The following is a 44,699-nucleotide window of genomic DNA, read 5'->3' as shown; positions in this document are numbered from 1 at the left end:
CTCGCGCCATCAGAGATGTGTATAAGAGACAGGTCGCGCACCTCGTCGATTTGCGCTTCCACCTCGTCGGTGGCCTGACTGGCCTCCTTGGCGAGCGCCTTGATCTCGTTGGCGACGACGGCGAAGCCCTCGCCGGCCTCGCCCGCGCGGGCCGCTTCGATGGATGCGTTGAGCGCGAGCAGGTCCGTCTGCTCCGCGATGTCGTTGATGAGTTGGACGATTTCGTTGATTTCGCCCACCTGCTCGCCGAGGGCTTCGACCCGCTCGACCGCCTCGTCGGCCTCGGTCTCGATGGTCGATATCTCCTCGGTCGCCTCCGCGGCGTGGTCGCGCCCCTCGTCGGCGAGCGACACGGCCTGGTTCGCCGACTGGACGACGCCGTCGGCGGAGGCGGCGACCTCCTCGATGGTCGCCGAGAGGTCGTTCATCTCGTTTGCGACCGTCTGGAGCCGTTCGGTCTGCTGTTCCGCGCCGTGGGCGATTTCCTCGACCGACCGCGCGGTCTCCTGGCTCGCGGACTCGATTTCCTTCGCGCTCGACACCGTCTCGTTGCTCACCGCCGCGAACTCGTCGGCGACGGACTGCACCTCGACGAAGCCGTCCTGGAGCTTCTGAATCCCGGCGTCGAGGTCGGTCATGATGGCACCGAACTCGCCGGGCAGGTCGGTCCGGAGGTTCTGGTCGAGGTTGCCGTCGCCGAGTTCCTTCCCGGCGGTTCGAAGCGCCGAGACCTGCCGTTGGAGGTTCGACTGCATGTCGTCGAACGCCTCGACGAGCTCCCCGAGTTCGTCGTCGTTGGCGTCGATGTCTTCGTCGTCGTCGAACCGGCCGCGGGCGAGCGACTGCGCGCGGTCCCGAAGCGCCTCTATCGGCTCCGAGAAGTACCGCGCGGCGACGTAGCCGACGCCGACGACGACCACGATGATACCGACGATTAACAGGAGCATGACGTTCCGGGAGGTGTCTGCCCGACTGTTCATCGCCTGTCCGAGCTGTTTGACCGGCCCCGTCACGTCCGACTCGGGGACGGTCGCGACGAGTTTGTACTGCCCGTTGCCGAAGTGGAGCGGCGCGTACCCGACGAAGTACCGGTCCGAGTCGCCGCCTTCGCCGGCCGTCTCGTAGGTGGTGAGGCCGCGCTGGACGAGGCCGGCCGAGAGGTTCTCGGCGACTTCGCCCTCGACGGTTCCGAGCGATTCCTTCGAATCGGTCAGGAGCGTGCCCCCTTCGCCCACGATGGTCATGTGACCGCTCTCGCCGACCTGGATGTCGTCGATGAGCACGTCGAGGAGGTCGAAGTTGAACTGGAGCGTGATGGTCCCCGTGAATTCGCCCCCGTGGTAGACCGGCGCAGTGACGTAGACCGTGGTCCCGTCGTCGGTCGGTACCACCTCACTGACCTGGATTTCACCCTCCTGAAGCCCGGTCGCGCTCTCGAACCACTCCTCTTCGGCGTAGGAGACGTCGGACACCGACCGGGTGGTGATGCCGTCTTCCGTGCGAACCGTTTGGACGATCCCCTGTCCGTTTTCGTCGGTGAACAGAACCTCGTCGTAGGCGGGGCGTTCCTCGCCGTCGATAGTCACGGAGCGCGTTCTGAGGTAGCTCTCGAACGAGTCGTTAATCTGGCCGCGGGCGTCGGCGACGGCGGCCGTCTGAAGCTCGTAGTAGTAGACGCTCGGCGCGAGCACCCAGTCGAAGTCCTCGTGGTAGGCGTACGCGACGAACTTCTCCTCGACGGGGTTGCCCTCCTGCGTGGTGTCTTCCCACTCGTACTCGACGATGCCCCAGTCCTCGCCGTTGCGAACGGCGGCGTTAGACTCGATTTCGGCCGGCACCTGGTTGAACGCCGATATCTCGGTGTCGTCGACGGCGTTGACCCCGTCTTCGAGGCCGTGGTGGACGACGAAGTCGAGGTCGCCGTTCAGGACGAACGCGTAGCCGGTCGACCCGACGTAGCCCGGTCGGAACGCGTCGGAGAGCGTCCCACTCTGTTGAACGCCGTTTCCGGCCGTCCCGGCGATTCGCGCCTCGACTTGGTCTTTCACCTGTTGCTGCTCTGCCGAGGTGAGTTCCTCCCAGTCCCGGCCGCCGTACTGGTTCGCGAGCACCGTCTCTTTCGTCGTCTCGACGGTCGCACGCATCTGGAGCGCCATGTACCCTAACTGCGCCTGGCTCTGTTCCTGGACGAGTTCCATCTGGCCCGCCCGGGCGGCCTCGTAGTTCTGTACCGGTGCCGAGTCCGCCAGCGCGAGCGCGTCGATTCGGCGGACGTCGAGCAGGTTCTGTATCTCCTCTTGCCGGGCGGCGACGGTTTGGTTCAGCTCGCCGGTAATCTGCGCTTCGAGCGTCGCCTCGCTCTGTTCTTGTGCGTAATCGCCAATACTTGACATCCCTTGGACGCCTGCGACGCCCACGACTGCCACGGGTAGCAGCGAGATGGCGAGACACAGCGCGATAAGTTTCGTTCGTATCTTCATGATTTAGTTGATATCGGCGGACCCCGGCACCCCCCAATACACGCCGAGCAGCCGGGTGTGTGACCGAATAGCTCTGAGTTTAGCTCTGCAAAAACAACCGTATAAAACTCACCCGCTAATTATTATCGTCGATATTCGACCCCCGAACCACTTCGGGGAACCGTGGAATGACGGGGAATATCCTCTTCGATATTGTAGTAATAACTCAACACATCTCTGGAGATTGTCACGAACTAGCAACACTTGCGGCCGCGGCGGCGGTCGCGCCGCCTCGTCAGCCCCTACCGCGGCGTCTCCGTCCCCCACTTATCGAGGGCGACGGCGAGTTCGGGCGTCTCCTCGGCGGCCTCCGAGATGGACCGCCCCTCGACGTAGGCGTCGATGGCCGACCGGAGCGCGACCGCGCCCGCGCGGGTCCCGTCGGGGTGGCCGTGGATGCCGCCGCCGAGTTGGACGCAGACGTTCGTTCCCGTGGCGTCGAGTAGGTCGGGGAGCAGGCCGGGGTGGAGCCCGCCGGAGGCGACCGGCAGCACGTCGTTCATCCCGTAGAGGTCGCCCGCGAGCCACTCGTTGATGCCGACGGTGTCCTCGTTGGCGAGCTTGCCGAGGCCGGCGGTGCCGGTGTGGAGCTGGTCGACGCCGCAGAGGCGGCTCACCTGCGCGAGCACCCGCATCGAGACGCCGTGGGCCGGGAGCCGGTCGAAGGCGGCGTGCATGGCGCGGTGGGCGTGGATTGCGATGCCGTGTTTCTCGGTGCGCTCGCGGACGGTCTGGAGGCCCGCCCAGCCCGCGGTGATGATGTCCACCATGACGTACTCGCCGCCCTGCGCGGCCACCTCGTCGACCCGGTCGAGCATCGTCTGGGTGTCGGCGGTGACGTTGATGAGGTAGGACTTCTTCTCGCCCGTCTCGTCCTCGGCGTCGTCGCGGAGCGACAGCGACTCCGTGAGGCGGTCGGAGAAGGGGTTGAACGCCTGGTCGGTCAGGTTCTCGTCGTCCTTCAGGAGGTCGACGCCGCCGACCCACGCGTCGTAGCCGACCTGCGCGTGCGCCGCCGTCGAGAGGCCGACTTTCGGCTTGGGGACCGTCGCCGTGATGGGGCGGTCGGTGACGCCGAATACCTCCTCGCGGACCGAGGACCCGTACAGCGGACCGGGGTACGACGAGACGACCGACTCGGGCCACTCGCAGTCGAGGAGCCGAATCGTATCGACCGCCTTCATACCCATGATGTTGCCGGCGATGCACGACAGCACCTGCGGCATGTTTCCGGGTTCGAACAGTCCGGCGGGGTAGGCGACCCGAATCAGGTCGCCGTCGATGTCGAACGTCGTCGCGCCCATGTCGGTGAAGTCCGCGCCGGTCTGGAGGGCCGCCCACGTGCCGTTGGAGGACTCCGAGGCCACGCGACTCGCCGCCGCCTCCGTCGACATCCCCGTCGCGGGGTCGATGCGGAAGGTGCAGACGAGGTCCTCGTCGGTCGGTTCGTACTCGAGGTCGAGGAAGTCTTCGTACGTGATACCCATAGCTTCGCCTACGCTCCCGCGGAGCTTAAAACGGCATCCCGAAGCGACTTTGCCCCCTCGACGCGAAGGAGAACGGTTCGGCGCGCAGCGGCGTCATTACGGGGACGTCACGGGGTCACCATGGGTGCGCCACGCGGGCGGCCCTCCGCGTCAGGGCGACAGCAGCGCCCGGACCTCGCGGAACTCCGGCACGTCGGCGTCGAGGGCGGCACAGAGCGCGTCGGCCGCGCCCAGCAACCACTCGGCGCGCTCCACGCGGGACTCCACGTCGCCCGGCCCGATTCGGTAGCGCTCGACGAGTTCCTCGATGTCCGAGCCCTCGGTCCACTCGTGGAGGATGCGGGCGGTCTTGACCGCCGTCAGCCACTCCTCGAAGGGGTCGGCGTCGTGCATCGCGGTGGTGAACTCCGCGGCGTGGCTCCGGGCGTACTGGTACATCAGCGCCCGCTCGCGGTTGCCGAGGTAGGTGTCGTGCATGTCCGGCGTGTCGCAGACGACTTCGAGGGCGGTCCGGGCGGTGACGTGCTCGTCGGCCATCGTCTCGATGGCGCGGATGCCCGAGACGATGCGGGCCCCGGTCGTCGGCGAGACGTACTGTCTGGAGGTCTGTGCGCCCAGCGTCGTCGCCGACAGCGTCCCCTCGGTCGCGTCGAGGAGCTCCATCGCTTCGAGCTCCGAGACCACGTCGGCGACGAGCCCCACGAGGTCCACGCTCGGGTTCTGGTGGGCGTAGTAGGTCGCCGAGAACACGTCGGCGACGCCGTCGAGGCTGTCGGCGAACCCGGAGGCGACGACCGAGAGGACGTGCGTCCGGAGCGCCTCGGGGTCGTCGAACTGCGAGTCCACGGCCTCCGCGTCGGCCGTCACGTAGCGGTCGAACAGCTCGGCTTTCGTGTCCGCGTCGCCGACGAGGACCGCCTCCCCGAACGGGTCGAGGTGCGGGCGGCCGGCGCGGCCGCACATCTGGTGGACGTCGAGGACGGGAATCCACGCCATCGAGTCGCCGGTGTAGCGCTTCTGGTCGCGGATGACGACCCGGCGGGCGGGGACGTTCACCCCGGCGGCGAGCGTCGGCGTCGCGCAGATGACCGCGAGCCGGCGGTCTCGAAAGGCGTTCTCGACGGCGACCCGGTGGGCGCTCCGCAGGCCGGCGTGGTGGAAGCCGACGCCGGTCCGGGCGCACTCCGAGAGCTGGCGGCCGGTCGCGGTGCCGCCGAGTTCGTCGAGTTCGTCGCCGAGGGCGGGCGCGGGCGAGAGGTCCTCGTCGGCGAGGCGGTCGGCGAGCGCCTCGGCCTCGCGGCGCGACCGGACGAACGCGAGACACTGCCCGCCGGTCTCGACCGCGTCTTCGACGAGCGCGACGGTCGCCTCCGTGGCCTCGTCGTCGTTCGGGCCGGTCGGGGGGACGACCACGTCGAGGTCGGTGCCGTCGTCGAACTCGACGGTCTCGTCGGCGTAGACGCCGGTCCGGAGCGAGACGGGTCGCCACGTGCTCTCGACCAACGCCGCGTCGAGCCAGTCGGCGATGACCTCGGGGTTGTCGACGGTCGCCGAGAGGGCGACGAGCTGGAGGTCCGGAACGCGGCGCTGGAGCGTGGCCAGCGTGACTTCGAGCGTCGGTCCGCGCCCCGGCGCGCCGAGGAGGTGGACCTCGTCGACGACGACGCAGGCGAGGCGCTCGACCCACGGCGCGCCGTTTCGAATCGCCGAGTCGACCTTCTCGCTCGTGGCGACGACGATGTCGTGGTCGCCGAGCGCCGCCTCGTCCGCGTCGAAGTCGCCCGTGGAGATGCCGACGCTCACGCCGGGAAGTCGGTCGAACGTCTCGTACTTCTCGCGGGCGAGCGCGCGAAGCGGAACGATGTAGAGCGCCGGCCCGTCGGCGGTGAGCATGGCGAGTTCCGCGATGAAGGTCTTGCCGCTGGCGGTCGGAATGGCGGCGACGACGCGGCCGCCCTCCGCGACGCCCGCCTCGACCGCGGCGGCCTGCGGCGGGTAGAGTTCCTCGATACCGTCCGACTCGTAGTGGGAGACGAGGGCCGCCGACAGCGGGAGGTCACGCACGCGCATCTGTCACAGTTCTGGTGGCGGACTCACATAAGTATCTTCGCCGAGCGGGGGTTCGCCGACCGACGGCCCCCGAACCGGGCCGAGACGTTCGGCCTCGTGCGACCGTCAGCCACGGCAGGTATTTCCGTCGGCTTCTCGATATATGGATTGATAAACATGAGCAGGCGCGCCCTCTCGGTCGCCCTTCTCGTCGTCGTCGTGTTCGCCGGACTCCCGGCACCGACGCTCGGCGCGGAGGCGACCGCTTACATCGACGACGTCTCCGTCTCGCCCGCACAGCCGACGCCGGGCGAGCGGTTCATCCTCTCGACTACCGTACAGAACGCGCAGAACAGCCCGTCGAACCTCCAAGTGACGGACGTGTACGTCCGCACCGCGAGCGGCTCGAACGACCTCGCGCGGGCCGAAGACCTCGGGACGATTCCACCCGGGAGCGACCTGCAAATCCCGCTTTCAGTCCGGCTCGCCGACGCGGGGACCTACGACCTCCGCGTGACCGTCGTCGGCCGGAGCGACGGCCAGGTCCAGCGACTCCAGTACCCCGTCGTCGTCCGCGTCCGCGAGGGCGGCCCGCAGGTGACCGTCGAGGTCGGCGACGCGGTCATCGGCACGGAGACGCCCGTCCAGGTCACCGTCTCGAACGGCGAGGAGGAGGTGGCGCGCAACCTTCGGCTGTCGGTGGCCGCCGAGGACGCGACCGTGCGGAACGACACGCGCGTCGTCCCGCGCCTCGACTCCGGACAGGCCCAGACGTTCCAGTTCGACGTGACGCCCGGCGCGACCGACTCCGAGGTGACGGCGACGCTGCGCTACACCACCGCCGACGGCAACGCCCGGACGACGACGACCACCGCGCCGCTCGCCGCCGACGAACTCCGAGAGAACGTCCGCCTCGACGCGACCCTCGGCGACGGCGCTCGCCCCGCGGTCGTCGTCGACGTGACGAACCTCGGCAACGCGCCCCTCGAAGACCTCGTCCTCTCGCTTCGCGATGGCGACGCGACCGTCGTCGGGAACCCCGTCGGAACCGTCGCGGCCGAGTCCACCCGGACCGTCCGGCTGAACGTCTCGTCGGTCGACCGCGCGACGCTCGACGTGGTCGCCGACTACGAGACCGGCGGGCGAGACGGCTCCGCGGCGACGACCATCGACTACGTCGCCGCCCCCGGTCGGATTTCGCTCACCGGCGTCGACGTGGAGCGCGAAGACGGGAAGATACACATCTCGGGCAGCGCGAGCAACGTCGGCCTCAGCGACGCCCAGAGCGTCGTCGTCCGGGTCGTCCCGACCGACAGCGTCACTCCCGAGCGCCCCTACAAGGAGTACTTCGTCGGCTCGGTGCCCGCGAGCGACTTCGCCTCGTTCGACCTCTACGCCACCGTCGACGACGGCGTGACCTCCGTCCCGGTCGAGGTGACCTACCTCGCCGACGGCCGCGAGCGGACCGTCGAAACGACGGTGGACGTGAGCGACCTCTCGCAGCCCGTCGACTCGAACGACGGCGGCGGCGGTCTCGGCACCACGCTCCTCCTCGTCGGCGGCCTCGTCGCCCTCCTCGTCGTGGTCGGCGTCGGAATCTACGCCTACAGACGACGCTGATTCGAGATGAACCACATCATCGAACTCCAACGCGTCTGGAAGCGCTACGACACCGGCGGCGAGGTCGTCGAGGCGCTCAGGGACGTGGACTTCCACGCCGACCCCGGCGAGTTCGTCGCCGTCATGGGGCCCTCGGGTAGCGGGAAGTCCACGATGCTGAACGTCCTCGGCCTCCTCGACACGCCGACTGAAGGGACCGTCTACCTCGACGGACAGGACGTGACCGACCTCTCCGACCGGGAGATGACGGTCCACAGAAAGCGCTTTATCGGCTTCATCTTCCAGAGCTTCCACCTGATTCCGACGCTGTCGGCGCTGGAAAACGTGGAGATGCCGACGCTGTTCGGCGACGACCCGACCGCCCGCGACCGGGCGACGCGCCTGCTCGAACGCGTCGGCCTCGGCGAGCGACTCGACCACCGACCCGACCAGCTCTCGGGCGGGCAGAAACAGCGCGTCGCCATCGCGCGGGCGCTCATCAACGAGCCGCGCATCCTGCTCGCCGACGAGCCGACGGGGAACCTCGACCGGAAGACCGGCCGGAGCGTCCTCGACCTGTTCGACGAGATTCGCCGCGAGGACGACGTGGCGGTCATCGCCGTCACCCACGACCCCCAACTCGGCGACTACGCGGACCGAACGGTCGAACTCATCGACGGGAGGATACAGTGAGCGTCCTCGACGACCTCTTCCGGCGCGTTCCCGCGCTGTTGATGGCGCGTCGGAACCTCTCGCGCAACCGCATCCGCTCGGGGCTCGCCGTCCTCGGCATCATCATCGGCGTCCTCGCCATCGCGTCGCTCGGCATGTTCGGCACGACGCTCCGCACCGGCGCGAGCCAGCAACTCGGCGACATCGGCAACGAGATCAGCGTCTCGCCCAACTTCCAGGAGGGAATCGAGGAACTCACCGAACGCGACGTCGACGAGATTCGTCGCGCGGTCACCGACGGCGCGGTCGTCCCCGTCCGCTCCGAGTCGAAACTCGTCTCGCGAGGTGATCGACAGACCGTCACAACGGTCTACGGGATGGAAGACCCCGGCGCGCTCTACGAGGCCGAGGAGGGGCGTATCCCCGACCGGCTCAGACAGGGCGCGCTCGTCGGCTCCGGCACCGCCGGCCTGCTCGACATCGAGCCCGGAAACACCATCTCCGTCGACGGTCGAACCTACCGCGTCTCGGCCGTGTTGGCCGAACAGGGCGGCATCTCGCTCGTCAGCCCGAACAACGCCGTCATCGTCCCCGTCGAGGACGTCAACGGCACGGGCTACTCGCAGGTCGTCGTCAGCGCCGACTCCGGACAGGCCGCGAACGAGTCGGCGGTCGCCATCCGCGAGGCCCTCAACGAGCGCGAAGAGCGCGTCTCGGTGTTCGAACTCCAGTCCATCACGGCGGGCATCAACGAGTTCTTCGGCATCCTCAACGCCTTCCTCATCGGCATCGGCTCCATCTCGCTGGTCGTCGCCGGCGTGAGCATCCTGAACGTCATGCTCATGAGCACCATCGAGCGCCGCCAGGAAATCGGCGTCCTCCGCGCCGTCGGCGTCCAGCGCGGCGACGTGATTCGCATGATTCTCGCCGAGGCCGGCCTGCTCGGCGTCGCCGGGGGCGTCATCGGCGCGATACTCGCGGTCGGCGCGGGCGTCGCGCTCAACGCGTTCGTCCTGAACGACCCGCTCGCGACCTTCCAGGTGGCGAACCTCCTCTACATCGTCCTCGCGGTCGGATTCGGCGTCGGCACCAGCGTCCTCTCGGGGCTGTACCCGGCGTGGAAGGCGGCCAACGAGCGGCCGGTGGAGGCGCTCAGGAAGTAGTTGGGACCCTCAGGGATGCTGTGTCTGTGAGAAATTAGGGTCGTCGTCGGCCACGTGGTGGCCGGTTACTGCGAAATCGTTACGGAGGTGGTTAGGCCTCGGGGCCGGTCCACGTCTGAATCGTCGCGGAGTTCTCACCGGACTCCGAGGTCCAGACGATACGGACCGTTGCACCGCTCAGGTCGAGTGCCTCTTCGTCGCTATCTCCACCGGAAGTATCGTCATTAGTACCATCTGCAGCGACACTAGTGCTGTCACCATCAAGGTCGTACAGGAAGTCACCACCATCTAACGTAACCGTGTTACCCGCACTCACAGTACCCGACGAAAGGTCGTCCCAAGACGTGTCTCCCGAGGTTCCAGCTATTGCAAGTGTTGCTGACGTGGACTCGTCAGCGTCAACAGCGGTCGCACCGGAGACTGCAAAAGTCAATCGCTCCGAACTGATTGCAGTCCCGGATTCGTGGGTAATCGAGAGAACGTCTGCATTATCGGTTGATGATTGGTCGTTATCGGTGAAGTCGAAACTGAAGCTCGCCTGCGGGGCGGTCGCCGTCTGCCCACCCAGTCCGAGGACGAACGTCCCGATAACGGCCGCGAGAATCACCGTAATCGCGACCATCAGAATCACGCCGATGACCGGCGAGACTGCACCATCGTCTGCTAGTAGTTGTCTTATTTTCATGAGTTGTATGCTCCATACATACGCGGACCGTCCGCGGAGAACCCACCCGAAGAGCGGTATGTACGAGTAGTACCTAGGTGGTAGTGGACATAAATCTAACCGAAGATACGACAACAAAAATCACGTTCATCCCTAGCACACTGTCAGGTTAGTTGCCAGTACGCGCTCTCGGGGCTCGATACGACGGTGGAAAATCGGGTCGCCGCGGGCGGCTCAGATGTAGTCGTGCTCGGCGAGGCGCTCGACGGCCTCGCGGAGTCGCTCTTCGCTCGCGGCGTAGGAGATGCGGGCGTAGCCCGGCGCGTTGAAGGCGCTACCGGGGACGGTCGCGACCTTCGCGTCCTGAATCGCACCCTCGCACCACGCCTGGTCGTCGTCGTCGACGGGGAGCATCATGTAGAACGCGCCCTTCGGGACGGCGACATCAACGTCGTGTTCGGCGAGGAGGTCCACGAGCATGTCGCGGCGGGCCTCGAACGCCTGTCGCATCTCCTCGACGTCGTCGTCGGTGCGCTCCGAGAGCGCCTCGACGCCGGCGTGCTGGACGAAGTTCACGGCGCAGGAGACCGAGTGCGAGTGGAGCTTACCGGCCTGCGAGATGAGGTCCGACGGGGCGTGGAGGTAGCCGAGCCGCCAGCCGGTCATCGAGAACGCCTTCGAGAAGCCGTTGATGGTGATGGTGCGGTCTTCCATCCCGTCGAGGGAGCCCAGCGAGGTGTGCTCGAAGCCGTCGTAGACGATGCGCTCGTAAATCTCGTCGGAGATGACGGCGAAGTCGTGTTCGACCGCGAGGTCGCGGACGCCTTCGAGCGCCGCGTCGGAGAAGACGCCGCCCGTCGGGTTCGACGGGGAGTTGACGACGAGGAGCTTCGTCTCGTCGGAGACCGTCTCGGCGAGTTCGTCCAGTGCGGGTTCGAGCCTGAAGTCGTGCTGTGCGAGGTCGACGCGGCTGAGCGTGCCGCCGGCGAGTTTGACCATCGCCTCGTAGGAGACCCACGCGGGGTCGAGGAGAACGACCTCGTCGCCGTCGTCGACGAGCGTCTGGAACGTCTCGAAGAGCGCCTGCTTGCCGCCGGGCGTGACGATGACCTCGTCGGCCTCGGCGTCGACGCCGTTGCCGCGGAGCTTCGCCGCGATTGCGTCCTTGAGTTCCGGGATTCCGTTCGACGAGGTGTAGCTCGTGTGTCCCGCGTCGAGCGCGTCCTTCGCCGCCTGCGTGATGTTGTCCGGAGTCGGGAAGTCCGGCGCGCCGACCGAGAGGTCGACCACGTCTTCGCCCTGCGCTTCCAGTTCGCTCGCGAGGTTCGAGATGGCGAGCGTCGCGCTCGGTTCGACGCGGCCGACTCGGTCGCTGAAATCGAAGTTCATGCCAACGCCTCCACCATATCAGTCGCAGCGTAAACCGCTTCCGCACCTTTGCTGACGCGCTCGCGCGCCTCCGCGCCGCTCATGCCGGGGCCGGAGACGCCGAACGAGACCGGCGTGTCGCGGTCCAACGAGACCTCCGTCAGCGACTTCGCGGTCGCGTCGGCGATGACGCGGTCGTGGTCGGTGTCGCCGGTGACGATTGCGCCGACGACGGCGACGGCGTCGATATCGTCGCGGCGGGCGAGTCGGTCGGCCGCGAGGGGCGAGTCGTACGCGCCGGGGACCTGAATCGTCTCGACCACCTCCGCGTCGCGCTCGGCGGCCGCGTCGCGGGCCGCCGCTTCCATCTGCTCCGTGACCGACGAGTTGAATCGGGCCACGACGAGTCCGAGTGAGACCATGGCCGACCCTTCCCGCCTCGGATAAAAGAACTACCGACACCGACCGAATTTGGTCTCCGGCGACGGGCAAGCACAAAAGTTGTATTGTCGGCGTTGCGATGGGTGGGCATGAGTACTGACAGTGGGACCGAGACGGTCACTCGGTCCCGTGCCCTCCTGGCGCTTTCGGGCGCGGTGGTCGTCGCCCTCCTCGTCCGCCTCGTCGACCTCGGCGGCCGAATCTTCCACTGGGACGAAGGCCGCGTCGGCTACTGGATTCTGCGCTATCACGAGACCGGCGAGTTCTCCTACCGGCCCATCATCCACGGCCCGTTTCTCCCCGTCGTCAACGACTATCTCTTCGCCGTCCTTCCGGCGACCGATTTCACGGCGCGGCTCCCCGTGGCGCTCGTCGGCGGCCTGCTTCCGCTTTCGGTCTGGCTGTTCCGAGAGCATCTCCGCCGCGACGAGATGGTCGCGCTCGCGCTCTTCTTCGCGGCGAACCCCATCTTGGTCTACTACTCGCGGTTCATGCGCAACGACGTGCTGGTGGCCGCCTTCTCGTTCGTCGCGCTCGGCTTCGTCGTCCGCGCGTACGACACCGGCCGCCTCGCCTACCTCATCCCCGCGGGCGTCTCCTTCGCGACCGGGTCGGCGGCGAAGGAGAACTACGTCGTCTACCTCGCGTGTTTCCTCGGGGCGGCGTTCCTCGTCTTCGACCACCGACTGCTCGCCCGGACCTCGGCCGGCGAGTCCGCCCGCGACATCCTCTTTTCGGAACTGCCCGCGAGCATCCGCGACCGACTTCGCGCACGCGGGGCGGGAAGTCTCGGTTACGGCGCGATTCGGTACGCCGCGGGCGTCCTCGGGGGTCTGCTCGCCTTCCTCGCCGTCTTCGTCTTCTTCTACGCGCCGCGGCCCGACCTCTGGAACGCGCTCGGCGGTTCAACTGCGGTTCTGCCCGTCCTCGAAGCCGGGACCGTCGGCGCGGTTTCGGAGATGTTCGGCAGTTGGCTCGGCGGCGGACACCAATCCCACGAGTACCTCCCGTATCTGAAGGACTTCCTCGAAACGTTCGTCTACGGCGCGCCGGTGCTCATCGTCTTCGCGCTCGTCGGCATCGTCGTGGACCGCTACGGCGTCGTCGCGGGGCGGGTCCGGTGGCTCGTCGCCTTCGCGACCTACTGGGGCGTCGTGAGCATCTTCGGCTACCCGCTGGCGACCGACATCCAAGCGCCGTGGGTCGTCGTCCACGCGATCGTCCCGCTCGCGGTCCCGGCGGCGGTCGGCGCGGCGTTCGTCTTCCGCTCCGGCGTGCAGGCGCTCGACGCCAAGGACACGGTCGGCGTCGGCCTCGCGGCGCTCGTGCTCGTCGCCTCGGTCGGCGGCGTCGCGGCCGCCAACGTCGACTACTGGAACGCCTCGACCGACGAGGACAAGGAGGTGCTCCAGTGGGCCCAACCCGAAAACGACCTCAAGGCCACGCTCGACGACGTGGAGCGCGTCTCGGCCGCCAACCCCGGAACCGATGTGCTCCTGTACGGGACCCACCCGCCGGACAGCGACGAGACGCACTTCTACGTCTCCAACGAGTCGAACCCGCTCGGCGGGCCGTCGTGGCACAGCCGACTCCCGCTCCCGTGGTACTTCGAGGGGTCGGGCGTCGAGCGCACCAGTAGCGCGCCGGACGCGAACGTCTCCGAGGTGACCGCCGACGCGCCGCCGGTCGTCATCGCCTACGAGTGGGACCGAACCGAACTCGAATCCGAACTCGACGGCTACGTCGCGCGCCAGCACGCCTTCAAACTCTGGAGCGAGGACGTGGTCGTCTTCATCGACGAGGACGCCCTCGCCGCCGCGAACGAGACGCGGGGCTGACGCCGGTCGGCGGCGTCCGACGAACCGATTTTCCCCGCGTTCGACGCGTTCCAGCGCCCGGCCCGTTCTGCGTCTTCTACACCGTTTATATCCACGAATGTGCTCATTTGAACGCATAATGTGGCAACGTTTATGCACCGACGTACTGAACCCGCGACTGTGACCGTCACCGTACCCGGACCCACGCTCGGCGTCGTCGGTGGGGGCCAGCTCGGGCGTATGCTCGGCGAGGCCGCCGCACCGCTCGGCGTCGACATCGTCGTGCTCGACCCGACACCCGACTGCCCGGCATCGGCCGTCGCCGACCAAATCGTCGGCGACTTCGACGACCCCGAGGCGATGGCGGAACTCGCCGCGCGGGCCGACGCGCTGACGTTCGAAATCGAACTCGCCGACCCGGACCTGCTCGACGAACTGGCCGCCGAGGAGGGAATCGAGGTCCACCCCTCGCCCGACGCGCTCCGGACCATCGAGGACAAACTGGTCCAGAAAGACACCTTCGGCGAGGCGGACATTCCGATTCCGCCGTTCCACCGCGTCGACGACGCGGCCGACCTCCGCGACGCGCTCGACGAGTTCGGCTCGGTCATGCTGAAAGCCCGGACCGGCGGCTACGACGGCCGCGGAAACGTCCCCGTCACCGACCCCGAGGACGCCGAGTCCGCCATCGAGGCGGTCGGCGGCCCGGCGATGGCCGAGGCGTTCGTCGACTTCGAGCGCGAACTGTCGGTCATCGGCGTCCGCGGCGAAGACGAGATTCGGACCTTCCCCGTGGGCGAGAACGTCCACGAGGAGGAGATTCTCCGCGAGACCGTCGTCCCGGCGCGGACGACCGACGAAGTGCGGGAGGAGGCCGATCGCGTCGCCCGCGAGGTGCTTTCGCACCTGCCCGGCCGCGGCGTCTTCGGCATCGAACTGTTCGAGACGGCGGCTGGCGACGTGCTCGTCAACGAGGTCGCCCCGCGCCCGCACAACTCCGGCCACTGGACCATCGAGGGCGCGCTCACCTCGCAGTTCGAACAGCACGTCCGCGCCGTGCTCGGGTGGCCGCTCGGCGCGACGACTCGCCGGTCGCCCACCGTGATGGCGAACGTCCTCGGCACCGTCGACGAGAGCCGACCCGCGCGGCTCGGCGGCCTCGACGACGCCCTCGGTGAATCGGGCGTCTCGCTGCACTGGTACGGCAAAGACGAGGTGCGCCCGCTCCGCAAGATGGGCCATCTCACCGCCGTCGGCGACGACGACGTCGACCTCGAAGCGCTTCTCGCACGCACGCGCGACCTCCGGGACGGACTTCACTTCGACTGATACACAATGACGACAGAACGGGACCTCATCGACGAACTGCACGCACAGGCCGACGCCGACCGCAACCCCGAGACGACGCCCGACGTGGGCATCATCATGGGGTCTGACTCCGACCTCGACGTGATGTCCGGCGCGCACGAGGCGCTGGACACGCTCGGGTTCGGCGAGCAGACCGACTTCGACGCGCCGCCCGAAGAGCGGTTCACCTACGAGACGTACGTCGTCTCCGCGCACCGGACGCCCGACCTGATGTACGCCTACGGCGACACCGCGCGCGACCGCGGCGTCGAGGTCATCATCGCCGGCGCGGGCGGCAAGTCCGCGGACCTGCCGAACATGACCGCCTCCATCGCGTACCCGATTCCGGTCGTCGGCGTCCCCGTCCAGGAGAAGTCGGTCGACTCGGTCATCGGGATGCCGACGGGCGCACCCATCGTCGCGGTCGACGCCGGCAAGTCGTTCAACGCCGCGCTGTCAGCCGTACAGGCGCTCTCCCGCGGCTACCCCGAGCTCGAAGACCGACTCGTCGAGTACCACGAAGACCTCGTTTCCGACGTGGCCGAAACCTCGGCCGCGCTCCACGACCTCGGCGTCGCGGGCTTCCGCGAATCGCGGTAGCGAAGCGTCCGCCGTCGCCGGTCAGTGGTCCGCAATCGGGGGTCGCTCCGGGCGTCGAAACCCTGCCCGTGCGGGGTTCCGGGCGTCTCTCGCGTATTTTCCAAATAGAAGCTCTCTCGCGCCCGAAACACACAAATCAATGTTTATAGGGGAGCGCTTCTAACCGCCGCACGTCAGGGAGACACGGCATGAGTGATTGGATTGCAATCGGTGCGATGGGGCTGGTTGGTGTCGGCATACCGCTCGCGATGATGGCGGTGTCGGCGCTGCTGCGCCCAAGCGTACCGGAACAAGGAAAGAGTGCCACGTACGAGAGTGGTGAGGTGCCGACAGGCACGGCGCGCGTCCAGTTTAACATTCAGTACTACATGGTCGCGCTGCTGTTCCTCGTGTTCGACATCGAGACCGTCCTGATTTTCCCGTGGACGGTCATTTACCGCTCGGCCCTCGAACAGGGCGCGTCGCTGGCGACGATTCTGACGCCGATGCTCGTTTTCATCGGTATCCTCGTCGTCGGCCTCGTCTGGGCGTGGCGCAACGGCGCAGTCAAGTGGGTCAAAAGCCCGCAGGCAAACCGTCGTAAGACAGAGAGGCAAGATGCATGAGTAGCGAACAGAAGCCATTCGTCACGGACGACACACAGGTACAGACCGAGACTCGCGACGCCCGGATGGCGGGGGCGGACGACCGGTTCAACTCGAAGCTTCGGGAGGCGTTCGGCTCGTCACCGTTCATCCTCACGAAGTTCGACAAGTTCATGAACTGGGTCCGCGGGTCCTCGATGTTCATGCTGCAGTTCGGTATCGCGTGCTGCAGCATCGAGATGATGCACACCTACGGAATCAAGCACGACCTCGACCGGTTCGCGGCGGGTGTGCCGCGCGCGTCGCCGCGACAGGCCGACGTGATTATCGTGCCGGGGACCATCGTCTCGAAGTTCGCCCCGCGCATGAAGCGCGTCTACGACCAGATGCCCGAACCGAAGTTCGTCGTCGGCATGGGGTCGTGTACGATTTCCGGCGGCCCGTTCCAGGAGGGCTACAACGTCATCAAGGGCGCAGAAGAGGTCATCCCGGTTGACATCCACATCCCCGGCTGCCCGCCGCGCCCGGAGGCGCTCATCTACGGTATCGCGAAGCTCCAAGAGCGCATCGCGAACGGCGAGTCCAGCCCGGTGACGGTCAAGCCGTACGAACTGGAGCAGTTCGGCGACCTCGAACGCGACGAAATCGTCGACAAGCTCGCGGCGGAAATCGACGAGGAAGACCTCGTCATGCGGTACAACTGGGCTGATTCGCCATGAGCCTCGAAGAACAACAGTCCGACGACCCCGCGGAACTCGAATCGGGCGTCAGCCGCGGCGACGAACTCGCCGACCTGCTCGGCGACCTCGTCGTCGGCCGCGAAGAACACCTGAACGCGCCAGGGCTCGTCATCCGTCCCGACGAGGTCCAAGACGCGCTGTTCAAGCTCCGCGACGAGGCCGGGTTCGACCACCTCTCGTGTGTGACCGCACAGGAGTACGAGGACCGCTACGAGTCCATCTACCATCTGACGAAGTTCGACGACCGGACCGACGAGGTCTCGGTCGTCGTGCCCACCTCGAAGGACAACCCGGTCAGTCAGTCCGCCGAGCCGGTGTTCCGGACGGCCGACTGGCACGAGCGCGAGGCGTACGACCTCGTCGGCATCCAGTACGAGGACCACCCGGACCTGCGTCGCATCCTGCTTCCGGACACGTGGCAGGGTCACCCGCTCGGACTGGACTACGACCAGGACCGCCCGCAGATAGCGACGCTCCGCGAGCACGCTAACCCGCTCGAGGAGGACCACCGCGCCGGGGACAGCAACACGATGTACATCAACATCGGGCCGCACCACCCGGCGACCCACGGCGTGCTGCACGTCGAGACGGTCGTCGACGGCGAGCAGGTGGTCGACCTCGATTCCGACATCGGCTACCTCCACCGCTGCGAGGAGCAGATGTGTCAGCAGGGGACTTACCGGCACCAGATTATGCCGTACCCCGACCGCTGGGACTACATCTCGGCGGGACTGCTGAACGAGTGGGCCTACGCCCGCACCGCGGAGGACCTCGCGGACATCGAGGTCCCCGAGTACGCCCAGATCATCCGCACGATGGGCGCGGAACTGTGCCGCATCGCGTCGCACATGATCGCGCTCGGCACGTTCGCGCTGGACGTGTACGGCGACTTCACGGCCATCTTCATGTACGCCATGCGGGACCGCGAAATCGTCCAGAACATTCTGGAGGACCTCACCGGTCAGCGCATGATGTTCAACTACTTCCGGCTCGGCGGGGTCGTCTGGGACCTCCCCGAACCCCGCGAGGAGTTCTTCGAGAAGATTCGCGACTTCATCGACGAGCTCCCGCAGGCGCTCGAGGAGTACCACGACATGATCACCTCGAACGAGATTCTCCAGGCGCGGACGGTCGGCACGGGCGTCCTGCCGCCTGAGGTCGCCAAGAGCTACGGTGCGACCGGCCCGGTCGCCCGCGGCTCCGGCATCGACTACGACCTCCGCCGCGACGACTCCTACGGCTACTACGACGAACTCGACTGGGACGTCGTCGTCGAGGACGGCTGCGACAACTTCTCGCGCCTGCTCGTGCGCATGCGCGAGGTCGAGGAGTCGGCCAAGATCATCCAGCAGTGCGTTGACCTGCTCGAAGACTGGCCCGAAGACGAGCGGAACATCCAGGCGAACGTTCCGCGCACCCTGAAGCCCGAAGAGGACACGGAGATCTACCGCGCCGTCGAAGGCGCGAAGGGCGAACTCGGCATCTACATCCGCGCCGACGGCACCGACAAGCCGGCCCGATTCAAGATCCGCAGTCCGTGCTTCTCGAACCTCCAGACGCTCCCCGAGATGTCCGAGGGTGAGTACATCCCGGACATGATTGCCTCGCTCGGCAGTCTCGACATCGTTCTCGGAGAGGTGGACCGGTAATGAGTCTGCAAGCGGTCCTTCCGGACACGATCAGCGGCCTCCTCGGTCTCGAAGGCATCCTCGGCGACGTCGTCGGGGGTCTCGTTGGCGCGTTCCTCATCGCCAACATCATGCTCATCATGACGGCGTTCGCCGGACCGTGGGCGAAGCGGAAGATCACGGCCGCCTTCGGTGACCGCATCGCAGTCAACCGAATCGGTCCGTTCGGTCTCCTGACCATCGTCACGGACGCGGTCCGACTGCTGTCGAAGGAACTCATCGTTCCCGAGGGCGTCGACCGTCCCGCGTGGGACCTCGCGCCGATGGTCATTCCCTTCTCCGCGCTGCTCGGATTCGCCGTCATCCCGATGGGTAACGGCATCCAGCTCGCGGACCCCGAGACCGGTCTCGCGTTCGCCTTCGCCGCGGCGTCTATCGCCTCGCTGGGCATCGTCATGACCGGCTACGCATCGAACAACAAGTTCTCGCTCATCGGCGCGCTCCGCGCGGTCGCGTCGAACATCGCCTACGAGATCCCGCTCGTCGTCACGGCGGCCTCCGTCGTCATCTTCGCGGGGTCGCTCCGCATGAGCGAAATCGTCGCCGTGCAGGCCGAGCCGCTGCTTTCGGTCGCGGGCGTGACGATTCCGACGTGGTTCGCGTTCGTGAACCCCTTCGCGTTCGCGCTGTTCATCATCGCGAACCTCGCGGAGGTCGGTCGTAACCCGTTCGACATCCCCGAAGCGCCGACCGAGATTGTCGCCGGGTTCCAGACCGAGTACTCCTCGGTCTACTTCGTGCTCATCTACCTCGGTGAGTTCATCCACATCTTCCTCGGCGGCGCTATCGCGGCGACGCTGTTCCTCGGCGGTCCGGCGGGCCCGGTCCTGCCCGGATTCGTCTGGTTCACCATCAAAATCTGGGCGTTCTTCCTGTTCACCCAGTGGGCGCGCTCCGCGATTCCGCGCCTTCGCGTCGACCAGTTCCTCGAAATCGGTTGGAAGGGGATGCTCGTACTCTCCTTCGCCAACCTGGTTCTCACGGCCATCATCGTGGGGGTGATTGTATGATCGGAATCCTGAAAGGCATGGCAGTGACGCTGAGGCACGCGCTCGACGGCGAGACGTTCACGGTCGAGTACCCCGAGACCGCGCCAGAAGTGAGCCCGCGTTTCCGCGGCGTCCACAAGTTCAGCCAAGAACGATGTATCTGGTGCCGTCAGTGTGAGAACGTCTGTCCGAACGACACGATTCAGATCGTTCAGGACGACAAGCGCAACGGCGAGCAGTACAACCTCCACATCGGCCAGTGTATCTACTGCCGGCTGTGCGAGGAGGTCTGTCCCGTCGACGCCATCCTACTCACGCAGAACTTCGAGTTCACGGCGGACACGAAAAACGACTTCGTCTACAACAAAGAACAGCTCAAGAACGTCCCGTGGTACAAGGATATCGACCCGCTCAACTCTCGCAACCCCGACCGCAACGCGTGGATCGGCGAGGGCGAAGGAGAGGTCGACTACCAGTAACATGACCGCGAGTGAATCGTTCGAGTCCCGTCAGCCCGCGTCCGCTACCGGACGCTGAGGACGTTCTCGAAATGTTCAAAGGGATATCTCAAGGAGACATACACAATGGTTTATGAAACCATCGCGTTCGCGCTGTTCGCCCTCGTCACCGTGGGCTGCAGCCTGGGCGTCGTCCTCGTGCGGGACATCTGGCATTCCGCACTCCTGCTCGGGGGCGCGCTCTTGAGCGTCGCGGTGCATTACGTGATGTTGCAGGCGGAGTTCCTCGCCGCCATGCAAGTCCTCGTCTACGTCGGCGGGGTACTGATTCTCATCACGTTCGCCGTGATGCTGACGCGTATCGATCCGGAGGTGAGTAGTACATGACCACGAAACCGCAGCTGAAACTCGGTTCGCACCTCGTGCCCGGACTGGCTGCCGTCGCGCTGTTCGTCGTGATGGCGGTCGTGTTCCTCGGCGCGTCGTTCCCGAACCCACAGGGGTTCGCAGAGGGAGCAAACATAACCGCGAGCATCGGCTATTCGATGTTCAACCTCGACTTCGGGGACGTCGCCGGGGAAGGGTTCCTCGCCGCGTTCATCGTCATCGCGGTAACGCTCGACGTCGCTCTTGACGGTGCCATCCACCTCGCACGGCGCGAGGAGGGTGGTCAGATGCGGACTATTCTGACCGACGGCGGCCGTGAACTCAAGCGAACGTTGTTCGACGACGAGGAGGATGACCGCTGATGGTGCCCCCGCAATACTATCTGCTCTTGTCGGCGGCCGTGTTCTGCATCGGCGTTTTCGGCCTCTTGACCCGACGGAACGCGCTGTTGTTCCTGATGTCGGTCGAACTGATGCTGAACGCCGCGAACATCAATCTCGTCGCGTTCTCGCTCTACTGGGGGAACGTCACGGGGCAAACGTTCACCCTGTTCACGCTGGCGCTCGCGGCCGCGGAGGTCGCAGTCGGTATCGGTATCATCCTCGTACTGTACCGTAACTTCGACGACGTGGACGTGACCAACGCGACCACGATGAGGTGGTAATATATGGCAGGTATCTTAGACTTCGCTCCGGCCATCGTCCTCCTCCCGTTCCTCTCGTTCCTGATCGCACTCGGGGCGGGACGGTACATGCCGAAGGGAGGCGCGCTGGCGGGTATCGGCGCGACGGCAGGCTCGTTCGTCCTGTCCATCGCGACGTTCTTCGCCGTCAGCGGCGGACAGACCTACAACCAAACGATTTACACGTGGGCGGAGGGCCTCGACGCCATCAACCTGACGTTCGGTCTGCTCATCGACCCGCTTTCGTCGATGATGCTCGTCATCGTGACGCTCGTCGCGCTCCTCGTCCACATCTTCAGCCTCGGATACATGAACGACGAGGGCGAGACGGGCCTCCCGCGTTACTACGCCGGACTCGGCCTGTTCACGGCCTCCATGCTCGGGTTCGTCGTCGCCGACAACCTGCTCATGGCGTTCATGTTCTTCGAACTGGTGGGCCTGTGTTCCTACCTGCTCATCGGCTTCCACTTCCGGCAGGACGGCCCGCCGAGCGCCGCGAAGAAGGCGTTCCTCGTCACCCGCTTCGGTGACTACTTCTTCCTCATCGGCGTCGTCGCCGTCTTCGCGACGTTCGGCTCCGCCGCCTTCGCGGGCCCCGATGCCTTCCCGGTCCTCGCCGAGGAGGCGCTCGCTGGCGAACACTCGGTCAACACGTTCCTCGGCATGGGCGAACAGGCGTGGTTCACCGTCGTCGGCCTCCTCGTTCTCGGAGGCGTCGTCGGTAAGTCCGCGCAGTTCCCCCTGCACACGTGGCTTCCGGACGCGATGGAAGGTCCGACGCCCGTCTCCGCGCTCATCCACGCAGCGACGATGGTCGCGGCCGGCGTCTACCTCGTCGCCCGGATGTACGGGTTCTACGTGCTGACGCCGACGACGCTCGCCATCATCGCCCTCATCGGCGGATTCACCGCCCTCTTCGCGGCGACCATGGGCGTCGTCAAGAAAGAGATCAAGCAGGTGCTCGCGTACTCGACTATCAGCCAGTACGGCTACATGATGCTCGGCCTCGGTGCCGGTGGCTACGTCGCGGCGACGTTCCACCTCATGACGCACGCCTTCTTCAAGGCGCTGCTCTTCCTCGGTGCCGGTTCGGTCATCATCGCGATGCACCACAACGAGAACATGTGGGACATGGGCGGTCTGAAAGACAAGATGCCCGTGACCTACTACGCGTTCCTCTCCGGGTCGCTCGCCCTCGCGGGCATCGTCCCGTTCGCGGGCTTCTGGTCGAAAGACGAGGTCCTCTACGAGACGCTCATTCACGGCCTCGGCGGCAGTCCGATTCTGCTCGCCGCGTACGCGATGGGTCTGCTCGCCGTGTTCTTCACGGGGTTCTACACCTTCCGGATGGTGTTCCTCACCTTCCACGGCGAGCCACGGTCCGGAACGGCGCGTGACCCCCACGGCGTTCGCTGGAACGTCAAGGGTCCGCTCGCCGTCCTCGGCGTGCTCGCCGCGACGACCGGGCTCGTCAACATGGTCCCGGTCGAGAAGCTCTTCGGCATCGAGGGAATCGACTTCCTACACCAGTTCCTCGACGGGAGCTTCAGTTCGCTGAACGCGCACCACTACGCCGAACTCATCCCGTACAGTTCGGGCTACATCGGCGGCGAGGCCGGAACGGTTGCCATCGGCGCGGCCGTCTCGCTCGGCTTCGCGCTCGGCGGTGCCGCGCTCGCGCACGTGCTGTACAACGTCCCCGAACCCGTCGAACACACGGACAAGCTCGGGAGCATCAAGACCGTACTGTACAACAACTACTACCAAGACGAGTACCAGGTCTGGATCGCGACCGGCGTCGTCCAACCCATCTCGCGCGTCCTCGATAAGTTCGACCAGGGTATCGTCGACGGCGTCGTCAACGGTATCTCCAGCGTGAGTCTGTTCGCTGGCGGTCGCGTCAAGCGCGTTCAGACCGGTGTGGTGAGCAACTACGCCGCGCTCCTCACGCTCGGTCTGACCGCGCTGCTTCTCGGTCTCGGTCTGCTCGGAGGTTGGTTCGCATGATAATCGAAGCGCTCATCGCAGTCACGTTCCTCGCCGCGCTGGTCACCTTCGTCGTGCCGAACCGGTACGCCGGCAAGGCGGCCTTCGCGCTGAGTCTGGCTCCCGTCGTCGGGAGCCTCTACATGTGGCAACAGTACGACGCGAGCGGGAACGCCTTACTCGGCGGGAACATCGCGTTCGAGACAGACGTCGCCTGGCTGCAACTCGGCCAGTACGACATCCACTGGATGGTCGGCGTCGACGGCATCAGCATGCCGCTTGTCGTCCTTACGACCATCCTCACCACGCTCGCTATCGTCAGCGCGTGGACGCCCATCTCGGAGCGTCAGTCCCAGTTCTTCGGCCTGATGCTTCTCATGGAGGCGAACCTGCTCGGCGTCTTCACGGCGCTCGACTTCTTCGTCTGGTTCATCTTCTGGGAGGCTGTGCTCCTGCCGATGTACTTCCTCATCGGCGTCTGGGGCGGCCCGCGCCGCAAGTACGCGGCTATCAAGTTCTTCGTCTACACGAACATCGCGTCGCTCGTGATGTTCATCGGGTTCATCTCGCTCGTGTTCGGCCTCGGCGACTCGATCTCGTCGTTCCGCCTGCCCGAAATCGCGCAGGCGTTGCAGGCCGGACAGCTCGGAAGCTTCGCGGGACTGTCGGCCGGCGCACTCGCGTCGGTCGCGTTCATCGCGATGTTCTTCGGGTTCGCGGTGAAGGTCCCGGTCGCCCCGCTCCACACGTGGCTGCCGGACGCACACGTTGAGGCCCCCACGCCGGTGTCGGTCATGCTGGCCGGGGTCCTCCTGAAGATGGGTACGTACGCCCTGCTCCGGTTCAACTTCACGATGCTGCCGGAGACGGCGCGCGCCTTCGCGCTGCCCATCGCCCTGCTCGCCGTCGCGAGCGTCATCTACGGCGCACTGCTCGCGCTGGCCCAGCAGGACCTCAAGCGCATCGTCGCGTACTCCTCCGTCTCGTCGATGGGGTACGTCATCCTCGGTCTCATCGCCTACACCACCTACGGCGTCGGCGGTGCGACCTTCCAGATGGTCGCCCACGGCCTCATCTCCGGACTGATGTTCATGGCCGTCGGCGTCATCTACAACACGACCCACACGCGCATGGTGTCGGACATGTCCGGCATCGCCGACCGGATGCCCGTCACGGCGGGCATCTTCGTCGCCGGCGCGTTCGGGTACATGGGTCTGCCGCTCATGGCCGGCTTCGCGGCCGAGTTCTTCATCTTCAAGGGCGCGTTCGAGTCCACGGTGATGGAGGCCATGCCGCTGTTTACCGGCGCCGCGATGTTCGGTATCGTCATCGTCGCCGGTTACCTGCTGTTCGCGATGCAGCGGACGCTGTTCGGACCCTTCCGGTTCGACGGCGACTACGACATCACGGAAGCGCCGTTCCACGACGTCGCACCCCTCGCGGTGCTGCTCCTGCTCACCATCGTGCTCGGTGTCTCTCCGGACATCTTCTTCACGATGATTCAGGACGCGGTTAACCCGATTCTCGAACTGGGAGGTGCGTTCTAGATGACGCCCCTCCAGACGCTCCCGGAGTGGGCGGCGACGGCTCCCGCCATCGTGCTCGCGCTGACGGGGCTCGCGCTGCTGCTCATCGACACCATCGACCCGGACTCCACGAACAACGGCCTTCTGGCCGGCACGGCGACGCTCGGCGCGCTCGCCGCCGGCGGCATCGCCGGCTGGTTCCTCATCGGCGGAACCGGCATGGAGTCCACGGGCGGCGCTATCTCGCTGTACGGCGACGCGCTCGTCGTCGACGGGATGAGCCTGTTCTTCACGCTCATCTTCACCAGCGTCGCCGCGATGGTGACCGTCGCCTCCTACGACTACCTCGCGGACGAGCCCCATCAGGGTGAGTTCTACTCGCTCGTGATATTCGCCACGACCGGCATGACGCTCATGGGGATGTCGAACTCGCTGGCGACCGTCTTCATCAGCCTCGAACTGGCGTCCCTGCCCTCGTACGCGCTCGTCGCGTTCCTCAAGAAGGACCGCGGCAGCATCGAGGCCGGTCTGAAGTACTTCCTCATCGGCGCGCTGTCGTCGGCGGTGTTCGCGTTCGGTATCAGCCTCGTGTTCGCCGTCACCGGCTCGCTGGTGCTCCCGGAAGTCGCCGCGTCGCTCGCCGAAGGCACCGAACTCGTCGGCGTCCTCGGTCTCGGCGTGCTGATGATCGCCGGGGGCTTCGCGTTCAAGACCGCCTCCGTCCCGTTCCACTTCTGGGCCCCGGAGGCCTACGAGGGCGCGCCCGCTCCCGTGAGCGCGTTCCTCTCGTCGGCGTCGAAGGCGGCCGGCTTCGCCGTCGCCTTCCGCGTGTTCACCGTCGCGTTCCCCCTCGAAACCGTCACCGCGGTCGGCGGCGGGAGCGTCGACTGGTCGCTGCTGTTCGCGGTGCTCGCCGTCGTCACCATGACGCTCGGTAACTTCGCGGCGGCGACCCAGAACAACGTCAAGCGGATGCTCGCGTACTCCTCTATCGGTCACGCGGGGTACGCACTTATCGGCCTCGCGGCGATCACCACCGACGGCGGTGCCGCGAACGGTGACGTGCTCGGCGCGAGCATGGCCCACCTGTTCGTCTACGGCTTCATGAACACGGGCGCGTTCCTGTTCATCGCCATGGTCGAAAAGTGGGGCCTCGGCCGCACCTTCGAGGACTACAACGGTATCGCGTCGAAGGCGCCCATCGCCGCCTCGGCGATGACCGTCTTCATGTTCTCGCTCGCGGGGCTTCCGCCGTTCGGCGGCTTCTTCTCGAAGTACGCCCTGTTCGAGTCGGCTATCGGGTCGGGCTTCTGGTGGCTCGCCGCGGTCGGCGCGGTCAACAGCGCGCTGTCGCTGTTCTACTACAGCCGCGTCGTGAAGGCGATGTGGATCGAGGAGCCGTCGAAGCCCCTCGAAATCGGCAGCCAGCCGGTCGGTCTCTACGTGGCGATTATCTTCGCCGCGGTCGGGACGGTCCTGCTCCTGCCCGGCTTCCAACCCGTCATCGAGACGGCGCAGACCGTCGCCGCGGCGCTCTTCTGAGCGTTTCGGCGATTCGGTTCGATTCGGTTTCTTTTATTCTCGCAGTAACTCGCCGAGCGCCGACGCCAGCTCCTCGGAGCGCCTGAGCGTCAGGCCGTCGGTGGTGACGAACACGCCCTTGTCGTCGGCCGTCACCCGGGTGAGGTACCCGTGGTCGAACGCACGGACGGTGTATCGGTAGTTCCCGAGTTCGGAGCCGCGGTAGGCGGTCCGCGCCTGAAATCCGTCGGTCTCGTGTTCGACGAACCCGGTGAGGTCGGCGTCGGCTTCGAGGTCGCTTCGGAGGTACATCTGGTCGCAGCGGTCGTGCGTGAAGTACGTCACGCTCCTGAGGTCGTCGCCGACGACGGTTCGACAGGTTCGGACGAACGACTCGGCTCGCGACTCGGGGAGCAGTTGCGTCTCGAGTTCCATCGTATATGTGTCATGCGTTGGCATGACATAATATCATCGCCGGATGGGAGGACGGTAGGGTTTTGCGGCCGGAGTCCGACCCTCCGTGTATGGTACGTCGCCTGGTTCTCGGCTGCGGGTCGCTCGGCGGGAACCTCGTCGGGCTACTCGCCGACCGCGGGGGGACGGTAACGGTCGTCACGGACCGGAAGGGCCGCGCCGACGACCTCCGCTCGGACGGCATCGCCGCGAGGGAGGGCGACCCCGCGGACCCGTCGAACTACCCCGACGCGGTCGACCTCGTCATCGTCGGCGGGCAGTCCTCGGCGCCGAACCTCGACGCGGCGCGCGCGGCCCGCGACCGATTTCCCGACGCGCCGCTCGTCGTCTACCTCGGCGACGACGCGGACCCGTCGGTCCGCGCCGACATCGACGCGATCGCCGACGAGGTCATCGACCCGCGTCGAATCGTCTCCGGGCGAATCCTCGACGCCGTCGGCACGTCGCACACGGAGCGGTTGAACCGCCTGATGCGGGTCCTCCGAAACCTCGACGGCAGGCTCGCGGTCGTGATGCACGACAACCCGGACCCCGACGCCATCGCCGCGGCGCTGGCGTTGCAGGCCATCGCCCGGCGGGCGAGCGTCGACGCAGACGTGTGTTACTTCGGCGACATCTCTCATCAGGAGAACCGCGCGCTCGTGAACCTCCTCGATTTGGACCTTCGGGTTCTCGACGAGGTTCCGGCGGACGACGAGTACGCCGGCTTCGCGCTCGTCGACCACTCCCGACCGGGCGTCAACGACCGCCTGCCGCCGGAGACGACCATCGACATCGTCATCGACCACCATCCGCCGCGCGCGCCGGTCGAAGCGGCGTACGTGGACCTCAGACGCGGCGTCGGCGCGACGAGCACGTTGCTCGCGGAGTATCTCGAACGGCTCGGAATCGTCCCCGACACGACGGTGGCGACGGCCCTCCTGTTCGGGATTCAGGTCGACACCAACGACTTCACGCGGGAGGTCTCGACCGCCGACTTCGAGGCCGCCGCCTTCCTCATCCCACACGTCGACGTGGACCTGCTCGAACGGGTCGAGACGCCGAGTCTGACCTCCGAGACGATGGAGACGCTCGCCCGCGCCATCTCGAACCGCGACGTTCGGGGGAACGTCCTCACGACGAACGTCGGCGACATCCGCGAGCGGGACGCGCTCGCGCAGGCCGCCGACCACCTCCTCGGGATGGAGGGCGTCGAGGTGACGGTCGTCTACGGCCTGATGGACGGCACCGTCTACGTCTCCGGTCGCGCCCGCGGGGCGAAAGTCGACCTCGGCGAGACGTTCCGCGACGCCCTCGGCTCTATCGGGAGCGCCGGCGGCCACGCGGACATGGCGGGCGCACAGATTCCACTGGGCATCCTCGACGACGTGGGCGACGACTCGCGGGAGTCGCTCGCCACCATCGTCACGGACATCGTCGCCGGGCGGATGTTCGAGACGCTGGAGCACGCGACGCCGACGCCGAGTCTGGATACCGACGTGGCCTTCGAGTACCCGCTCGATGAGTGAACGCCCACACGTTTTTGCCGACGGTGGCCCTATGGGGTGGGAGATGAGTACCAAAGCGACCGTCAAGGAGTACATGACGCGCGAGGTCCAGACCGTCTCTCCGACCGACACGGTCGCGGACGTCGCCCAACGCATCGCAGAGAGCGACGGGCACAACGGCTTTCCCGTCTGCGACGGACGCAAGGCCGAGGGATTCGTCACGGCGCGCGATATCCTCCTCGCCGACGACGCCGCCCCCATCGAGACGGTGATGGCGACGGACCTCGTCGTCGCTCACCCCGAGATGGACGTGAACGACGCCGCCCGCGTCATCCTCCGGTCGGGAATCCAGAAGCTCCCGGTCGTCGACGACGCGGGCAACCTCGTCGGCATCATCTCGAACACCGACGTCATCCGGAGCCAAATCGAGCGCGCGACGCCGGAGAAAGTGGGCAAACTCATGCGGACGCTCGAACAGATTCACGGCATCACGGTCCACCAAGAGCGCCGCACGGTCTCGCTTTCGAACCTCATTCCCACGCAGGCCCGCGTCTACGCCGACGAACTCGACGGTCGACGGTACGAACTCGAACGCGGCCTCGCGGAGCCGCTCGTCGTCATCGACAACAACGGGACGCTACTCCTCGCCGACGGCCACCACCGCGTCCTCGCGGCCGACCGAATCGGCATCGAGGAGATGGACGCCTACGTCATCGTCGTCGACGACCCCGTCGAACTCGGCATGCAGCGGACCGCCGAAAAGGAGGGCCTCAAATCTATCTCGGACATCGACATCGTCGACTACGCGCGACACCCGCTGGTCGAGACGACGCGCCGGCTCCAGTAGCCCAGTTCAGTTCTCCACGTCGTACTCGTCCTTCCACGCCTCGACGGTCTCGCGGGCCTCGGATTCCGACTCGAACCGCTCGCCCTCGTAGCCGCGGCCCTCGGCGGACTGATAGAGTCGGTCGACCCTGACGTGCCACGCGTTCGGCCCGCGACGGAGCCGAATAGTCGCGTGGCCGTCACTCCGCTCCCACTCCACGATGCGGTCGTCTCGGCGGACCTCCGTCCAACTCATACCGGTGGATGTCGTCCGAGCCCGAAGTGCTTACCCATCCACCAGCGTCGAGGCGTCGACCGTCGCCGAGGCGGCCGGGCGCGTCTCCGCGCCGCAACTCGGGCAGACGGCGTATCCGAGGCGGTCGTAGGGGACCTCCGGAGACGGGCGTTCCAACCCACACTCCTCGCACGTGAAGTACGAGACCCATTCGAAGGACATACTGACACTCAGGATTGTCAACGTATTAATTAATCACCGCTTACCCTCCGAGACGGAGGGTATCGGTGCGGTTATTCGACTCCCCGCCAACGGAGAGACGATGACAGTCGAGAACCCGCGTCGGGCGCTCGGGGTGGTCTTTTTCATCGTCTTCGTCGACCTCCTCGGCTTCGGTATCCTCATCCCGGTGATTCCCCTGTACGCGCTCTCGTTCGGGGCGACGGAGTTCGTCGGGAGCCTGCTCATCGCCTCCTACTCGGCGATGCAGTTCCTCGCCGCGCCCTTCCTCGGTCGCCTCTCGGACTCCCGCGGTCGGCGACCCGTGCTCCTCCTGTCGCTCACGGGAAGCGTGCTCGCGTGGCTCCTGTTCGGCGTCGCCGGGTCGCTCGCGGTGCTGTTCGCCGCCCGGATGCTCGCGGGCGCGATGGGCGGCAATATCGCCACCGCGCAGGCGTACATCGCCGACATCACCGCGGCGGACGAGCGTGCAAAGGGGCTCGGTCTCCTCGGGGCCGCGTTCGGCCTCGGCTTCGTGTTCGGCCCCGCGCTCGGCGGCTTCTTCGCCAGCGAGCCGGTCGTCGCGGCCGCCCGGGGCCTCCTACCCGCGTTCGTCCCCGTCTCCGAGTTCTCGCTGCCGAGCTTCGCCGCCGCGGCCATCACCGGAACGAACCTCGTCGTCGCGTTCTTCGTCCTGCCGGAGTCGCGGCCGCCCGAAGCGCGCGGGACGCCGGCCGGGGACCGCGAGTCCCGCGTCCAACAGCTCCTTTCCGCGCTCCGGTCGCCCGGGCTGGGCACGCTCGTCGCCTCCTTCTTCCTCGTCTCTTTCGCCTTCTCGGCGCTCGAAAGCCAGTTCATCTTCCTCACCAACGACCAGTACGGCTACGGCGCGACCGAGAACGCGATTATCCTCACCTACGTCGGCGTCGTCCTCGCGGTCGTTCAGGGCGGTCTCGTCGGCCCGCTCACCGACCGCTTCGGCGAGTACCGGCTCGCGGTCGCCGGCGCGGGGATTCAGGTGCTCACGCTCGCGGCCGTCCCCTTTTCACCCCAACTGGGCGCGTTCGTCCCCGACCTCGGAAGGATACTTCCAGTCGGTCCCGTCCTCCCGGCGGGCGTGCTCGCGCTCCTCGTCGTGATGACGCCGCTGTCGTTCGGCAACGCCCTCACGAACGTCTCCTTGAACACGCTCGTCTCCCGTTCGGCGACGGACGACGAGCAGGGCGGCGCGTTCGGCCTCACCCAGAGCGCGGGGAGCCTCGCCCGGACGTTCGGGCCGGCGCTGGCCGGCGGGCTCTACACGGCCGTCGCGTTCTGGGCACCGTTCGTCGTCGGCGGCGCGCTGATGATTCCGATTCTCGTGCTCCTCGGACGGCTGGACCGCGAGGCGGTCACGTCGGCGACGGCGTGAAAAAAGGACGCGGAACGGCGAAGCGAGTCGCCGGTCCTTACGCGGGGGTCGGGCCTTCCGGGGCCGACGAGTCGTCGTCGGACCGGAACTGCGAGACGAGGTCGAGCGAGTCGTCGGCGCTTCCGAGTAAGAACAGCGAGTAGTACCGGAAGTAGGTCACGACGGGCATCTGGACGACCGCGCCGACCGCGATGGCCGCGAGGACGAACAGGAGCCCGAGCGCGCCGAAGACGACCAGTCCGACCGTCGAGGTCAACGCGACGTTCGCGGCGTTGAGCGCGAGGAACGCCCCGCCGCCGACGATGGCGAAGGGGATGGCGACGACGAGCAGGGCGAGGAGGGCCGCGATGCCGATACCGATGCTCGCGAGGATGCCGAGGATGAACCGGACGATGACGTACAGCCCGAACTCGGAGAACTCGGCGCGGAACACCGGGACGACCCGCCCCCACGACGAGAGGAGGGTGCGGTCTTCGGCCATCATCGTCGGGACGACGAAGTCGGTCGTCAACTGCATGACGATGGCGACCACGAACACCAACAGGAGCCCGAGCAGTACGAGCGGGATGGCGAAGAGGGCCACCGCGGGCGTGAACGCGACGGAGCCGAGGAACACCGCCGCGACCGGGATTCCGATGACCGCGAGCACGGCGACGAGCAGGCCGACTTGGAACCCGAACAGCCTGACGCCGAGCCAGAAGCGCTCGCGGAACGGTTCGCGGATGCGCACGTCCTTGGAGACGACGGCGTCCACGAGGACGAACTGCATCACGGAGCCGACGAACGACCAGACGATGCTGAGGGCGATAGCGACCGCCGCGAGCGCGATAACCGCGGCGACGACGTTTTCGGGCGTCACGAAGCCGGGCAGCGAGTCGACCGGGATGTCGGTCGACCCGCCCCCGGTCGGGGTGGTCGTTCCGGTGTTGCTTCCGGCACCGCCGCTCCCGCCGAGGCCGCCGACGAAGAGGGCGATGAGTGCGAGGCGCGCCCATCGACCCGCGTCGAACGGGAGGAGGAGCGACGCCGTGGCGTCACGGGCGTCGTCGAGGGCGTCGATTGCTTTCCAACTCATAGCTGACAATGCGACGCCTCGCGAGATAAAGGTGTTCGAGAGCTAAGGTATCAGTTCGCTCGGTGGACTTTCTCGGGGGTGCGGAGGCAGTTACTCGGTGACGGCGGCCAGCGGGTCGAGGTAGCCGGCCCCGTAGTACGCCTTGTCGGAACCCTCGGGTACGGTCGCGGTGCGGCCGAGTTTCGACGCGACCTGATTCGCGTTCAGACCCGGTTCGACCGACCGCACGAGCGCGACGGCGGCGGCGACCTGCGGCGCGGCCATCGAAGTGCCGGCCTTCCAGCCGTAGCCGTTCGCCGAGCCGACGTAGTTCCCGTCGTCGTCGTAGGCGGGCGTCGAGACGGTGTTGTAGACGAGGTCGTAGAACCACGTCTCGGGGTGGGTCTCCTGCGCGGAGAGGAGGGCGTCGCCGCCCGGCGCGGCCACGCCGACGGCGTTGGTTCCGTAGTTCGTGTAGAACGCCGGCGTCTTCGGTCCCTCCTCGGCGTCGCCCGCGTCGAAGGCGGTCCCTTTGGGTCCGGTCGCGCTGACGCTGAGCGCCTGCGCCCCCTCGTTGGGGAGGCTGATGATGCCGCCGTCGTGCTGGAGGTCGGCGCTGTCGTTGCCGGCGGCGACGACGACGACGGTCCCCGAGCGGTTGGCGTGGGTCAGCGTCTTGTTCAGCACGTTCCCGTAGAACTGCCCTTCGCCCTGTCGCGGGACCGGGTAGGAACCGAGGCTGAGGTTCGCGGCGTCGCAGCCGATTTCGGCGCTGTAGACGAGGGCCGCGAGGATGTCGGCGAACGAGGCCAGCGTGTTCGGCGAGAACACGCGGCAGTCGACGACTTCGGCCCCCGGCGCGGAGCCGACGACGCCCGTCTCGTTTCGGTCGTTCGCGGCGACGATGCCCGCGACGTGGGTGCCGTGGCCGCCGCCCGCGGGGACGCCCGCGCCGAAGCCGTCGCCGGTGAAGTTCCGCGAGAGCGACGCGTTGACCGCGTGTTCGAGGTCCGGGTGGTCGGCGGCGACGCCGGTGTCGATGACGGCGACGCGCGCGCCCTCCCCGCGGGTCACGTCGTGGACCGCGGGAATCCGCTGGCTCTGTTTGTCCCACTGCGCGGCGTAGCCGGGTTCGTCGACCGCATCGGCCGGACCCACGTCCTCGACCGCCGGCCCGTCGAGCGTTATCTCCACGTCGGGCGCGTAGGCCGCGTTCAGGGCGGAGACGGCCGACTCGCTCCCCTCGACGACCACCACGCCGGCCGGCGAGAGGTCGTAGACGACCTCCAGGTCGGCGCTCGTCGCCGCCGACGCGTCGCCGCCCCCGAGGTCGACGATGAACCGGTCGGTCCGCTCGGCCGCGACGACGGTCGACCCGGCGGCGACCCCACCGAGAAGGGAACCACTCAGTTTCAGGAACGTCCGCCTGTGTTGCTGACGCATACCAGACACCGCGGCCGTGAAAAACATAGTTGTTACGGCACATTTTTGAGTTTAAAATAATTCCCCGAAAAACCACAACGTCGTACCGGAGCCGACACGCTCAGGGGAGTCCGGGTCGAACGCTCGGCCCACATGGTAGGTGTCGAAACCGCGCTCCGGCTCGGTGGCGGCCTCGTGTTGTTGCTCGCGAACGCCTTCTTCGTCGTCTCGGAGTTCGCGATGACGCGCGTGCCGCAGTTCGACGAGTCCGCCTTCGAGGGGTCTCGCGGCCTCGAACTCGCGTGGGAGATGACCGAGCGACTGGAGGTGTACCTCTCGGGCTGTCAGGTCGGGATTACCATCGCCAGCGTCGGCCTCGGCGTCGTCGCCGAACCGGCCGTCGCGGCCACCTTCGACGCGGTCCTCGGCGGCGGCGGGTCGGCGGGTTCCCACACGTCGCTGTCGGTCGGACTGGCGCTCGTCGTCATCAACCTCTCGCACGTCGTCCTCGGCGAGCAGGTGCCGACGTACCTCGGCGTCGAGCGCTCTCGCACGGTGGCGAAGTACACCGCGCCCGTCCTGTACGGCTGGACGAAGCTCATGTACCCGGTCATCGTCGTCGCCGACTGGCTGGCAAAGCGCCTGCTGTCGCTCGTCGGCGTCGAGATAACCCGGTCGTGGCAGGAAGCCGAAATCGACGAGGAGGAAGACGGCGACGGCTCCGCCGGCGAGGGACCCCGCCTCAGCCGCGGCGAGGTCCGAAGCCAGATGGGCGACATCCTCGCGCAGGGCTCGCTCCCCGAGGACCGCCGCGAGGAGGTCCTGAACGCGCTTCGCATCGGCGAGTTACCCGTCCGCGACGTGATGGTCCCCGCGGACCGCGTCGTCGCGCTCTCGGTCGACGCGAGCACCGACGAGAGCCTCGAACGAATCCGGGCGAACCCCCAGCACTCGCGGTTCCCGCTCGTCGGCGACTCGCTCGACGACGTTCGGGGCGTCGTCTACGCGCCGACGGTCCTCTCGAACATCGACCGCCTCCAGTCGGGCGACCGCCGCCTCGAAGACATCGCCGCGCCCCCGCTTTCGGTTCTCTCGGACCTCTCGGTCAGCGACCTCATCGACCGCTTCCAGGCGGAGAATCAGGAACTCGCCATGGTCCGCGACCCCGAAGGCGGCTCCGTGGTCGGCCTCGTGACCGCCTCCGACGCCTTCGAGTCCATCACCGGCCAGCTCTACGACCCGCTCGACCTCGGGGCGTAGGCCGCCCGCGGGACGCCCTCGTACCGGCTCCACCCGATGGTTCGCGCCTCGACGCGCTCTCGCGGACCGCCCACGCTTTTCATCCGCCGCCCGTATCCACTCGCATGACGCCCTTCGAACGACGGACCCGCGCGTGTCAGGAACGATTGGCCGACGCGGACGCCGACGCCGCCGTACTGTTCCCCAGTCGAAACCTGCTGTACCTCTCGGGCTTCGACGAGGAACCCGCGGAGCGCCACCTACTGCTTTTCGTCCCCCGCGAGGGCGACCCGGTGTTTCTCGTCCCCGACCTCTACGAGACGCAGGTCCGAACCGAGTCGTGGGTCGGAGACGTGCGCACGTGGAGCGACGACGACGACCCGCGTGACGCCCTCGCCGACGTGGTCTCGAATCTCGACCTCGCCGGCGGGCGCGTCCTCGTCGACGACACGATGTGGGCGCGCTTCTCGCAGGACCTCCGGACGGCGCTCCCCGACGCCGACTTCGGGCTCGCGAGCGAGGTCGTCGCCCCGCTCCGCGCGCGGAAGGACGACGCCGAACTCGACGCGCTCCGCCGCGCCGGCGCGGCCGTCGACCGCGCGGTCGAGCGCGTCCGCGACATGGGCGCGGACGCCGTCGGTATGACCGAAAACGAACTCGCCGCCGAAATCGAGCGCCTCCTCGCCGACGAGGGCAGCGAGGGGATACCCTTCGGCCCGCTCGTCGGCTCCGGCCCCAACGGCGCGATGCCCCACCACAGCCACGGCGACCGCGTCATCGAGTCGGGCGACCCGGTCGTCCTCGACTTCGGCACCGTCGTCGACCACTACCCGAGCGACCAGACGCGGACCGTCGTCTTCGCCGGCGAGCCGCCCGCGGAGTTCGCCGAGGTCCACGGCGTCGTGCAGGCCGCACGGACCGCGGCCGTCGAGACCGTCGAACCGGGCGTCGCCGCCGGCGACGTCGACCGCGCGGCCCGCGAGGTCATCGAGGAGGCGGGCTACGGCGACCGATTCATCCACCGGACCGGCCACGGCGTCGGCCTCGACGTGCACGAAGCGCCCTACATCGTCGCCGGGAGCGACCGCGAACTCGAGGTCGGGAACGTCTTCAGCGTCGAGCCGGGAATCTACCTCCCCGACGAGTTCGGCGTCCGAATCGAGGACCTCGTCGTCGTCACCGACGACGGCGCGGAACTCCTGAACGACACCGACCGCGGCTGGCGCTGTTAGGCGCAAAGCTGTTAACTTCCTGACTGACGTGGCGGGCGTATGGTCTCCCGACAGACGCTCGTCGTCACCGCCTTCGTCCTCGCCGCCCTCCCCGTCGCGTATCTCGTGGAGGCGGCCACCGGGCAGTTCACGGTCTCGTTTCTCGCACTCCTCGCCGTCGGCGTCGTTGCGCCGTCGCTCGTCAACGACTACCTCGACGGGCGCGAGCGCGACGGAAACGGAGTCTGAGTCCGGATTCCGAAAAAGCAGTAACGCAGTCGATGCTATCGGCGCGTCGGTCGTTACTCGTCGTCGTCGGCCGCGCCGTCACCGGAGGGTTCGATGTTCCCGATGATGGCGTCGATGTCGGCGTGCTCGTACAGCAGGTCGCGCATGCGCCGGACGGTGCGCTCGTCGCGGGTGCGCCCCGTGCTGACGATGTCCTCGGCGCGGTCGGTCACCGAGAGCGTGTCGCCGTTGACGAGAAGCACCGGAACGCCCTTCTCTTCGGCCTTGCCGATGACGGCACCGACGGGTCGGTGGCCGCCGGTGAGGATGATGCACTTGACGCCGGGGGCTTCGAGCGCGGCGCGCTGGATGTTCGCGCGGTCGCCGCCGGTGATGACCGCGGCGTTCTTCGTGCGGCGGAAGTAGCGAAGCGCCGCGTCGCCGCCCATCGCGCCGACGAGGAAGCGCTCGACGAAGGCGTCCGTCGGCGCGTCGGTCGCGAAGTCCGCGCCGAGTTCGTTCGCGAGTTCCTCGACGGTGACGCCCGCGAGGTCCTTTTCGGTCGGGACGACGCCGAGGACGGGGACGCCGCGGGCTTCGAGGAACGGCGCGACCTCCGTTTCGAGCTCGTCGTAGGAGGCGTCGCTCACGCGGTTGAAGACGACGCCCGCGAGGCGGTCGGGGCCGATGTCTTCGACCGCCGCGACCACGTCGTCGAGGTCGCTCGGGTGCTGGTAGTCGGCGACGAGGATGACCTCGGCGTCGAGGAGGTTCGCCACGTCGCCGTCGGTGAGGTCCACGATGCCGCCGGTGCGGTAGGAGCCGCCGCCCTCGACGAGCATCAGGTCCTTGCCGGCCGAGATGTCATCGAAGTGGTGGGAGATGACCTCCGAAAGCTCCTCGGCGCTCTCCTTGCCGCGGACCGCGCCCTGGATGAACGTCGGGGAGTAGACGACGGGTTCGAGCTGGTGCATCTCCGCGTCGATGTCGAGCAGTTCGCGGGCGAGCATCGGGTCCTCGTCGAGGGTCTTGCCGGTGCTGGACTGCAGGCGGGTGCCCTTGGGCTTCATGTAGCCCACGTCCAGTCCGCGCTCCTTGGCGAGGACGCCGAGTGCGAGCGTGATTGCGGTCTTCCCGGTGCTTTCTCCGGTCGAGGTGACGAGTACCGTGTTCATTGTTGGATGGTAGGGTGGTGAAGTGTTTAAAGTTCGTCCGGGTCGACGGTGAGTCGAACGTCGACGGCCTTCACGCCGTCCGGTAGCGCGACGAGCGGGTTGATGTCGAGTTCGAGGATGGCCGGGAAGTCGGTGACCAGTTGGGAGAGCCGCTGGATGGTCTCCGTGATGCCGCCGATGTCGACCGGGTCGTTCCCGCGGGCACCGCGGAGCATCGGCGCGGCGTCGATCTCCTTCGTCATGTCCTCGGCTTCCGCCTCGGAGACGGGCGCGACGCGGAACGTCGTGTCCTCGAGGATTTCCACGAAGATGCCGCCGAGGCCGAACATCATGAGCGGGCCGAACTGCGGGTCGCGGTTCATGCCGACGATGGTCTCGACGCCGTCGTCGAGGTTCACCATCTCCTGGACCTGCACGCCGAGGATGTTGGCGTCGGGCTGGTAGTTCTTCGCGCGGGTGATGAGGTCCTCGTAGGCGTCGTAGACCTCCTCGTTTTCGACGCCGACCTTGACGCCGCCGATGTCGGACTTGTGGAGGATGTCCGGGCTGACGATTTTCATCACGACGTCGCCGTCGATGCGCTCCGCGACGTCGAGCGCGTCGGCGGGGTCGTCGACGATGTCGCCCGTCGGCGTCTCGATGCCGTAGGCGTCGAGCAGTTCCATCGCCTCGACGCCGAGGCGGGTCTCGTCGCGCTCCTTGACGGTTTCGAGGATGTCGCGGGCGCGCTCGCGGTCCACGTCGAACTCGGTGGGCGCGTCGTACTCGCGCTGGCGGATGTCGGCGTACTCCGAGAGGGCTTCGAGGCCGTCGACGGCGCGCGAGGGGTCGAAGTAGTTCGGGATGCCGGCGTCTTTCATCACGTCGGAGGCGGCGTCGACGCGCTCGCCGCCCATGAAGCAGGCGGCGATGGGCTTGTCGTACTCCTGTTGGAGTTCGACGGTGTCGGCGGCGAGCTGGTTGTAGTCGAGGACGGCCGTCGGACAGGTCAAGACGAGCGCCATGCCGACGTTGTCGTCGGCGAGCGCCACGTCGAGGGCCTCCTTGAACCGGGCGTTGTCGGCGTCGCCGACGATGTCGACCGGGTTGTAGATGTTCCCCTCGGCGGGCAGCGACTCGGAGAAGGCTTCGAGCGTCTCGTCGGTGAAGTCGGCCATCTTCAGCTCCGACTCGCCGATGGCGTCGGTCGTCATGACGCCGGGGCCGCCGGCGTTCGTGATGACGGCGACGTCCTTGTTCTCGGGGAGCGGCTGGTCGCCCAGCACGCGGGCGGTGTCGAACAGGTGCTGGACGGAGTCCGCGCGGATGACGCCAGCCTGTTCGAGGCCGGCCTCGTAGGCCGCGTCGGAGCCGGCGATGGTGCCGGTGTGCGAGGAGGCGGCCTGCGCGCCGGCGTCGGTCTTGCCGGACTTGACGAGGACGATGGGCGTGTCCTTCGTCACGTCGCGGGCGGAGTCGATGAACTCGCGGCCCGCCGAGATGCCTTCGAGGTAGCCGATGATGACCTCGGTGTCGGGGTCGTCGTTCCACGCCTCGATGAAGTCGGCCTCGTCGAGGACGGCCTTGTTACCCAGCGAAACGATGTCCTTGAAGCCGATGTCCTCGTCGTTGGCCCAGTCGATGACGGCCGTGATGAACGCGCCCGACTGGCTCATGAAGGACATGTTGCCGTCGAGGGCCATGTCGGGGCCGAACGTCGCGTTCATGCCGACGTCCGTGTTCATGATGCCCAGGCTGTTCGGGCCGACGACGTTGAGGTCGTACTCCTCGGCGATGTCGCGGAGTTCCTGCTCGCGGGCGGCGCCCTCGCTGCCCGTCTCGCCGAAGCCGGCGGTGATGACCACCACGTTCTCGATGCCCGCTTCCCCGGCGGACTTCATCGCGGGGAGGACGACCTTCGGGGGAACGACGATGACCGCGAGGTCGGCGTTCGTCTCGCCGACGTCGCCGTAGCACTGCAGGCCGAACAGTTCGTCGTACTTGGGGTTGACCGGAACGACCTCACCGTCGAACTCGTCGATGAGGTTGTCCATGATTGCCCGCCCGATTGCTCCTTCGCGCTCGGTCGCACCGACCACCGCGATTCGGTTCGGCGCGAACAATTCGGATAGCTCTCCCATTGGTTGTTGATTCCCGTCATTGACTGATAAACTCGGTGGTGTGGGGCGTCTCACGGCCTTTGGTGGCACGATACAGTAGCGCAATTAATCGGTATGGTTCGTGATTTATACCACAGAATTGGGCCGGTTACGCTCGTCAGTAGGGGGTCGACACCGCCGGCCCGCGGCGGCCAAACACATAATGTCATCCCCTGAAAACGATGGGTTGTGTCGAACCCCTCCCCCGACGCGCCGCTTCATCGGTCCACCGGCGCGAAAGTCGCCGTCGTCGTCTTCCTCGTGTTGACGCTCGCCTACGCGCTCCTCATCGCCCAGCAGATTCTCGCGTGGGTGTTCCTCGTCGTCGCCGTCGTCGTCCTCTGGTACGCCGCTCGGCTCGTCGTCGCCATGGAAGAAATCGCGACACAGCTCGGCCGCCTCGCCGACGAGCGCACCGAGTCCCGCGACCGCGGCGACGAATCAAGCTGAGATTAAATCACGGCGGACGCACCCGCACCCGAGACTGTCTCGCCGGTGAGCGAGTCGAACGAGGAACGGACGTTTCGACCCGCAGCCCGCCGCTCCGTCCGGTTTCTCCGAGTATCGGCGAAATCGGAGGGTTCCGATTACGAGATAATTTTATTCACGGTTCTTCTATTCTTAACTAACTGTCGGGCGCGCGATGTTCCACCCGGAACAATGTACCCGTTACAAGTCACGTTGACAGAGTCCATCGCAGAGTTGACTAACGCCGTGCTCGCGTTCGTCCCGCGGCTCGTGGGCGCGCTCTTAATACTCATCGTCGGCTGGTTCATCGGCAGCATCGCCGCCCGACTCATCACGCGGGTCGCCGACCGCGTCGAGGTCGACAAGGCGGTGTTGGCGACGCCCGTCGGGAAGATTCTCGGCGGGACCGAAAAGGCCGTCTCGGGCGCGTTCGGGACGCTCGGTAAGTGGTTCGTCTACGCCATCGCCGTCCTCGCGGCCGCCGACGTGCTCGCGGTCGACCTGTTCTCCGAATGGGTCTCGACCGCGGCGTCGTACGCGCCGTCGTTCGTGGCCGGCCTGCTCGTCATCGTCCTCGGGTTCGTCGTCGCCGACTTCATCGGTGACGCCATCACGCGGACCCGCGCCGCGACCGAGACGCCGTACACGAGCGTCTTCGCGGTCGGAACCCGGATGTTCCTCTACTTCACCGCCGTCGTCATCGGTCTGAGCACGATGGGCATCGACGTGGCCATCCTGTTCACCATCGCGCAGGCGTTCGCGTGGGGCATCGCCGCGGCCCTCGCCATCGGCGTCGGCGGCGCGGTCGCCTTCGGCGCGCGCGACTACGTCTCGGCCAACGTCGAGCGCTGGATGGGTTCGGCCCGCTCCGTCGCGGCCACCCCCGTCTCGCCCATGGGCGGCGACAGCGACTCGCCGGAGGGCGCGTCGCCGGCCGACGACTGAACACGCTCCGCCCGGTGCGCTCGGTACGAGTGTACCGCGGAACCGACGTCTTTTCTTCACCGTCTATCGCCGGCGAGCAATCGCTCTCGACGACGAATATATCAGAATACAGATTATATATACGACGGGAGTTTTTGGCCCGTCTAAATCAGTAGAGCGCAGCTATCTGCAATTCATATTTTAGGCCAACCAAAAGTATATGGAATATGATAATACTTATCGGCACCGAATGATTACGTTCGGTATGGACCAGTTTTCTGCGCTCGCGTTCGTCTTTCTCGCCGGGCTCGTCACGGCCATCGCGACCGGACTCGGCGCGATTCCGTTCTTCTTCGTCTCCGACGTGAGCGACCGCTGGAACGTGGCGCTGTGGGGCATCGCCTCGGGCATCATGGTGTCGGCGTCGCTGTTCGGACTCGTCTTCGAGGGCCTCGCCAACGGGACGCCGCTGCAACTCGGTATCGGGATGCTCGCGGGCGTCGCGCTCGTCCTCGTCGCCCACCACGTCATCGAGGGCGCGGAGGTCAACCCGAAGCAGTACGAGGAGGCCGACTTCCGCAAACTGCTGTTGATTCTCGGCATCCTCACCGTCCACAGCTTCCCCGAGGGCGTCGCCGTCGGCGTCTCCTTCGCCGACCTCGGCCTCGACGGCGGCTTCCAGCTGTTCGGCTTCGTCGTCCCGCTGCTCGCGGTGTTCATGACTATCGCCATCTCGATTCACAACGTCCCCGAGGGGCTGGCTATCTCCATCCCGCTCCGGTCGATGAACGTCTCGAACTGGAAGCTCGTCTGGTGGGCCATCTTCTCCAGTCTGCCCCAGCCCATCGGCGCGGTCATCGCCTTCTACTTCGTCCGCATCGCGCGGGAGTTCCTCCCGTTCGGCTTCGGCTTCGCCGCGGGCGCGATGGTCTTTCTCGTCCTCACGGAGTTCATCCCCGAGGCGCTCGAACTCGGCGAGCGCCTCCCGCGCGGCGGTCGGGTCGAACTGCTCGCCGGACTCGCCGCCGGCTTCGCTATCATGGTCCCGCTGGCGTTCATCTGAGCGCCGCGGACCCGCCACGACGGCTCAGACGCGCGGCTCTCGCCTTCGACTCGGAACGGCAGAGAAAACAGCGACCGCGAACTCGACTTAGTGCGAGTGGCCGAGCGCGTCCGAGAGCGGGACGCCGAAGCGCTCTTCGAACAGTTCTTCCATCTTCTCGTTGATTTCGGCGATGTCGGCCGGCGCGCCGCCCTCGCTGTGGTGAGCGACGACGTGGGCCTGCTGTGCGAACGCCTGCACGACGACGTCGGCGACGACGTCGGTCGGGTCTTCGCCCTGCTCCGAGAAGATGTCGACGAGGCCCGCGGGGAGTTCGAGCGCTTCGGTGTCTCCGTCCGGTCCTTCGATGGTGTACGTCTCAGTTTCGACCATGCCCCCACGTGGGGTCGGCCGCGGGTTAAGGCTTGAGTTTGCGGGCGCGTCGGACGCCCTCGCGAGCGCCCCCGAGCGCCGCGGGCGGGTGGTGCGCCGGCTCAGTCGGTCCGCGGAATCGCCGCCGTGCCCGCCGCGAAGAACGCGACCGCGAGCACCGCGAGCACCGCGAGGTTGGTGACCCAGTCGCCGCCGCCGTAGGTGAGCGCCCGGACGCCGCGGGCGAAGTACGTGAGCGGCGAGAGGTTCAGCGCCGGGACGAACCACGGCGGGAGCAGGTCGGGCGTCACGAACGTCTCCGAGAGGAAGAGCAGGGGAAGCGCGATAGCGTTGCTCGCGGCGATGACGCCGTCCTGCGAGTCGGCGACGCTCCCGATGACGGCCCCGAGGCCGCAAAACAGCGTCACGCCGAGCGCGACGAAGGGGACGATGGCGAGCGTCGCGGGCGTCAGCGGAATCGACGCGCCGGTCACGAGCGCCGACAGCGCGAGGAGCAACAGCGCCGCGAGGCCGATGACGACGACGTTGACGAGCGAGTGCGCGAGGAGCCACTCGGCCCGAGACAGCGGCGTCGTCGCCAGCTTCTCGAAGCGGCTTCCCTCGCGGTGGCGCGCGATGGTGCTACCCACGCGCGACAGCGGGGTGAACAGCACGACGACCGCGAGGTAGCCGGCGATGTAGTACTCCTTCGGCTCGGCGAACAGGCCGCCGCCGGTCGGCTGGGTCTGCACGAGCGCCCCGAAGATGACGACGATGATGGCGGGGAAGAAGAACGTGAAGAACACCGCCGTCCGCCGCCGGAGGAACGCGTGCCACGAGGCGACGAACTCAGCGCGGACGCGGGCGGCGAGGCTCATCTGTCACCTCCGACCGCGGCGGCCGCGGCGGGCCGGGCCGCCTCGAACTGCTCGCCGGTCAACGAGAGGTAGACCTCTTCGAGGCCGGGCTGTTTCCAGACGAGCGACTCGTAGACGACGCCCGCGTCGTCGAAGGCGGCGACCACGTCGCCGATGTCGCGCGGGCCGACGCCGTGGACGGTGATGCCGTCTCCCGACACCGTCGCGTCGAGCGCGGTCGGCAGCGACACCGACCCGAGGGCCGCGTCGGCGTCGCCGTCGGTCCGGACGACGAGGCGGCTCTCGCCGCCGTACTCGGTAACGAGGTCGTCCGGCTCGCCGACCGTGACGAGTTCGCCCGCGTTGAGCAGGCCCACGCGGTCGGCGAGGCGCTCTATCTCCTCCATCGAGTGGCTGGTGAGAAACACCGTCGTCCCGCCGGCGGCGAGGTCCTCGACGAGCCCCCACAGCGACCGGCGGCCCGCGGGGTCGATGCCGGTCGTCGGCTCGTCCAAGAACAGCACGTCGGGGTCGTTGACGAGCGTCAGGGCGATGCAGGCGCGGCGCTGTTGGCCGCCCGAGAGGTTCTCGTACCACGTGTCGGCGGCGTCGGCGAGGCCGACCTCGTCGAGCACCGCGTCGGGGTCGCGGGCGTCGTCGTAGAGCCCAGCGTAGTAGGCCACGAGTTCGCGGGCGGAGAGCCGACCCGCGGGTCGGAACTCCTGCGGGAGGACGCCGAGGCGCTGGCGGTCGACCTCGGTCGGGTCGCGCCCGAGGATGGCCGCCGACCCCGAATCCACCGCGGTCGTGCCCGTGAGGGCGCGAACCAGCGTCGTCTTCCCCGCGCCGTTCGGACCGATGAGGCCGAAGACCTCTCCCTCGGCGACCGACAGGGAGACGCCCGAGAGCGCCTCCACGTCGCCGTAGGACTTCCTGAGGTCGTCGGCGGCGAGTACCGCGTCCATGTCGTACCCGTCGTCACTATCGGGTGGTAAGGGATTCGGAATCGCCGCTCGATTCGAGTCGCGGGGCCGTGGGCGAACGGGAGAGGGCTCGCCAGCTCGGTCGTAGCAAGCCTTACTCCGGTCGCGCCGCTCTACGTCGACATGAACGGTTCCCGACGCGATTTCCTCGCCGCGACCGGCGCGACCCTCCTCGGCGGCCTCGCGGGCTGTGCGAGCGCCCCGACCGACGACGGAGCCGGGGGAACGACCGACAGCGACGCGACGCCAGACGAGACTGACGGGGCGACCGCGACCGCGAACGGCGGGTCCGACGGCTCACTCGCGGGCCTCGAAGTCGCCTACGAGACACTGGCGACCGGGTTCGCCTCGCCGGTCGACGTTGCCGTCCCCGAGGCGTTCGGCGGGTCGCGGCGGTTCGTCGTCGACCAGCCCGGTCGAATCTGGCTGCACGACGACTCGGGACTACAGAGCGAACCGTACCTCGACATCACCGACCGCGTCGTCGACCTCAACGGCTACGACGAGCGCGGCTTCCTCGGCGTCGCCTTCCACCCCGATTTCGCCGACAACGGGCGGCTCTACCTGCGGTACAGCGCCCCGCGACGCTCGGGGACGCCCTCGAACTACAGCCTGTCTCTTATACACATCTCTGAGCGGGCTGGCAAG

43 protein-coding genes are annotated in these 44,699 nt (G+C 67.1%); 27 read left to right on the top strand and 16 right to left on the bottom strand.

Annotated elements, in window-relative coordinates; all coding sequences use genetic code 11:
* The 3 genes from C454_RS17610 to C454_RS17600 form a co-directional block, all read right to left on the bottom strand.
* A partial coding sequence (locus tag C454_RS17610; RefSeq protein ID WP_049905257.1) for a methyl-accepting chemotaxis protein occupies positions 1-2,480 on the bottom strand: 2,480 nt, incomplete at its 3' end.
* A 281-nt stretch (positions 2,481-2,761) separates the two neighbouring features.
* Positions 2,762-4,006 (bottom strand): type III ribulose-bisphosphate carboxylase, encoded by a 1,245-nt coding sequence (gene rbcL / locus C454_RS17605; protein ID WP_004977657.1) that lies wholly within the window; start codon positions 4,004-4,006, stop codon positions 2,762-2,764.
* A 150-nt stretch (positions 4,007-4,156) separates the two neighbouring features.
* Positions 4,157-6,076 (bottom strand): DEAD/DEAH box helicase, encoded by a 1,920-nt coding sequence (locus tag C454_RS17600; protein ID WP_004977656.1) that lies wholly within the window; start codon positions 6,074-6,076, stop codon positions 4,157-4,159.
* Positions 6,077-6,232: 156 nt separating this feature from the next.
* Here C454_RS17600 and C454_RS17595 point away from each other — a divergent pair, with 156 nt between their 5' ends.
* Genes C454_RS17595 through C454_RS17585 form a run of 3 tightly spaced genes read left to right on the top strand, consistent with a single transcriptional unit; the run spans position 6,233 to position 9,489 of the window.
* Complete coding sequence (locus C454_RS17595) at positions 6,233-7,675, top strand: COG1361 family protein (RefSeq protein ID WP_004977655.1); 1,443 nt, start codon at positions 6,233-6,235, stop codon at positions 7,673-7,675.
* Positions 7,676-7,681: 6 nt separating this feature from the next.
* The gene (locus tag C454_RS17590) at positions 7,682-8,347 is read left to right on the top strand and encodes an ABC transporter ATP-binding protein (protein WP_004977654.1); all 666 of its coding nucleotides are present in this window, start codon (positions 7,682-7,684) and stop codon (positions 8,345-8,347) included.
* Positions 8,344-9,489 carry an ABC transporter permease gene (locus C454_RS17585; RefSeq protein WP_004977653.1) on the top strand — a complete coding sequence of 382 codons (1,146 nt, stop codon included), beginning with the start codon at positions 8,344-8,346 and terminating at the stop codon, positions 9,487-9,489. Before C454_RS17590 ends, C454_RS17585 begins: the two co-directional genes overlap by 4 nt.
* Before the next feature lie 91 nt (positions 9,490-9,580).
* Here C454_RS17585 and C454_RS17580 read toward each other — a convergent pair whose 3' ends face one another.
* The 3 genes from C454_RS17580 to ribH all read right to left on the bottom strand — a co-directional run bounded on the left by C454_RS17580 (position 9,581) and on the right by ribH (position 11,943).
* Positions 9,581-10,174 carry a type IV pilin gene (locus C454_RS17580; protein ID WP_004977652.1) on the bottom strand — a complete coding sequence of 198 codons (594 nt, stop codon included), beginning with the start codon at positions 10,172-10,174 and terminating at the stop codon, positions 9,581-9,583.
* A 213-nt stretch (positions 10,175-10,387) separates the two neighbouring features.
* The gene (locus tag C454_RS17575) at positions 10,388-11,542 is read right to left on the bottom strand and encodes a pyridoxal phosphate-dependent aminotransferase (protein WP_004977651.1); all 1,155 of its coding nucleotides are present in this window, start codon (positions 11,540-11,542) and stop codon (positions 10,388-10,390) included.
* Positions 11,539-11,943, bottom strand: coding sequence for a 6,7-dimethyl-8-ribityllumazine synthase (gene ribH, locus C454_RS17570; protein ID WP_004977650.1), 405 nt, complete (start codon positions 11,941-11,943; stop codon positions 11,539-11,541). Before ribH ends, C454_RS17575 begins: the two co-directional genes overlap by 4 nt.
* 108 nt (positions 11,944-12,051) lie before the next feature.
* Here ribH and C454_RS17565 point away from each other — a divergent pair, with 108 nt between their 5' ends.
* The 14 genes from C454_RS17565 to C454_RS17500 all read left to right on the top strand — a co-directional run bounded on the left by C454_RS17565 (position 12,052) and on the right by C454_RS17500 (position 26,308).
* Positions 12,052-13,800, top strand: coding sequence for a flippase activity-associated protein Agl23 (locus tag C454_RS17565; protein ID WP_004977649.1), 1,749 nt, complete (start codon positions 12,052-12,054; stop codon positions 13,798-13,800).
* 159 nt (positions 13,801-13,959) lie between these two features.
* Positions 13,960-15,108: a 5-(carboxyamino)imidazole ribonucleotide synthase gene (locus C454_RS17560; protein ID WP_004977648.1), complete on the top strand. Its 1,149-nt coding sequence runs from the start codon at positions 13,960-13,962 to the stop codon at positions 15,106-15,108.
* A gap of 6 nt (positions 15,109-15,114) precedes the next feature.
* On the top strand, positions 15,115-15,726 hold the full coding sequence (purE, locus tag C454_RS17555; protein ID WP_004977647.1) for a 5-(carboxyamino)imidazole ribonucleotide mutase: 612 nt from the start codon (positions 15,115-15,117) through the stop codon (positions 15,724-15,726).
* A 188-nt stretch (positions 15,727-15,914) separates the two neighbouring features.
* On the top strand, positions 15,915-16,331 hold the full coding sequence (locus C454_RS17550) for an NADH-quinone oxidoreductase subunit A (RefSeq protein ID WP_004977646.1): 417 nt from the start codon (positions 15,915-15,917) through the stop codon (positions 16,329-16,331).
* Entirely contained in the window at positions 16,328-17,029 is a 702-nt protein-coding gene (locus C454_RS17545) for an NADH-quinone oxidoreductase subunit B (RefSeq protein WP_004977645.1), read from the top strand. The genes C454_RS17550 and C454_RS17545 overlap by 4 nt, the downstream gene beginning before the upstream one ends.
* Positions 17,026-18,699 carry an NADH-quinone oxidoreductase subunit D gene (locus C454_RS17540; RefSeq protein ID WP_004977644.1) on the top strand — a complete coding sequence of 558 codons (1,674 nt, stop codon included), beginning with the start codon at positions 17,026-17,028 and terminating at the stop codon, positions 18,697-18,699. The genes C454_RS17545 and C454_RS17540 overlap by 4 nt, the downstream gene beginning before the upstream one ends.
* Positions 18,699-19,748 carry a complex I subunit 1/NuoH family protein gene (locus C454_RS17535; protein WP_004977643.1) on the top strand — a complete coding sequence of 350 codons (1,050 nt, stop codon included), beginning with the start codon at positions 18,699-18,701 and terminating at the stop codon, positions 19,746-19,748. Before C454_RS17540 ends, C454_RS17535 begins: the two co-directional genes overlap by 1 nt.
* Positions 19,745-20,206, top strand: coding sequence for a NuoI/complex I 23 kDa subunit family protein (locus tag C454_RS17530; protein WP_004977642.1), 462 nt, complete (start codon positions 19,745-19,747; stop codon positions 20,204-20,206). The genes C454_RS17535 and C454_RS17530 overlap by 4 nt, the downstream gene beginning before the upstream one ends.
* Before the next feature lie 105 nt (positions 20,207-20,311).
* Complete coding sequence (locus C454_RS17525) at positions 20,312-20,572, top strand: NADH-quinone oxidoreductase subunit J (RefSeq protein ID WP_004977641.1); 261 nt, start codon at positions 20,312-20,314, stop codon at positions 20,570-20,572.
* Positions 20,569-20,934 (top strand): NADH-quinone oxidoreductase subunit J family protein, encoded by a 366-nt coding sequence (locus C454_RS17520; protein ID WP_004977640.1) that lies wholly within the window; start codon positions 20,569-20,571, stop codon positions 20,932-20,934. Before C454_RS17525 ends, C454_RS17520 begins: the two co-directional genes overlap by 4 nt.
* Positions 20,934-21,236 carry an NADH-quinone oxidoreductase subunit NuoK gene (gene nuoK, locus C454_RS17515; protein ID WP_004977639.1) on the top strand — a complete coding sequence of 101 codons (303 nt, stop codon included), beginning with the start codon at positions 20,934-20,936 and terminating at the stop codon, positions 21,234-21,236. Before C454_RS17520 ends, nuoK begins: the two co-directional genes overlap by 1 nt.
* 3 nt (positions 21,237-21,239) lie before the next feature.
* Positions 21,240-23,261: an NADH-quinone oxidoreductase subunit L gene (gene nuoL, locus C454_RS17510; RefSeq protein WP_004977638.1), complete on the top strand. Its 2,022-nt coding sequence runs from the start codon at positions 21,240-21,242 to the stop codon at positions 23,259-23,261.
* Complete coding sequence (locus C454_RS17505) at positions 23,258-24,787, top strand: complex I subunit 4 family protein (protein WP_004977637.1); 1,530 nt, start codon at positions 23,258-23,260, stop codon at positions 24,785-24,787. The genes nuoL and C454_RS17505 overlap by 4 nt, the downstream gene beginning before the upstream one ends.
* Positions 24,788-26,308, top strand: coding sequence for an NADH-quinone oxidoreductase subunit N (locus C454_RS17500; RefSeq protein ID WP_004977636.1), 1,521 nt, complete (start codon positions 24,788-24,790; stop codon positions 26,306-26,308). It begins immediately after the preceding gene.
* A gap of 33 nt (positions 26,309-26,341) precedes the next feature.
* Here the strand turns inward: C454_RS17500 and C454_RS17495 are convergent, their stop codons facing one another.
* Positions 26,342-26,722 (bottom strand): DUF7522 family protein, encoded by a 381-nt coding sequence (locus C454_RS17495; protein ID WP_004977635.1) that lies wholly within the window; start codon positions 26,720-26,722, stop codon positions 26,342-26,344.
* Between the two features lie 89 nt (positions 26,723-26,811).
* On the opposite strand from C454_RS17495, the gene C454_RS17490 reads away from it, so the two are divergent.
* Positions 26,812-28,269 carry a DHHA1 domain-containing protein gene (locus C454_RS17490; protein ID WP_004977634.1) on the top strand — a complete coding sequence of 486 codons (1,458 nt, stop codon included), beginning with the start codon at positions 26,812-26,814 and terminating at the stop codon, positions 28,267-28,269.
* A gap of 43 nt (positions 28,270-28,312) precedes the next feature.
* Positions 28,313-29,095, top strand: a complete 783-nt coding sequence (locus C454_RS17485; protein ID WP_004977633.1) for a CBS domain-containing protein — start codon at positions 28,313-28,315, stop codon at positions 29,093-29,095.
* A 6-nt stretch (positions 29,096-29,101) separates the two neighbouring features.
* Here C454_RS17485 and C454_RS17480 read toward each other — a convergent pair whose 3' ends face one another.
* Positions 29,102-29,329: a DUF7543 family protein gene (locus C454_RS17480; protein ID WP_004977632.1), complete on the bottom strand. Its 228-nt coding sequence runs from the start codon at positions 29,327-29,329 to the stop codon at positions 29,102-29,104.
* 30 nt (positions 29,330-29,359) lie between these two features.
* On the bottom strand, positions 29,360-29,530 hold the full coding sequence (locus C454_RS20865; protein WP_004977631.1) for a hypothetical protein: 171 nt from the start codon (positions 29,528-29,530) through the stop codon (positions 29,360-29,362).
* Positions 29,531-29,630: 100 nt separating this feature from the next.
* Here C454_RS20865 and C454_RS17475 point away from each other — a divergent pair, with 100 nt between their 5' ends.
* Complete coding sequence (locus tag C454_RS17475) at positions 29,631-30,938, top strand: MFS transporter (protein ID WP_004977630.1); 1,308 nt, start codon at positions 29,631-29,633, stop codon at positions 30,936-30,938.
* Between the two features lie 37 nt (positions 30,939-30,975).
* Here C454_RS17475 and C454_RS17470 read toward each other — a convergent pair whose 3' ends face one another.
* Together C454_RS17470 and C454_RS17465 are read right to left on the bottom strand one after the other, a co-directional pair.
* Positions 30,976-32,013: a DUF7544 domain-containing protein gene (locus C454_RS17470; RefSeq protein ID WP_004977629.1), complete on the bottom strand. Its 1,038-nt coding sequence runs from the start codon at positions 32,011-32,013 to the stop codon at positions 30,976-30,978.
* A gap of 90 nt (positions 32,014-32,103) precedes the next feature.
* Positions 32,104-33,435 (bottom strand): S8 family peptidase, encoded by a 1,332-nt coding sequence (locus tag C454_RS17465; protein ID WP_004977628.1) that lies wholly within the window; start codon positions 33,433-33,435, stop codon positions 32,104-32,106.
* A 132-nt stretch (positions 33,436-33,567) separates the two neighbouring features.
* Here C454_RS17465 and C454_RS17460 point away from each other — a divergent pair, with 132 nt between their 5' ends.
* The 3 genes from C454_RS17460 (at position 33,568) to C454_RS17450 (ending at position 36,113) form a co-directional block, all read left to right on the top strand.
* Positions 33,568-34,674, top strand: coding sequence for a hemolysin family protein (locus C454_RS17460; RefSeq protein ID WP_004977627.1), 1,107 nt, complete (start codon positions 33,568-33,570; stop codon positions 34,672-34,674).
* A gap of 104 nt (positions 34,675-34,778) precedes the next feature.
* On the top strand, positions 34,779-35,885 hold the full coding sequence (locus C454_RS17455; protein ID WP_004977626.1) for a M24 family metallopeptidase: 1,107 nt from the start codon (positions 34,779-34,781) through the stop codon (positions 35,883-35,885).
* A 39-nt stretch (positions 35,886-35,924) separates the two neighbouring features.
* Positions 35,925-36,113: a hypothetical protein gene (locus C454_RS17450; RefSeq protein WP_004977625.1), complete on the top strand. Its 189-nt coding sequence runs from the start codon at positions 35,925-35,927 to the stop codon at positions 36,111-36,113.
* Positions 36,114-36,166: 53 nt separating this feature from the next.
* Here the strand turns inward: C454_RS17450 and C454_RS17445 are convergent, their stop codons facing one another.
* Positions 36,167-37,267, bottom strand: coding sequence for a phosphotransacetylase family protein (locus C454_RS17445; protein ID WP_004977623.1), 1,101 nt, complete (start codon positions 37,265-37,267; stop codon positions 36,167-36,169).
* A gap of 26 nt (positions 37,268-37,293) precedes the next feature.
* On the bottom strand, positions 37,294-39,387 hold the full coding sequence (locus C454_RS17440) for an acetate--CoA ligase family protein (protein ID WP_004977622.1): 2,094 nt from the start codon (positions 39,385-39,387) through the stop codon (positions 37,294-37,296).
* Between the two features lie 207 nt (positions 39,388-39,594).
* Between C454_RS17440 and C454_RS17435 the strand changes: the two genes are divergently transcribed.
* From C454_RS17435 to C454_RS17425, 3 genes are all read left to right on the top strand, one after another.
* Positions 39,595-39,855 carry a hypothetical protein gene (locus C454_RS17435; RefSeq protein WP_004977621.1) on the top strand — a complete coding sequence of 87 codons (261 nt, stop codon included), beginning with the start codon at positions 39,595-39,597 and terminating at the stop codon, positions 39,853-39,855.
* 210 nt (positions 39,856-40,065) lie between these two features.
* Positions 40,066-40,818 carry a mechanosensitive ion channel family protein gene (locus tag C454_RS17430; protein WP_004977620.1) on the top strand — a complete coding sequence of 251 codons (753 nt, stop codon included), beginning with the start codon at positions 40,066-40,068 and terminating at the stop codon, positions 40,816-40,818.
* A 244-nt stretch (positions 40,819-41,062) separates the two neighbouring features.
* Positions 41,063-41,860, top strand: coding sequence for a ZIP family metal transporter (locus C454_RS17425; protein WP_004977619.1), 798 nt, complete (start codon positions 41,063-41,065; stop codon positions 41,858-41,860).
* An 87-nt stretch (positions 41,861-41,947) separates the two neighbouring features.
* On the opposite strand, the gene C454_RS17420 is transcribed toward C454_RS17425, so the two are convergent.
* The 3 genes from C454_RS17420 to C454_RS17410 all read right to left on the bottom strand — a co-directional run bounded on the left by C454_RS17420 (position 41,948) and on the right by C454_RS17410 (position 44,033).
* Positions 41,948-42,232, bottom strand: a complete 285-nt coding sequence (locus C454_RS17420; protein ID WP_004977618.1) for a DUF7545 family protein — start codon at positions 42,230-42,232, stop codon at positions 41,948-41,950.
* 101 nt (positions 42,233-42,333) lie between these two features.
* Positions 42,334-43,089 (bottom strand): ABC transporter permease, encoded by a 756-nt coding sequence (locus C454_RS17415; protein WP_004977614.1) that lies wholly within the window; start codon positions 43,087-43,089, stop codon positions 42,334-42,336.
* Entirely contained in the window at positions 43,086-44,033 is a 948-nt protein-coding gene (locus C454_RS17410) for an ABC transporter ATP-binding protein (protein WP_004977612.1), read from the bottom strand. The genes C454_RS17415 and C454_RS17410 overlap by 4 nt, the downstream gene beginning before the upstream one ends.
* A 141-nt stretch (positions 44,034-44,174) precedes the next feature.
* Here C454_RS17410 and C454_RS17405 point away from each other — a divergent pair.
* Positions 44,175-44,699: PQQ-dependent sugar dehydrogenase (locus tag C454_RS17405; RefSeq protein ID WP_004977611.1), on the top strand; the 525-nt coding region annotated here is incomplete at its 3' end.

It is taken from the genome of Haloferax gibbonsii ATCC 33959 (assembly GCF_000336775.1).
In the GTDB taxonomy this organism is placed as follows: Archaea; Halobacteriota; Halobacteria; order Halobacteriales; family Haloferacaceae; genus Haloferax; species Haloferax gibbonsii.
The sequence above is the reverse complement of the archived record's forward strand: the minus strand, read 5'-3'. Positions and strand labels throughout refer to the sequence as shown.

Coding starts and splice junctions, on each gene's coding strand:
- rbcL (WP_004977657.1), bottom strand. CDS start 4,006: ATGGGTATCACGTACGAAGACTTCCTCGACCTCGAGTACGAACCGACC.
- C454_RS17600 (WP_004977656.1), bottom strand. CDS start 6,076: ATGCGCGTGCGTGACCTCCCGCTGTCGGCGGCCCTCGTCTCCCACTAC.
- C454_RS17595 (WP_004977655.1), top strand. CDS start 6,233: ATGAGCAGGCGCGCCCTCTCGGTCGCCCTTCTCGTCGTCGTCGTGTTC.
- C454_RS17590 (WP_004977654.1), top strand. CDS start 7,682: ATGAACCACATCATCGAACTCCAACGCGTCTGGAAGCGCTACGACACC.
- C454_RS17580 (WP_004977652.1), bottom strand. CDS start 10,174: ATGAAAATAAGACAACTACTAGCAGACGATGGTGCAGTCTCGCCGGTC.
- C454_RS17575 (WP_004977651.1), bottom strand. CDS start 11,542: ATGAACTTCGATTTCAGCGACCGAGTCGGCCGCGTCGAACCGAGCGCG.
- ribH (WP_004977650.1), bottom strand. CDS start 11,943: ATGGTCTCACTCGGACTCGTCGTGGCCCGATTCAACTCGTCGGTCACG.
- C454_RS17565 (WP_004977649.1), top strand. CDS start 12,052: ATGAGTACTGACAGTGGGACCGAGACGGTCACTCGGTCCCGTGCCCTC.
- purE (WP_004977647.1), top strand. CDS start 15,115: ATGACGACAGAACGGGACCTCATCGACGAACTGCACGCACAGGCCGAC.
- C454_RS17550 (WP_004977646.1), top strand. CDS start 15,915: ATGAGTGATTGGATTGCAATCGGTGCGATGGGGCTGGTTGGTGTCGGC.
- C454_RS17545 (WP_004977645.1), top strand. CDS start 16,328: ATGAGTAGCGAACAGAAGCCATTCGTCACGGACGACACACAGGTACAG.
- C454_RS17540 (WP_004977644.1), top strand. CDS start 17,026: ATGAGCCTCGAAGAACAACAGTCCGACGACCCCGCGGAACTCGAATCG.
- C454_RS17535 (WP_004977643.1), top strand. CDS start 18,699: ATGAGTCTGCAAGCGGTCCTTCCGGACACGATCAGCGGCCTCCTCGGT.
- C454_RS17530 (WP_004977642.1), top strand. CDS start 19,745: ATGATCGGAATCCTGAAAGGCATGGCAGTGACGCTGAGGCACGCGCTC.
- C454_RS17525 (WP_004977641.1), top strand. CDS start 20,312: ATGGTTTATGAAACCATCGCGTTCGCGCTGTTCGCCCTCGTCACCGTG.
- C454_RS17520 (WP_004977640.1), top strand. CDS start 20,569: ATGACCACGAAACCGCAGCTGAAACTCGGTTCGCACCTCGTGCCCGGA.
- nuoK (WP_004977639.1), top strand. CDS start 20,934: ATGGTGCCCCCGCAATACTATCTGCTCTTGTCGGCGGCCGTGTTCTGC.
- nuoL (WP_004977638.1), top strand. CDS start 21,240: ATGGCAGGTATCTTAGACTTCGCTCCGGCCATCGTCCTCCTCCCGTTC.
- C454_RS17505 (WP_004977637.1), top strand. CDS start 23,258: ATGATAATCGAAGCGCTCATCGCAGTCACGTTCCTCGCCGCGCTGGTC.
- C454_RS17500 (WP_004977636.1), top strand. CDS start 24,788: ATGACGCCCCTCCAGACGCTCCCGGAGTGGGCGGCGACGGCTCCCGCC.
- C454_RS17495 (WP_004977635.1), bottom strand. CDS start 26,722: ATGGAACTCGAGACGCAACTGCTCCCCGAGTCGCGAGCCGAGTCGTTC.
- C454_RS17490 (WP_004977634.1), top strand. CDS start 26,812: ATGGTACGTCGCCTGGTTCTCGGCTGCGGGTCGCTCGGCGGGAACCTC.
- C454_RS17485 (WP_004977633.1), top strand. CDS start 28,313: ATGAGTACCAAAGCGACCGTCAAGGAGTACATGACGCGCGAGGTCCAG.
- C454_RS17480 (WP_004977632.1), bottom strand. CDS start 29,329: ATGAGTTGGACGGAGGTCCGCCGAGACGACCGCATCGTGGAGTGGGAG.
- C454_RS20865 (WP_004977631.1), bottom strand. CDS start 29,530: ATGTCCTTCGAATGGGTCTCGTACTTCACGTGCGAGGAGTGTGGGTTG.
- C454_RS17475 (WP_004977630.1), top strand. CDS start 29,631: ATGACAGTCGAGAACCCGCGTCGGGCGCTCGGGGTGGTCTTTTTCATC.
- C454_RS17470 (WP_004977629.1), bottom strand. CDS start 32,013: ATGAGTTGGAAAGCAATCGACGCCCTCGACGACGCCCGTGACGCCACG.
- C454_RS17465 (WP_004977628.1), bottom strand. CDS start 33,435: ATGCGTCAGCAACACAGGCGGACGTTCCTGAAACTGAGTGGTTCCCTT.
- C454_RS17460 (WP_004977627.1), top strand. CDS start 33,568: ATGGTAGGTGTCGAAACCGCGCTCCGGCTCGGTGGCGGCCTCGTGTTG.
- C454_RS17455 (WP_004977626.1), top strand. CDS start 34,779: ATGACGCCCTTCGAACGACGGACCCGCGCGTGTCAGGAACGATTGGCC.
- C454_RS17450 (WP_004977625.1), top strand. CDS start 35,925: ATGGTCTCCCGACAGACGCTCGTCGTCACCGCCTTCGTCCTCGCCGCC.
- C454_RS17445 (WP_004977623.1), bottom strand. CDS start 37,267: ATGAACACGGTACTCGTCACCTCGACCGGAGAAAGCACCGGGAAGACC.
- C454_RS17440 (WP_004977622.1), bottom strand. CDS start 39,387: ATGGGAGAGCTATCCGAATTGTTCGCGCCGAACCGAATCGCGGTGGTC.
- C454_RS17430 (WP_004977620.1), top strand. CDS start 40,066: ATGTACCCGTTACAAGTCACGTTGACAGAGTCCATCGCAGAGTTGACT.
- C454_RS17425 (WP_004977619.1), top strand. CDS start 41,063: ATGGACCAGTTTTCTGCGCTCGCGTTCGTCTTTCTCGCCGGGCTCGTC.
- C454_RS17420 (WP_004977618.1), bottom strand. CDS start 42,232: ATGGTCGAAACTGAGACGTACACCATCGAAGGACCGGACGGAGACACC.
- C454_RS17415 (WP_004977614.1), bottom strand. CDS start 43,089: ATGAGCCTCGCCGCCCGCGTCCGCGCTGAGTTCGTCGCCTCGTGGCAC.
- C454_RS17410 (WP_004977612.1), bottom strand. CDS start 44,033: ATGGACGCGGTACTCGCCGCCGACGACCTCAGGAAGTCCTACGGCGAC.